The 54,134-nt window shown below is 70.5% G+C and carries 45 protein-coding genes and 1 pseudogene; 21 read left to right on the top strand and 25 right to left on the bottom strand.

Annotation, left to right across the window (positions count from 1 at the left end):
• The 4 genes from AKI01S_RS22760 to AKI01S_RS22745 all read right to left on the bottom strand — a co-directional run.
• The coding region (locus tag AKI01S_RS22760; RefSeq protein ID WP_369688734.1) for a 3-oxoacyl-ACP synthase III family protein at positions 1–506 on the bottom strand (506 nt) is incomplete at its 3' end.
• A gap of 265 nt (positions 507–771) precedes the next feature.
• Positions 772–2,184, bottom strand: a complete 1,413-nt coding sequence (locus AKI01S_RS22755) for an amidohydrolase family protein (protein WP_067821475.1) — start codon at positions 2,182–2,184, stop codon at positions 772–774.
• Positions 2,181–2,954, bottom strand: a complete 774-nt coding sequence (locus tag AKI01S_RS22750) for an isochorismatase family protein (RefSeq protein WP_067821472.1) — start codon at positions 2,952–2,954, stop codon at positions 2,181–2,183. Before AKI01S_RS22750 ends, AKI01S_RS22755 begins: the two co-directional genes overlap by 4 nt.
• A complete protein-coding gene (locus tag AKI01S_RS22745; protein WP_067821469.1) occupies positions 2,951–4,597 on the bottom strand; it encodes a dihydroorotase in 1,647 nt (548 codons plus the stop codon). Before AKI01S_RS22745 ends, AKI01S_RS22750 begins: the two co-directional genes overlap by 4 nt.
• Before the next feature lie 305 nt (positions 4,598–4,902).
• Between AKI01S_RS22745 and AKI01S_RS22740 the strand changes: the two genes are divergently transcribed.
• From AKI01S_RS22740 to AKI01S_RS22710, 7 genes and pseudogenes are all read left to right on the top strand, one after another.
• Complete coding sequence (locus AKI01S_RS22740; protein ID WP_067821466.1) at positions 4,903–5,823, top strand: ATP-grasp domain-containing protein; 921 nt, start codon at positions 4,903–4,905, stop codon at positions 5,821–5,823.
• Positions 5,820–6,263 carry a 6-pyruvoyl trahydropterin synthase family protein gene (locus tag AKI01S_RS22735; RefSeq protein ID WP_067821463.1) on the top strand — a complete coding sequence of 148 codons (444 nt, stop codon included), beginning with the start codon at positions 5,820–5,822 and terminating at the stop codon, positions 6,261–6,263. Before AKI01S_RS22740 ends, AKI01S_RS22735 begins: the two co-directional genes overlap by 4 nt.
• Positions 6,260–7,009: a 7-carboxy-7-deazaguanine synthase QueE gene (locus AKI01S_RS22730; RefSeq protein WP_067821460.1), complete on the top strand. Its 750-nt coding sequence runs from the start codon at positions 6,260–6,262 to the stop codon at positions 7,007–7,009. The genes AKI01S_RS22735 and AKI01S_RS22730 overlap by 4 nt, the downstream gene beginning before the upstream one ends.
• Positions 7,010–7,012: 3 nt before the next feature.
• Positions 7,013–7,585: a GTP cyclohydrolase I gene (gene folE, locus AKI01S_RS22725; RefSeq protein ID WP_067821457.1), complete on the top strand. Its 573-nt coding sequence runs from the start codon at positions 7,013–7,015 to the stop codon at positions 7,583–7,585.
• 83 nt (positions 7,586–7,668) lie between these two features.
• Positions 7,669–8,091, top strand: a pseudogene (locus tag AKI01S_RS22720) (SAM-dependent methyltransferase); the annotation flags it as partial.
• A 473-nt stretch (positions 8,092–8,564) separates the two neighbouring features.
• Complete coding sequence (gene asnB / locus AKI01S_RS22715; protein ID WP_067821451.1) at positions 8,565–10,412, top strand: asparagine synthase (glutamine-hydrolyzing); 1,848 nt, start codon at positions 8,565–8,567, stop codon at positions 10,410–10,412.
• Positions 10,413–10,476: 64 nt separating this feature from the next.
• A complete protein-coding gene (locus AKI01S_RS22710) occupies positions 10,477–13,581 on the top strand; it encodes a non-ribosomal peptide synthetase (RefSeq protein WP_084000080.1) in 3,105 nt (1,034 codons plus the stop codon).
• A gap of 1,624 nt (positions 13,582–15,205) precedes the next feature.
• On the opposite strand, the gene AKI01S_RS54320 is transcribed toward AKI01S_RS22710, so the two are convergent.
• The 3 genes from AKI01S_RS54320 to AKI01S_RS22695 all read right to left on the bottom strand — a co-directional run bounded on the left by AKI01S_RS54320 (position 15,206) and on the right by AKI01S_RS22695 (position 17,377).
• Positions 15,206–15,331, bottom strand: a complete 126-nt coding sequence (locus tag AKI01S_RS54320; RefSeq protein ID WP_281186135.1) for a hypothetical protein — start codon at positions 15,329–15,331, stop codon at positions 15,206–15,208.
• 352 nt (positions 15,332–15,683) lie between these two features.
• Entirely contained in the window at positions 15,684–16,196 is a 513-nt protein-coding gene (locus AKI01S_RS22700) for an LmbU family transcriptional regulator (protein WP_245681732.1), read from the bottom strand.
• 797 nt (positions 16,197–16,993) lie between these two features.
• Positions 16,994–17,377, bottom strand: coding sequence for a hypothetical protein (locus AKI01S_RS22695; protein ID WP_067821441.1), 384 nt, complete (start codon positions 17,375–17,377; stop codon positions 16,994–16,996).
• Between the two features lie 264 nt (positions 17,378–17,641).
• Here AKI01S_RS22695 and AKI01S_RS22690 point away from each other — a divergent pair, with 264 nt between their 5' ends.
• Positions 17,642–20,605 (top strand): helix-turn-helix domain-containing protein, encoded by a 2,964-nt coding sequence (locus AKI01S_RS22690; protein ID WP_067821437.1) that lies wholly within the window; start codon positions 17,642–17,644, stop codon positions 20,603–20,605.
• 231 nt (positions 20,606–20,836) lie between these two features.
• Here the strand turns inward: AKI01S_RS22690 and AKI01S_RS22685 are convergent, their stop codons facing one another.
• Positions 20,837–21,214, bottom strand: coding sequence for an NUDIX domain-containing protein (locus AKI01S_RS22685; RefSeq protein WP_067821434.1), 378 nt, complete (start codon positions 21,212–21,214; stop codon positions 20,837–20,839).
• A 592-nt stretch (positions 21,215–21,806) separates the two neighbouring features.
• Between AKI01S_RS22685 and AKI01S_RS22680 the strand changes: the two genes are divergently transcribed.
• The 3 genes from AKI01S_RS22680 (at position 21,807) to AKI01S_RS50780 (ending at position 27,761) form a co-directional block, all read left to right on the top strand.
• Positions 21,807–25,232: a DNRLRE domain-containing protein gene (locus AKI01S_RS22680; RefSeq protein WP_067821432.1), complete on the top strand. Its 3,426-nt coding sequence runs from the start codon at positions 21,807–21,809 to the stop codon at positions 25,230–25,232.
• Positions 25,233–26,168: 936 nt separating this feature from the next.
• On the top strand, positions 26,169–27,473 hold the full coding sequence (locus tag AKI01S_RS22670; protein ID WP_501162090.1) for an NsdA family TPR-like regulatory protein: 1,305 nt from the start codon (positions 26,169–26,171) through the stop codon (positions 27,471–27,473).
• Between the two features lie 147 nt (positions 27,474–27,620).
• Positions 27,621–27,761, top strand: a complete 141-nt coding sequence (locus tag AKI01S_RS50780; RefSeq protein ID WP_157420034.1) for a hypothetical protein — start codon at positions 27,621–27,623, stop codon at positions 27,759–27,761.
• Positions 27,762–27,867: 106 nt separating this feature from the next.
• Here AKI01S_RS50780 and AKI01S_RS22665 read toward each other — a convergent pair whose 3' ends face one another.
• From AKI01S_RS22665 to AKI01S_RS22600, 13 genes are all read right to left on the bottom strand, one after another.
• Positions 27,868–28,584 carry a hypothetical protein gene (locus tag AKI01S_RS22665; protein WP_067821425.1) on the bottom strand — a complete coding sequence of 239 codons (717 nt, stop codon included), beginning with the start codon at positions 28,582–28,584 and terminating at the stop codon, positions 27,868–27,870.
• Entirely contained in the window at positions 28,581–28,889 is a 309-nt protein-coding gene (locus AKI01S_RS22660; protein WP_157420032.1) for a MerR family transcriptional regulator, read from the bottom strand. Before AKI01S_RS22660 ends, AKI01S_RS22665 begins: the two co-directional genes overlap by 4 nt.
• A 55-nt stretch (positions 28,890–28,944) precedes the next feature.
• Positions 28,945–29,847 (bottom strand): SAM-dependent methyltransferase, encoded by a 903-nt coding sequence (locus AKI01S_RS22655; protein WP_084000074.1) that lies wholly within the window; start codon positions 29,845–29,847, stop codon positions 28,945–28,947.
• Entirely contained in the window at positions 29,844–31,139 is a 1,296-nt protein-coding gene (locus tag AKI01S_RS22650; RefSeq protein WP_084000073.1) for a cytochrome P450, read from the bottom strand. Before AKI01S_RS22650 ends, AKI01S_RS22655 begins: the two co-directional genes overlap by 4 nt.
• Before the next feature lie 52 nt (positions 31,140–31,191).
• Positions 31,192–32,082 carry a hypothetical protein gene (locus tag AKI01S_RS22645; RefSeq protein ID WP_157420030.1) on the bottom strand — a complete coding sequence of 297 codons (891 nt, stop codon included), beginning with the start codon at positions 32,080–32,082 and terminating at the stop codon, positions 31,192–31,194.
• A 16-nt stretch (positions 32,083–32,098) separates the two neighbouring features.
• Positions 32,099–33,409 (bottom strand): cytochrome P450, encoded by a 1,311-nt coding sequence (locus tag AKI01S_RS54315; RefSeq protein ID WP_067821407.1) that lies wholly within the window; start codon positions 33,407–33,409, stop codon positions 32,099–32,101.
• 197 nt (positions 33,410–33,606) lie between these two features.
• Positions 33,607–34,947 carry a cytochrome P450 family protein gene (locus AKI01S_RS22630; protein ID WP_067821404.1) on the bottom strand — a complete coding sequence of 447 codons (1,341 nt, stop codon included), beginning with the start codon at positions 34,945–34,947 and terminating at the stop codon, positions 33,607–33,609.
• Complete coding sequence (locus tag AKI01S_RS22625) at positions 34,944–35,603, bottom strand: GTP-binding protein (protein ID WP_245681731.1); 660 nt, start codon at positions 35,601–35,603, stop codon at positions 34,944–34,946. Before AKI01S_RS22625 ends, AKI01S_RS22630 begins: the two co-directional genes overlap by 4 nt.
• A gap of 103 nt (positions 35,604–35,706) precedes the next feature.
• Positions 35,707–36,243, bottom strand: coding sequence for a DUF742 domain-containing protein (locus tag AKI01S_RS22620; RefSeq protein ID WP_067821398.1), 537 nt, complete (start codon positions 36,241–36,243; stop codon positions 35,707–35,709).
• 1 nt (position 36,244) lies between these two features.
• The gene (locus tag AKI01S_RS22615) at positions 36,245–36,637 is read right to left on the bottom strand and encodes a roadblock/LC7 domain-containing protein (protein ID WP_067821395.1); all 393 of its coding nucleotides are present in this window, start codon (positions 36,635–36,637) and stop codon (positions 36,245–36,247) included.
• A 2-nt stretch (positions 36,638–36,639) separates the two neighbouring features.
• Positions 36,640–38,400, bottom strand: coding sequence for an ATP-binding protein (locus tag AKI01S_RS22610; RefSeq protein ID WP_067821391.1), 1,761 nt, complete (start codon positions 38,398–38,400; stop codon positions 36,640–36,642).
• 349 nt (positions 38,401–38,749) lie between these two features.
• The gene (locus AKI01S_RS22605; protein ID WP_067821388.1) at positions 38,750–39,574 is read right to left on the bottom strand and encodes an SAM-dependent methyltransferase; all 825 of its coding nucleotides are present in this window, start codon (positions 39,572–39,574) and stop codon (positions 38,750–38,752) included.
• Positions 39,575–39,659: 85 nt separating this feature from the next.
• On the bottom strand, positions 39,660–39,998 hold the full coding sequence (locus AKI01S_RS22600; RefSeq protein ID WP_067821385.1) for a hypothetical protein: 339 nt from the start codon (positions 39,996–39,998) through the stop codon (positions 39,660–39,662).
• A 1,072-nt stretch (positions 39,999–41,070) separates the two neighbouring features.
• Here AKI01S_RS22600 and AKI01S_RS22590 point away from each other — a divergent pair.
• Both AKI01S_RS22590 and AKI01S_RS22585 read left to right on the top strand, forming a co-directional pair.
• Positions 41,071–42,384: a helix-turn-helix domain-containing protein gene (locus AKI01S_RS22590; protein ID WP_067821377.1), complete on the top strand. Its 1,314-nt coding sequence runs from the start codon at positions 41,071–41,073 to the stop codon at positions 42,382–42,384.
• A 26-nt stretch (positions 42,385–42,410) separates the two neighbouring features.
• Positions 42,411–42,992, top strand: coding sequence for a GNAT family N-acetyltransferase (locus AKI01S_RS22585; protein WP_218009771.1), 582 nt, complete (start codon positions 42,411–42,413; stop codon positions 42,990–42,992).
• A 683-nt stretch (positions 42,993–43,675) separates the two neighbouring features.
• On the opposite strand, the gene AKI01S_RS22580 is transcribed toward AKI01S_RS22585, so the two are convergent.
• Entirely contained in the window at positions 43,676–44,314 is a 639-nt protein-coding gene (locus AKI01S_RS22580; protein WP_067821374.1) for an SMI1/KNR4 family protein, read from the bottom strand.
• A gap of 18 nt (positions 44,315–44,332) precedes the next feature.
• Here AKI01S_RS22580 and AKI01S_RS22575 point away from each other — a divergent pair, with 18 nt between their 5' ends.
• Positions 44,333–45,202, top strand: a complete 870-nt coding sequence (locus AKI01S_RS22575) for a hypothetical protein (RefSeq protein WP_157420026.1) — start codon at positions 44,333–44,335, stop codon at positions 45,200–45,202.
• A gap of 30 nt (positions 45,203–45,232) precedes the next feature.
• On the top strand, positions 45,233–45,424 hold the full coding sequence (locus AKI01S_RS22570) for a hypothetical protein (RefSeq protein WP_067821368.1): 192 nt from the start codon (positions 45,233–45,235) through the stop codon (positions 45,422–45,424).
• 324 nt (positions 45,425–45,748) lie between these two features.
• Here the strand turns inward: AKI01S_RS22570 and AKI01S_RS22565 are convergent, their stop codons facing one another.
• Both AKI01S_RS22565 and AKI01S_RS22560 read right to left on the bottom strand, forming a co-directional pair.
• Positions 45,749–45,913 (bottom strand): hypothetical protein, encoded by a 165-nt coding sequence (locus tag AKI01S_RS22565; RefSeq protein ID WP_157420024.1) that lies wholly within the window; start codon positions 45,911–45,913, stop codon positions 45,749–45,751.
• 145 nt (positions 45,914–46,058) lie between these two features.
• Positions 46,059–47,303 (bottom strand): MFS transporter, encoded by a 1,245-nt coding sequence (locus tag AKI01S_RS22560; protein WP_067821361.1) that lies wholly within the window; start codon positions 47,301–47,303, stop codon positions 46,059–46,061.
• 121 nt (positions 47,304–47,424) lie between these two features.
• On the opposite strand from AKI01S_RS22560, the gene AKI01S_RS22555 reads away from it, so the two are divergent.
• Complete coding sequence (locus tag AKI01S_RS22555; protein ID WP_067821358.1) at positions 47,425–48,006, top strand: TetR/AcrR family transcriptional regulator; 582 nt, start codon at positions 47,425–47,427, stop codon at positions 48,004–48,006.
• Positions 48,007–48,234: 228 nt separating this feature from the next.
• Here AKI01S_RS22555 and AKI01S_RS22550 read toward each other — a convergent pair whose 3' ends face one another.
• Entirely contained in the window at positions 48,235–48,564 is a 330-nt protein-coding gene (locus AKI01S_RS22550) for a hypothetical protein (RefSeq protein WP_067821355.1), read from the bottom strand.
• Positions 48,565–48,701: 137 nt separating this feature from the next.
• Between AKI01S_RS22550 and AKI01S_RS22545 the strand changes: the two genes are divergently transcribed.
• The 5 genes from AKI01S_RS22545 to AKI01S_RS22525 all read left to right on the top strand — a co-directional run bounded on the left by AKI01S_RS22545 (position 48,702) and on the right by AKI01S_RS22525 (position 53,865).
• On the top strand, positions 48,702–49,409 hold the full coding sequence (locus tag AKI01S_RS22545; RefSeq protein WP_157420022.1) for a hypothetical protein: 708 nt from the start codon (positions 48,702–48,704) through the stop codon (positions 49,407–49,409).
• Between the two features lie 67 nt (positions 49,410–49,476).
• Positions 49,477–49,764 carry a hypothetical protein gene (locus AKI01S_RS22540; protein WP_157420020.1) on the top strand — a complete coding sequence of 96 codons (288 nt, stop codon included), beginning with the start codon at positions 49,477–49,479 and terminating at the stop codon, positions 49,762–49,764.
• Positions 49,764–51,161 (top strand): hypothetical protein, encoded by a 1,398-nt coding sequence (locus AKI01S_RS49380; RefSeq protein ID WP_084000084.1) that lies wholly within the window; start codon positions 49,764–49,766, stop codon positions 51,159–51,161. Before AKI01S_RS22540 ends, AKI01S_RS49380 begins: the two co-directional genes overlap by 1 nt.
• Positions 51,162–51,244: 83 nt before the next feature.
• Positions 51,245–52,540: an AAA family ATPase gene (locus tag AKI01S_RS22530; RefSeq protein WP_067821343.1), complete on the top strand. Its 1,296-nt coding sequence runs from the start codon at positions 51,245–51,247 to the stop codon at positions 52,538–52,540.
• A 113-nt stretch (positions 52,541–52,653) separates the two neighbouring features.
• Positions 52,654–53,865, top strand: a complete 1,212-nt coding sequence (locus AKI01S_RS22525) for a vWA domain-containing protein (protein ID WP_245681733.1) — start codon at positions 52,654–52,656, stop codon at positions 53,863–53,865.
• Positions 53,866–54,134: the final 269 nt, after the last annotated feature.

Below are 54,134 nucleotides of genomic sequence, written 5' to 3'. Positions count from 1 at the left end.
CCCGCGCCGTCGCCGAACAGGGGATAGGTCCTGCGGTCGCCCGGGTTCAGGATGCGGGAGTAGGTGTCGGTGCCAACGACCAGGACGTACTGGCGGCGCTCGTCGGCGCGCAGGAACCCGCGGGCCGTCTCGATCGCGACGAGCCATCCGGCGCAGGCCGCGTTGATGTCGAAGGCGAACGCGCTGCGCGCTCCGACCGCCTCCTGCACGCAGGCCGCGACGCCGGGGATCGGGGTCTCGGGCGTGGAGGTCGCCAGGACGACCGCGTCGACGTCCTCGGGCGCGACGCCCGCCTGGCCGAGGGCCCGCGCCGCAGCCCGGGCCGCCAGCTGGGTGCCGGTCTCCCCGGTCCCGGCGAAGCGGCGCTCCAGCACGCCGACGCGCTCGACGATCCACCGGTGTTCCACGCCGAGCGTCGCGGCGACCTCCCGGCTGTCCACCCGCCGCTCGGGCAGGCACGATCCGGTTCCGACCACTCCGATATCGGTCGATGTCAGTCTGGTCATGGGCTTTCCCCTGTCTGCTTGGCCTGGACCGAGCTCCGGGCGGTGCCGGCGGCCTCGGGCGGGAACGTGTCGGTACGCCGCCCGGGCGGGGGCCGAACCGGCGGGTCAGCGGGAACAGCGGGTGGAAGAACGCCTCGCCGCCCAGCGACCAGCCCACGGGGCCGGCACTGTGGACGGGTGCGCCCCGGCGTGATCAGCACCCCGAACTCGGCGACCAGACGCGGGCTCGTCCAGGCCGGCGGCCGGTCGTGGGTCATGGCCGTGGTCATGCAGTGCCCCCGATCGGCTGGGGCGTCGCCGGGACGGCCGGGGCCGCCGCGGGGTGGCGGAGTTGGCTAAGACCGGACCGCCGCACCAGGTCGGCCGACAGCTCCCGCGACCGTTCGACCACCTCCGGCACCGGGACGCCGGTCACCTCGCCGTCGGCGACCGACCGGCGTCCTGCCACCCACACGTCCCTGACCTCGCGCGGGCCCGCGCAGTAGACGACCGATTGGAACGGGTCGTGCACGTTCGCCAGCGCGGGGGAGTCCCCGTCGAAGACCACCAGGTCGGCGGACTTGCCCGGTTCCAGCGAGCCCAGTTGGTCGCCCAGTCCAAGCGCACGGGCCCCTCCCAGGGTCGCCATGCGCAGGGCGTCGCGCGCCGAGAGGGCGGCGGTGCTCAGGTGGTGGACCCGCTGGAGCAGGACTGCGCTCTTGATCGCCTCCAGCATGTCCTGCCGGTCGTTGCTGGCCGCGCCGTCCACGCCCAGCCCGACCTCGACGCCGGCGCGCCGCAGGTCCTTCACCGGGCACACGCCTGAGGCGAGGATCATGTTGGCGACCGGGTTGTGCGCGACCGCGACCCCGTGCCCGGCGAGCAGCGCGATGTCGCGCTCGTCGCTCCACACGCAGTGCGCGGCCAGGGTCGGTGCCTCGAACAGGCCGTGCCGCGCGCAGTACTCCACCGGGCTCACGCCGTGCTCGGCGCGTGTCGCGCGCACCTCGTCCCGGGTCTCGTGCAGGTGGACGTGCACGCCGTGGCCGCCGTCGACGGCCAGTTGGACGGTGCGCGCGAACAGCTCGGGCGACTGCGCCGCCACAACGGTGATTCCCACCCGGAAGCGGCTGAGCCGGCTGGCCTCGGCCGCCCGCCGCAGCGCCGCGTGTTCGCGCAGGACGCCGGCGACGGTCACGCCCGGCCGCCGGTCGCCCGCGCCGAACGCCACCACGCCGCGCAGGCCCAGTTCATCCAGCGCCCGCACGACCCCCGGGGTCACCGGCGGCCCGTCGGCCGCCGGGTCGCACACGAACATGTCGCCGGTGAGCGTCACCCCGGTGCGCAGCAGCTGCACGCCCGCCAGCAGCGTCCCGACGTAGGCCGCCTCCGGACCGAGGTGCGGCGCGACCGGGGCGATGAGCTCGCGGATCCAGTCCCCGAGCGCGTACTCCTCGCCGATCCCGGCGATGAGCGCCTCGGAGAAGTGACCGTGCGTGTTGACGAAGCCGGGCGTCACGATGTCGTGCGGCCCGCCCGACACCCGGTCGGCCGGGTACCGCGCGGCCAGCTCGGCATAGGGGCCGACGTCGGCGATGCGCTCGCCGACGATCCGCACGGCCCCGTCGGCCAGGACCTCCGGGGAGGCCGAGGTGAGCACGTGGCGGCCGCGGACCAGGGTGCCGGAGGCGGCGGTCACGGCGCCGCCCTCTCGGCGGCCGCTCCGGCGGCCAGGGCCGCCGGGGGGAACTCCGCGTCGAACAGCCCGGTCTCCAGGCCCTCCAGGTGGGCCAGGACGTCGGCGGTGTCGGTGACGTCGGCGTACTTCATGTGCAGGTCGAGCAGGGTCGCCTTGTGGGCCAGGCGGGATCGGTCGAACACGGCCTCGTGCGGGAGGGTGACCCGCAGGTCGTGGGAGATGCCGTCGACGGCGGTGGCCCGGACGCAGCCGCTGGTCGTCGTCCCGGTCAGGATGAGCGAGTCGGCGCGCAGCATCGTCAGGTGGCTGATCAGCGGGGTGCCGAAGAACGCCGACGGTTTGCGCTTCTCCAGCAGGATGTCGCCCTCGCGCGGAGCCACCTGGGCCACGATCTCGTTGCCCAGGTGGCCCCGCACATCCACGGTGTCGTCGCTGCGGTGGCTCTTGAGCGTCCACACGCCCAGGTCGAAGCCGTCGGCCCGGCGCGGGTTGGTGGTGTAGACGACCGGCAGCCGCTTGCGCCGCGCCACCTTCAGGATCCGCGTGATCGCCGGGATCCCGGTGGTCCAGGCGACCTCGCCGCACGAGTAGCGCCAGCGGCGGATCGAGTCCAGGATCGGCTCGGGTCGGTCGCCGCAGAAGTTGTAGTTGACGTCGATCACCATGATCACCGGTCGTCGGCCGAACCCGGCGCGCCGCCCCCAGCCCGCGGCCTCGAACACCGCCCGGTCGACGTCGTCGAGCACGTCGTCCCAGATCGCGCCGCTCATCGGGCCCCCTCGCCGCCGGGCTGCCGGACGGTGGTGTGCACGGTGGTGTGCGCGGTGGTCTCGGCGCAGAACCCGGGACGCTCGAAGACCGGCGGCGACCAGCGGCCCGAGCGGGCGACGCGCGGCGGCTCGGCGGCGTCGTGGCCGGTGCGCGTGCCGTGCAGCCGCCGGGGCAGGTACCCGCCGCGCGGGTCGCCGACCGGGCGCATGCCGGGCGAGTCGTCGGCCCACTCGGCGGTGACCTCGCCGCGCAGGATGGTCTTGATCGGCCAGCCGGTGAAGGTGTGCCCCTCCATGATCGACCAGCCGGAGCGGGTGTTGAGGTGCTCCTTGCCGACCGTCACCTCGCGGCCCGCGTCGACGATCACCATGTCCGCGTCGAAGCCCGGCAGCAGTGAGCCCTTGCGGCCCCACAGCCCGCTGGTCTTGGCGGGGTTCTCACAGCTCACCTGCACGAGCCGTTCCATGCTGATGCGGCCCTTGTTGACCCCTTCCGATAGCAGGACGGGAAGGAACAGCTCGACCCGGCTGAAGCCGGTGCGGCAGTCCCAGATGTTGGCGTTGTACATCTCCTCGTAGGAGGAGGGCTCCCAGCCGACGACGTGGTCGGAGCCGACGACGTCGACGATCCCGTCGGCGAGCGCGGCCCACAGCGCCTCGACGTTCTCGCGGCGGCGCAGCGGGACGTTGATGCGCCAGCCGCGGCCGTCCTCGGGCTGCGCCCACAGCCACGCCGGCCCCGTCTGCGCGTACAGGTCCACACCCTCGGCGCGCGCCTTGAGGACCTCCTGGAAGCTCAGCGCGGTCGTGCAGTGTTGGAGGTACAGCGGCACCCGGCCGGGCGTCTGCTTGGCGAGGTAGGCGTAGGCGGCGATGTGCTGGGCCTCCAAGAAGTCCGGCGAGCGGTCGGTCCAAGCGCCGAAGTCGGTGCGCCCGGCGGCCCGCAGCCGGTCCTCGAAGATCCGGCCGATCTCCCAGTTCTCCGGGTGGATGTGCACCATGCCCGGGTAGCCGAGGTGGGCGGTCTGCTCCATGGCCAGGTAGACGGTGCCGTCGTCGATGCCGGTGCCGAGACCGGCCCGGCGCGAGGGCCAGTTGCTGTCGTCGTCGTCCGCCATGCCCTTGAGGCTGCGCGTCTGCAGGTACAGCTTGAACGAGGTGACGCCGTGCTCCTCGGCGTACTCGGGGATCTGGCGGGCCTGCTGGTCGGTCTCCAGCATGTAGGTCAGGTAGGCGTCGACCTGCGAGTAGGTCTCGATGACCTTGTGCGCGGCCGGGAACGACTCGTGGAACGACACCACATCGGCCCGGCGCACCACCTCGTGGAACGGCTCGGTGCCCATCCGGGTCACCGGGGCCTGGATGCCCCAGGTGGTGACCCCGGCGCAGGCTGCGGCCCGCGACTCGGTGCGGATGTCGTCCTTGAACGGGACGTAGCAGCCGGGGTGGGCCTCGGAGTCGACGATCCCGGGCAGCACGTAGTGGCCCCGCGCGTCGATCCGCCGGCGCGCCGGGGGCATCAGCTCCTCGGGTGCCAGCGCCGCCACCTTGCCGTCCTTGACACCGATCGCCAGCCGGTGCCGCCCGTCTCCAAGGACCACCGTCCCGTTGGCGACGATCAGGTCGAGGGTTTCGCTCGTCACCGCGCATCATCCCTTTCGACTTTCGCCGTACGTGGCGAACCAAAAACCATCCGAACATGCGGACCGAGTCTCACACCGCGAATTGGAGAGGGCAACAGAAAGGTATTCCAGGGGCCGTCAATCGTCCCGCCGGCGAGACACTGCAAGGCCATCACCTGCTAGAACGTTGACATTGAGAAGGTTGACGGCACGTGCCACCGGTCCACCATCGGCATTACCGGGCTTTTATTGCCGCGCCCAAGGCATCGGAATACATTGCGTTGGACCCTGTAATTCCAGGGAAACTTCCCGGCACTGGAGGGTGTATGAGGCTAGGAATTCTCGGCTGGGAGCCAGGTGAGGCCGAGTCCGTCGGGATCGCCGAGCTCGGCCGTACCCGGGGCCACGAGGTCACCGTCTTTGACATCGCCGACGTCGGCTGCGCGGCGACCCGGTACGGCACGGTCCCGACCGTCGCCGAACGGGACGCCGCCGACTTCGACGTGATCTTGTCCCGGGCGCACGTGGGCCACGACGGCTGGCGGGACACCGTGGAGCGGCTGCACCTGCTGTCCGGGATCCCTCGCGTGCTGATGCTGGATCCGGTCGAGGTGCATGTCAGGACCGCCAGCAAGTTCGCGATGCTGCACCAGCTCACGCTGAACGGGATCAACGTCCCGCCGACGCGCTCGGTCCGCAGCCTGCCGGAGGTGGAGGAGGCAAGCCGCGCGTGGGGGCCGATCGTCCTCAAGCCGTCGGTCGGGTTCCGGGGCATCGACGTGGAACGGTTCCTCGGCGGGATCACCGGCGGGGAACGGGACCGGGCCGCGGCCATGCTCGACCGGTACGGCGTGCTGATCTGCCAGCCCTACTACCCGCACGAGGGCGACCACCGCGTCCTGGTCATCGGGGACGAGCCGTCGATCTGCACGCGGTTCCATACCGGGGAAGAAGCGTGGAAGCCGTTCCCCGGCGACGGGCTTCCGGCCGGCGCGGCCTGGGAGGTGGACATCGAGATCGTCACCCCCTCGCCCGAGATGGCCGACATCGGGATCCGCGCGACCAAGGCGATGGGGCTGAGCTACGCCGGGGTGGACATCGTGGAGACCGATGAGGGCCCCGTCGTCATGGAGGTCAACGTCGTCCCCGGCTGGGGCGCGCTCCCGCCCGACGTGCAGAAGATCCCCAACCGCGCCGTGCTGGACCTTGTCGAGCGCCGGTACGCCGAGTCCCAGGAGGCGACATGAACCAGGTCACCGTACGCCACAACTTCGAGACCGCCCATCGGCTTCCCCACCTGGGCGGAAAGTGCCAGAACCTGCACGGCCACTCCTGGTGGGTGGAGGTCACCGTCGCCGGGGACCTGAACGACCAGGGGATCGTCGTCGACTTCGGCGCGCTCAAGCGCCACCTGCGCGAGTGGATCGACACCCATCTCGACCACGGGGCGATGCTCGGCGACCTGGACCCGCTCGTCCCGGCGCTGGAGAAGGACGGCGGCAAGCTGTTCCGGTTCGGGGTGGCCGAGCCCTCCAAGGGGCTGGACTGGCCGACGGTCGAGAACGTCGCCGAGCTGCTCGCGCGGGTGACCGACGACTGCATCGATGCGGCCGGGTGGCGGGGGGTCGCGGTGACGCGGGTCCGGGTCACCGAGACGCACGTCAACGCCGCCGAGGTGGTCCGATGACCACGCCGAGCCCACCCTCGACCGCGTCGCCGACCCCCTCGGCGGCCACCTGGCTGCCGCTGGCCGAGACGTTCGGCCCCACCCTCCAGGGCGAGGGGCCGGCCGCCGGGCGCACCGCCTGGTTCGTCCGGCTGGGCGGCTGCAACCTGTCGTGCTCCTGGTGCGACTCGGCCTACACCTGGGACTCCTCCCGCTACACCCTGCGCGAGGAGATCCGGCACACCCCGGCCGGCGAGATCGCCGCGAGCGTCCCCGACGGCGCGCTGGTGATCCTGACCGGGGGAGAGCCACTGCTCCAGCAGGAGACCGAGGGGTGGCGCGAACTGCTCACCCTGCTGCGGGCGCGCGGCTGCTTCCTGCACGTGGAGACCAACGGGACGATCGCGCCCACCGCGACGACCCGCGAGCTCGTCGAGACCTTCGTGGTCTCGCCCAAGCTGCCCAACGCCGGCCGGCACCGCGGGCACCAGAACCCGGCGCTGCACCGGGGCTGGGCCGCGGCCGCGCGGGCGGGGCAGGCGCACCTGAAGATCGTGTGCGCGACCGCCGCCGACGTCGAGGCCGCCCGGGCGCTCGCCGCGGCCCACCACTGGCCCGCGGGCCAGGTGTGGGTCATGCCCCTGGGCGTCACCACGGCCGAACTCGACGAGCGCTGGCGCGTCGTCGCCGAGGCCGCCGCACGGCACGGCATCAACGCCACCCACCGGCTCCACGTGCTCGCGTGGGGCGACGAGAGAGGGCACTGACCGATGATCAACCTGGACAAGGCCGAGAACGCCGTCGCGGACCTGCTGCTCGCGCTCGGCGTGGACGAGGGCGAGCACACCCGCGAGACTCCGCGACGCGTCGCCAAGGCGTGGGCCGAGACCCTTGCCGGATACAACGACGACCCCGCCCGGCACCTGGATCGGCGGTTCAGCACCACCCACGACCCCGGCCTGATCATCGTGGCGGGGATCCGGCTGAACTCGACCTGCGCCCACCACCTGCTGCCGGTCACCGGCACCGCCACCGTCGCCTACCGGCCGCGCCCCGGCGACCAGATCGTCGGACTGTCGAAGCTGGCCCGGGTCGTGCACGGGTACGCTCGGCGGCTCCAGGTGCAGGAACGCATCGGGCACCAGGTTGCCAACGCCGTGCAGGAGGCGCTGAACCCCGTCGGCGCGGCCTGCGTGATCACCGCCGAGCACGGCTGCATGACGGTCCGCGGCGTCGGCGAGCCGGCGACGGTGACCACGACCCACGCCAGTACCGGCGAGTGGGGACCGGGCCACCCCGACCTGCAGGCGGTCCTGACCGACCACGCCGCGAGCCTGCGCTGAGCGACCCGGAGGGGGACCAATGACGGTACCCGCCCTGGGCGTGAGCGCCACCGCCCTGGTAATCGCGGCCGCGCGCCGCCGAGAGCGCCCGGCCCGACCGGCTGTTCCACGATCCGCTGGCGGCCCGCTTCGTGGCCACCGCCGCCGAGCACGGCCAGCAGCCCGCCATCGTGACCATCCGGCATCCGATGGAGCACTACTTCGCGATCCGGACCCGGCTGTTCGACGACCAACTGCTGCGGGCCTGCGCGGCCGGCCGCGACCAGGTGGTCCTGCTCGGCGCCGGACTCGACACCCGCGCCTTCCGGCTGGACTGGCCGGACGGGGTGCGGCTGTTCGAGGTCGACCTGCACGGCGTGCTCGACTTCAAGGAGTCCGTGGTCGCCGCGGCCGGGGCGCGGACCCGGTGCCGGCGGAGCGTGCTGCGGTCGGGCCTGGCCGACCTGGACCGGACGCGCCTGGACGACGGTCCGCCGCGCGGCTGGATCTTCAGCGCTGTTCGCTGACGCCGCCGGGGGTGTCCCGCCGGCGGGACACCCCCGACCGCAAAACGGTTGCGCCCCGAGCACGGGCCGTTCCTACATTGAACGCTTACCGGCAGCGATCAGCGACCAGCGACCACGGAAGCGACCATGTTCTGGACCGTTCGACAGCGAGCTAGCCGCGCTGGGCTGGTCAGCTAGCACGGTCGCCCCCTTCCGTCGCACCCGGCCCGGCGAGAACCGTGAACCATACCGTCCCCCGAACGCCATCCAGGTCGCAGCCCTGACCGGGACCGGGCCCGCGCCCGCGCGGCCCCTGGCCTCCGCCTGACTGGAGGGCCGCCGCCGGGCCGCGCCGTTCCGCGCGCGTCCCGGCGGCGGCGCCGTGAACGCCGTTTCCTTGAATGCCCCATAACGATCGGCGACGCTGTTTCAGTACGCATTTAAGGGCGGCGCGCCATTGCGGTGCGGAACGCCGAGAGAAATGGGAAATTGGCATGTGTGGAATCGCTGGATGGGTCTCCTACGGCCGCGATCTGACCACCGCCCGCGAGACGGTCGACGCGATGACCGGGACCATGGCGGCCCGGGGCCCCGACGACGAGGGCGTCTGGGTGGGACGGCACGCCGCGCTGGGAAACCGCAGGTTGTCCGTGATAGACCTGGCCGACGGGCGGCAGCCGATGACGGCCCAGACCAACACTGGAACGGTGGTCCTGGTCCACACCGGAGAGGTCTACAATTTTCGCGAGTTGCGCGCGGAACTGCGTTCCCGCGGCCACCACTTCCGGACCGACTCCGATACCGAGGTGGTGCTGCGCGGTTACCTGGAATGGGGCGAGAGCGTCGCCGAGCGCCTCAACGGAATGTTCGCCTTCGCCGTCTGGGACGAACGCGACGCGAAACTCGTCCTGGTCCGCGATCGGCTGGGGATCAAGCCGCTGTTCTACCACCCCACCGACGACGGCGTGCTGTTCGGGTCCGAGCAGAAAGCGATCCTGGCCAACCCCCTCGCCGAACCGGTGGTGGGCCTCGGCGGGCTGCGCGAGCTGTTCGCGTTCGTGAAGACGCCGGGCCACGCGATCTGGGAGGGCATGCGCGAGGTGCTGCCCGGGTCGGTGACCACGGTCACGCGCGAGGGAGTCCGCACCCGCGTCTACTGGACGCTGCGCGCCCTGGAGCACACCGACGATCTCGACACCACCGTGGCGCGGGTCCGCGAGCTGCTGGACGACACCGTGGACCGGCAGCTCATCGCGGACGTGCCGCGCTGCACGCTGCTGTCGGGCGGGCTCGACTCCTCGGTGCTGACCGCGCTGGCGGCGCGGCGCCTGGAACGCGACGGCGTGCGGCTGCGCAGCTACTCGGTCGACTTTCGCGGCTACACCGAGAACTTCGTCAGCGACGGCATCCGCATGTCCCCGGACGCGCCGTACGTGCGCGACCTGGTCGCCCACGCCGGGACCGACCACCGCGACCTCGTCCTGAACGCCGACGCGCTGGCCGACCCCGAGGTCCGCGGCGCAGTAGTGGCCGCCTACGACATCCCGCCCGGCGTCGGCGACATGAACGCCTCGCTGTATCTGTTGTCCAGGGAGGTGCGCCGGAACTCGACGGTGGCCCTGTCGGGGGAGTGTGCCGACGAGGTCTTCGGCGGCTACAAGTGGTACCACGAGTCCGAGGCGGTGGAGGCCGACCTGTTCCCGTGGCTGGTGCAGGGGCCGGGCGACCAGACCGTGGACCCGTTCGAGAAGGTCTTCACCCCGGAGGCGGAGAAGGCGCTCGACCTGGCCGCGTTCGCGCGCGAGGAGTACCGCGCCGCCGCCGCGCGGATCGAGCTGCTGCCTGGCGAGAGTGACCACGACCGCATGATGCGCAAGGTGTCGTACCTGCACCTCACCCGCTTCATGCAGCTGTTGCTGGACCGCAAGGACCGGATGAGCATGGCGGCCGGCCTGGAGGTGCGGGTGCCGTACTGCGACCACCGGCTGGTCGAGTACGTGTACAACGTGCCCTGGCGGATGAAGGTCTTCGACGGGCGGGAGAAGAGCCTGCTGCGCGCCGCCGCGCGGGACGTGCTGCCCCGGTCGGTCGTCGAACGGGTCAAGTCCCCCTACCCCTCCACCCAGGACCCCGGCTACGCCGACGCGCTGCGCCGCCAGGCCCGCGCGCTGCTCGCCGACCACGCGCATCCGGTGTTCGAGCTGCTCGACCGGCAGCAGCTGGCCGCCGAGGCCGCGCGGACCGGCGCCGCGACCACCCAGGGCAGCCGGAGCCTGCTGGAGCGGGCCCTGGACTTGGCGGCCTGGTTCGACCGCTACTCCCCGACGGTGCGGCTCTCCTAGACCGCCGCCCGCCACTCGCACGGGACTCGTACAGGACTCGCACAGGAAAGGACGGTGCATCGGCGTGCGACCTGATCCGGTATGGAACGACACTCGCCTGCCCTACCCGGCGGGTCAGAGCGTGCACGGCGTCGTGAGCCGGGTCGCGGCGGAGCGGCCCGATGCCGTCGCGCTGATCGACGGAGCCGAGCGGACCACCTACCGGGAGCTCGAACGTGCCTCCGACGCGTACGGGTACCTGCTCCGCGGCGCGGGCGTGCGCCCCGGGGACGTGGTCCCGGTGCTGCTGCCTCGCAGCACCGAGCTGGTCGTCGTCATCCTGGGGCTGCTCAAGGCCGGGGCGGCGTATGCGGTGCTGGATGAGCGCTGGTCGGACGCCCGCCTCGGCGAGGTCGTCGCGGAGCTGGGCGCCGGGCTGCTGGTGGGCGGCGACCGGCCCGCCGGGGTGCCGGTGCAGCGGTGGACGCCGCCGGGTGTCCACGCCGCAGGCAGGCCGGACGGGTTCGTGCCCGCCGAGGTGGCGGGCGGGGACCCGTGCTGCGTGTTCGTCACCTCCGGCACCACCGGGCGGCCCAAGGCCGTGCTGTCCCCGCACCGGGCGACCGTTCGGCTGTTCCGGCCGGGGGCGTCGTTCGCGCTGTTCGATGAGCGGACCGTCAAGCCGCTCGCGGCGCCCCCTCCCTGGGACGGCTTCACCCTCGAACTGTGGTCGGTCCTGCTGAACGGCGGCACGTCGGTGGTCGTGCGCGAGCCCTACCTGACGCCGGAGGTGCTGCGTTGGGGCGTGCGCGAGCACGGGGTCAACACGGTGTTCCTGAGCAGCGGGCTGTTCAACCTGTTCGTCGATGAGGATTTGGGGGCGTTCGAGGGCGTCCGCCAGGTCATGAGCGGCGGCGAGCGGCTGTCGGTCCCCCACGTCCGGGAGTTCCTGGGCCGGTATCCCGACGTGCCTCTGGTCAACGGCTACGGCCCGGTGGAGAGCACGGTTGTGGTGACCGCGCACCGGATCGTCCCGGCCGACTGCGAACGGCCGGACGGCGTCCCGATCGGGCGCCCGGTACCCGACACGGCCGTCCACGTCCTCGACGAGACCCGGCCGTGCGCGGTGGGGGAGCGCGGCGAGCTGTGCGTCTCCGGCGACGGGCTGGCGCTCGGCTACCTGGGGTCCCCCGGACTGACGGCGGAGAGGTTCCCCGTGGTGGAGATCGACGGCGAACCGACGCGGATCTACCGCACCGGCGACCTCGCGCGGTGGGATGAGGACGGTGTGCTGCACTACCTGGGGCGGATCGACCGCCAGGTGAAGATCCGCGGGCACCGCGTCGAGCCCGCCGAGGTGGAACGCCAGATCGAGCAGATCCTCGGCGTGCGGCGCTGCGTCGCGCTCCCCCGGCGCGGCCCGCACGACGCGGTCGGGGGGCTGGTGGCGTTCTGCGTCCCGGCGACCCCCGGCGACCGCCTGCCAGGCGCGCTCGGGACGCTGCGTGAGGTCCTGGTCCACTACCACCTGCCCGACGCCGTGGTCAGCGTCGACGCGATCCCGCTGACCGCCCGGGGCAAGGTCGACGAGACGGCTCTGCTGGCCCTGCTCGACACCGCCACCCTCGACACCGTCACCCCCGGCCTCGCGCCTGCGGGCCCCGGGCGGTCCGCTGGCCCGGACGACCCGCTCACCGCCCTGGTGGCCCGCGTCTACGCCGAGGTCCTGGGCCGCCCGGCGGTTCCGGCGGGCGTGGCCTTCGACGAACTCGGCGGGTCCTCACTGGACGCCGGGCGGGTCTGCGCCCGGCTGACCACGGAACTGCGCCGGCCCGTGCCGGTCGCGCGCCTGCTCGACCTGCGCACCGCGCAGGCGCTGGCCTGCTGGCTGCGCGAGCAGCCCGCCGCGCCGCTGCCGGAAGGAGAGGCGGATGGGGCGGTGCCGCTCACCCCCGTGCAGGCGAACTTCCTCGCCCGGCATCTGCGGGACCCGGACGACCGGACGGCGCACTGCGTGGGCGTCTGGCTGGCGGACGGCCCTGTGGACGCCGAGGCGCTGGCCGGGGCGGCCGCCGAGACCCACCGCCAGCACGAGGCGCTGCGCGCCGAGTACCGCGGCGGTGACGTCCCGGTGGCCCGCGCGGGCGGCGTCCCCGCCCCGCGACCGGTGATCCTTCCCGAGGCGGCGACGGAGGCGGCGGCCGTCGAGGCCGTCCGGGCCGCGCTGGAGGGGCCGCTGGACGTCACGCGGGGACGGGTCTGGCGGCTGGCGCTGGCCCCGGTGTGCGGCGGGGGCGCCGCGATCGGCTACGTCGTCCACCACATCGCCTTTGACGGCTGGTCTGAGGCCGTGCTCGCGCGGGACCTCTCCCGCGCCTATGCGTCCATCGTCCGAGGCGGCGGCGGACGGGAGCGCCCCCCGGCCGCGGCCCTGGCGCGGGCCCGCGCGCTTTGGGACGCGCAGCGCGCCGACGCGGCGGAGATGGCCGCGCTGCTGGCGGGCCGGGTCGCGGAGCTGCGCGGCACTCCCGAGCTGCCACTCCCCGCCGGGCCCGCCGCCGGGCGGGACCTGCCCCCGGACCGCGTGGAGCACACGTTGCCCGCCGAGGCGGCCGCGGCGGTCCCGAAGGCGGCCGCGGCCGAGGGCTGCTCGGAGTTCACCGTGCTGCTGGCCGGCTACGCGCGGGCCCTGTCCGCCACCACCGGGCAGAACGATCTCGCCGTGGTCGTCCCGGTGGCGCAGCGGCTGGACCGAGAGATGGAACGGGCGGTCGGGTGCCATGTGAACATGGTCTGCGTCCGGTTCCGGAACGCTGCGCGGGTCACGGTCGCCAAAGCGGTGCCGCTCGTCCGCGCGGCCCTGGCGGCCCAGTACGTCGAGTTCGGCGAGCTGATCGGCGAGCTGCGGGCCGCGATGCCCGGCCGCCCGCCGCACGCCCCGGTCTTTCAGACGAACTTCGCCTACCAGAACGTCGCGCCCGCCGCCCTGGACCTGCCGGGGGTGCGCACCCGCCTGTTCCGGCCGCCCTACCAAGGCCTGTCCACGCCCCTTCAGACCGAGGTGTGGCCCGACGCCGACGGCGGGCTACGGCTTGTGGTGAACTTCCTGCCGGGCACCGTGGACGGCGGGTACGCCGCGCGCCTGGCGGACGCCCTCGCTGGCGAACTGGCGAGCGCCGCCACCTGGTAAGCCTGACACCTGGTGAGCCCCGCGCGTGGTCCGGTCCCGCATCCAGGGACTCGCGACTGTGGGCGCGAACGCGCTGGTTGAGTACAGCGGCCCGCACACCTCGCTCGGGCCGGACTGCGTGCTGCGCGGCTCGCTGGTCGGCCGATCCGCGGTGGTTTGGCCCGGCCCTTTCCGGCTCGGCGGAGCACCGCCTGATCCTCAGCCACCGCTGCGTCGTCACCTGGGGTCAGACCGCCGGCTGGGCCGCCACGGGGACGGCGGCCCGTCCCTGCCCCCGCTTCCTAGGAACGCGCAGCAATGATCTTCCGCGCTCGGTTGCTCCCATGCGTCGACCGGCTGCTGCCGGAGCGGCTCGCCCGATCCGCTGGGACCACGGACGCCGGCTGCCGGATGCGCACCGCCGACTTCGCCGCCTGGCTCGCCCGACGCGCCCGCGCCCACGCCTTCCATCTCTGTTCCATCCCCTTCGCCGAGCTCGGCGGATGATCCCTCGACTCGGCGACCGGCACTCTTGGACACCGCAGCGGCCGGTTCTCCACGGTGGAGGAGTCGCACATCGACGACGAGGACGAGCGCGTCCTCCACTTCCTGACGCAGGCGAGGGTGAAACCGGGCGAACCGGGCCTGGTCCAGCTCTCGTCGACGGTCCAGCCAGCTCTCGTCGACGTTCCAGACTGTCCGAGCAACTGTATCGGGATGGGGCACGGCGCTCGCCGAGGTGCTCCAGTTCGAGCACGGAGCATGGTCCCACCGCAAGCCGAACTGGAACATCGTCGTCGAGACAGCCGACGACACCCGCCGGCCGACGATCTCCGCTGGCTCACCCTGGGCCAGCTCGGCGTCCTGCTACGCCGCGACCTTGGGGTGAGCATGGACACCCAATCCGTCCTGGTCTGCGAGCCGGGCGCCGCGCCGTGCCCCGACGTCGTCCTGCGGTCCTGGCTCACCTGGGAACGCGTCGGCCGCGCTGCGCGGCGAGCTGGTCGCGTTGAATGACGTCGCGGGCCAGCAGCTCGGCGAGACCGCGATTGAGCACGTGTCGGGCCGGGGGCTTCCCGGTGGGGTGCGGGCGGGCAGCTGGGAGGTGCCCGCCTGAACGTAGCGGCTCGTCGAGCCGCTTGGGACCGGGCCGTGGCCTTGGTGTTCCGGCGGACCGCAGAGTGGAGTACCTGCTCGTTGGCTCCGAGCCGAGGGCGGCCTGCCCGAGGCCGTCGAGCTGGCCTCGACTGTCCAATACACGCCCGAGGACAAACTCCGCCGGCGCCGTCGGAGCGGCCGCCGTTCCTGGATGCGGTGCTGGCCGCCTCGCCGGGCAGCGTCCAGTACTCAGCGCTGCACTCGAAGGAGGGCGGTCGGGTCCGCGACGCCGGGACCCCCCGTGGATTGTGCTCAGGCGCAGCGACACGCCGCACAGCATGCCTTCACCGCTCGCCTCCAGGATCCGCTTGGCGGTCGGCTTCCGCCGCGCCAGGGGCCACGGGCTCGCCGGACTCGCCGCCGTCGAGCCGCCCCGAACGCGACGGGCCCCGCTGCATCGCCGTGCCCGCAAACAGGACAGCCAGCGGGTGCCCCTCCGGTCCGCACCTGGCGTAGTCCGGAAGCAGCCCGCGTCGGGGGATCTCGGTCAGCAGCGGCGCCGTCCGGTCCCGGTCGGACAGGTGGGGAGGGACACATCGCCGAGGGGCAGCGCCAGCTGGGAGCAGAGCGGCGAGACGGCCAGCTCGTTCTCGGGCACGTAGCCGACTGACATCAGGTAGTTCAAGGCGGTTTTGTTCCCGGTACCACGAACGTGTGGCCGAACGTCGGCGACCCGACCCGCAATTCGATGACGAAATCGCGCACCCTGCCTGCAGGCGGTACACGTACTTGGCCATGCCCGGCGGGGTGCGAGTGAAGTGGACCCTGCGGACCGTTTTATTTCCGAGCAAGCCGTGACTGACCTGGGTCACGGGGAGCCGGACCCGCCGGTTCACTCCGTGATTACCCTGCTCTCGCAGGGGAGGGAAGCAACTTCGTGCGTCGTGGTGGACGCCGGGGCCGAGCTCCAGGAGGATTCCGCCGACAGGGCACACGTCTTCATCCTCATTCCAAGGGAGGCGGGGTCAGGCGGGGATCGCGCCGTCGGCGGAGCACGCCTCGTCCAGGACGGACTGCATCCACTCGTCGAGCTGGCGACCCGCGCGGGTTGCTTGCTGCTGCCAGAGCCGCCGCCGGTCCGAGTCGATCCTTATGACGACGACGGTCTCCTCGCGGCCTTCTGCGTCGGGCAGTGCCCCTCTGCTGGCCTTCAGGTACTGCCGGAGGGTGGCCTTGGACCAGCCGAAGCGCTCGGCCCGTTCCAGCCAGGCGTCCTGCTCCTGCTCCGGCAGCGCCGCGACCTCCAGGTGGTGCTGCACGCTGAGGCCACCGTGGCGTCGTTCTGGCGGGAACTTGCGGGCGACCCAGGCGTAGTTGCGCAGTGTCTGGTGGTCGAGCCCGGTCTTCTCGATCGCCCGCTTGTAGCGGTCGGGATAGCGGTTCTGCCCGTAGACGAGCCAGTCGCCCAGCCACCACGTCGAGGCGTCGGAGAGAGCGTGGATCTGCTCGCCGATGCTCCGCCACTCGTCAATGGGCATGCCCGGCGGAAGCGAGAGGCTTGTCCGGGTCGTGGCGGCCTTGCGGTCGAGGGGACGTACCCGTCTCGGTCGTACTGATGTAACCATGAGGCACCTCACTGCTGGGAGCTCTGGTGATCATGCGATGTCCGCGGCATCGATCACGAGCCAAGGCTCACGGAGATCTACACCGGAACTCCGGTACATTTGCGGCATTTCGCTCGAATTTGATTCGGGTGGCGGCCGCAGTGGGCGTCCCTGTGGCTGAACGTTGCACGGTGTCCACAGGCACCTTTCCTCTGAACGGCCGCTAGTCACAGAGTGCATTGAGCCGGACGCGAAGAGGAACCTTCGGCAGGATGAACCACCTTCGTCCTGCCAGGCGGTCCCGGATCATCCCTATGCAGGAGTCGGAATGGCGGGCGTGAAGTAGGCATGGGGGCCGTGCGGCACGGCTAGCGCAGGTCAGGGCCGCCTCGTGAGACCAGTCCCTAAAACGCTCTATGGAACGAAAGTTGTATCGGGCGGTTCCGCGCGACCGGAGACGAAGCGGCTTTCACGATCGGCCGTTGCGCTAGCCGGGCCGGGCACGACTGGGTGCTGCCGTCGGCGCCCGAGGCGAGGGCGGGCTGTGGATCGGCCACCGCATTATTAGGAGGCCAGTGGGCCGTCGGCGACTCAACGACCCCGCCCATGCTCGGAATGATTCACCTTCGCTCCCCATGCCTCCTGTCACACGTTCACGCGAACGCGAATTGGCGGCCGGATGCGGCTTGGCAGGAGGATCTGTTCTGCCAAGCCACCCCAGCCGCGCCGCGTTAGGCTCCGCCCATGGCCTCCTCCCCCTCCGGTGGCCCCGCCCCCTCTGCGGTGGACGCCGTTGCCGCCGTCTCGGCCGTCTCCGCCACAGCGCCGTCCGCCCCGGGCGACGTAACGGCCGGCGCGAACGCCACGTTCGACACCGTCGGCGTCGGCGCGCCGGGCAAGGCGTCCGGCACCGGGCCAGGAGTGGACGCGGGGGCGGGCGGCAGCGGCCCAGGGGCGCCGCGCGCCTCGGCCCACAGCGCGCGCAGCTCGGCCACCAGCGGCCGCAGCGCCCGCACCAGCTCGGTGGCGGCCGGCGGGATGCGCGCGGCGGCGTACAGCAACATCGGCACCACCGCCAGCACGCCCAGCAGCACCGTTACATCCTGGGGGGTCATCGCTCCTCCAACACCTCGTTCGCTCCGGCCCAGGCGGCCGGACCCCCGCACCCGACCACGCCTGCGGCCCGCCCGTCCCGGCCTCCACCAGCGATCACGGCGGCGACCTGCGCAAACGTGCGATGCGACGCGCAGCGACTCGCAGCGAGACGCATTTCGGCGGCCGCGCGGCCCGGCCCGCCGAGCGACCGCCGGGACGATCGGCGGAGTGACCGCCCCGGCAGCTGGCGGGGCGGCCGAGGGGGCGGCTGAGGGGGTGCTCTGGTGACCGCGGGCGGCCCCACCGGCGCGGCCGACCCGGCGCGCGGCCCGCTGGCGGCGCGGTTCACCGCGCTGCTGGAGCTGTGCGGGGTGGGTCAGGACCGCCTCGCCGCCAAGGCGGGCGTCAAACCCACCACCCTCAGCGGCTGGAAACGCGGCAGACGACCGCGCACCGAAGCGGAACTGCTGGCGGTGGTGCAGGTCGCGCTGGCCGACATCCAGGCGCGCTGCCGCACCGGCGCCCTCACCCTGACCGACGAGCAGCGGGAGCTGCTGCGCCTGGGCCGCTGGCGCGAGTGGTACCGGCAGGCTCGCGCCGCTGGCGGCGACGAAGAGCTCTCGGTGGCGCCGCCGTGCCGCTGGTGGCCCACGGTCGCCACCGCCGATCCGGTGCAGCTGGGCGTGCACCAGGCCCTGCCGTCCGACGTCGTCAGCCCCCTCGCAGCTCCCGCTGCACTACCCGCGTATCTGGCCCGGCCACACGATGGACAGTTGCGCGACCTATTGGGCCGGGCCGCGCGCGGGGAGCCGGGGCCGCGGCTGGTGGTGCTGACCGGTGAGTCCACTGTCGGCAAGACCCGCGCGCTGTGGGAGGCCATCCACACAGTGCTGCCGACCTGGCGGTTGTGGGCCCCGGCCGACGACACCGAACTCATCGAGACGCTGGGCAGCCCGGCGCTGCAGGCAGCGCCGTCATCTGCCCCCGCGGGCGGGATCGTGCTGTGGCTCAACGAGCTGCAACGACACCTGGACGGGGCGCGCAGCGCCGAAGCCGCCCGGCTGCTGCACCGTGCGCTGGCCGACCCCGGCGACCGGCCCCCGCTGGTGGCGGTCGGCGCGCTGTGGGAACGCCCCTACTGGGCCCAACTGACCGCACAAGGGCAGGTTCCCGACAGCCACGCCGCCGCTCGCGAGTTGCTGACCGGTCCCTGCGCCTGCCGACTGGCGGTGCCCACCACCCTGGACGACGACCAGCAACGGCACCTGACCGCCAGCAGCGATCCGCGGCTGCGGCAAGCGGCGGCCGCCGGGGCCACCGACGGCCAAGTCATCCAGCACCTGACCGGCGGCCCCGAATTGCTGGCTGCCTACCGCAGCGGCACCTTCTTCACTCCGGTGGAGACCGCACTGATCGACGCTGCCGTCGACGCCCGTCGGCTGGGCCACCGACAGCCGATTCCGGCGGCGTTTCTGCGCGCCGCGGCCGACGGGGCGCTGGCGCCGCACCAACGCTCCGACGATTCTGGTGCGCTGGAGGCCGCGCTGGCGGCGTTGGTTAGCGGTGTGCGTCCGGACGGCACCCGCACCGACATCCGTCACACCCTCACCGCGCTGACCCCGTGGCGACAGGCCAGCGGGGGACCCACCTGTTACGAGCCCCACGATTATCTGAGCCAGCACCTGGGACGAGCGCGCGCCACCGTTGTCCCCGGTTCGGAATTTTGGGCGGCCGCCGCGCATACCGAGCCCGAGGCATGCACCGCGCTGGCCACCGCCGCCCACAACCGAGGGCTGTATCGGCACGCCGCCTGGCTGCACAAGCACGCCGCCCGCCACGGCCATGCTGACGCCGCTCGTTCCCTGCTGCACCACCAGCCCGACAACGCCGACTTCACCGAGCGCGCCGCACGCTGGGCCGCCGCCCATACCGACCTGACTGACCCGCAGGCGGTGGGCTTCTTGCTGGGCGATCTGCACGGGCTGTGGCGCTCCCCTCAGCCCGGCACCGAAGAGCCAATGGCCATGCTGCTGGCTCGCGCCCCCGCTGCCGATAGCGAGCTGACCGATCCACGAGCGGTAGCGACTTTGCTGAGGCTCCTGCACCAGGTAGGAGCCATGGACCAGGTGGCGGCTCTGCTGGCCCGCAACCCCGTGGCCCACACCGATCCCAGCGACCCGCAGGCGGTAGGCGACCTGCTGCTGGTCCTACACGAAGTGAACGCCGCTGACCAGGTGACCGCACTGATCCAGCGTGCCCGCGCCTCCGCCACGCCTGCCAACCCGTACGCACTGGCCGCTCTGTTGGACGTCTTGTGCCAGGCGAAGGATCGAGGTCACCGGTGGGCCCAGGCCCAGATGGGGGCGTTGTTGGCCGAGGACCCCGCCGCCCGTGTAGCCCTGACCGACCCGCATGAGGTGCTCTACCTGCTCCTGGTGCTGCATCGAGCGGGTGCCGCCGACCAGGTGACCACGCTGGCCCAGCGCCTCATTGTCCGTGCCACATCCACCGCCCCGCTGGTCGTAGACCAGCTGCTGCGGACTTTGCACCAGGTGGAAGCGATCAAACAGGTACCCACGCTGGCCCGACACGCCGTCCTGAACACCGACCCTGCCGACGCGCTCGCTGTAGCCAACACTGCGCAGACGCTCAACAAAGTGGGCGCCATCGAGGAGGCCAGGGTGTTGCTGGCGCATGCCTCCGTCACCCAGGTCGATCTCACTGATCCGTGGGCGGTGGCTAGGTTGCTGGGGGTCTTGCACGAGCTAGGAGCTCACGACCAAGTGCAGGCGTTGCTGGACCGCGACCCTGCCGCCCAGATCGATCTCACCCCATCGTGGGCGGTGGCCAGGTTGCTGGGGGTCTTGCACGAGCTAGGGATTCACGACCAGGTACAGGCGTTGCTGGACCGCGACCCCGCCGCCCAGACCCATTTTGTGGCCGCGTCCGAGGCGCGTCGTCTTGTGCGGGTCTTGTCCTGGCTGAATGCTCAGGACCAGGTGGCCACGGTGATCGAACGCGTCGCCCGCTGCATCGATCTCACCGACCGGCGAGAGGTGGCCAAGCTGTTGGACACCTTGCGCACAGCGGGAGCAGACGAACAAGCCGCCCGCTTGTTGGAGCAGTTGCCCGCCCTGGGCCTATTCACTCGCTACCTGGGAGAGACCGGCCAACACGCGCGCTTTCGCTATGGCCGCGAGCCCAATGGAGCCCCGGCCGCGCCCTGGGGGTGGGACGATCTCGATTAGCGTCCGTGGTGTCTCAAGCTCTACTTCAGGGACCCTGGCATGACCGCCCCCGACCAATCCCAGCAGCCGAAGTTGGCCGAGCAGGTAGATGCGCTGCTGGAGAGGGTGTGGCAGCGGTGCGGCTGAGGCGGCGCAAGCGGCCTGGCGGGTGTTCGAGGCCGAGCTGATACGCCAGCAACCCGCCCTCACCGACCTCTGGCGTCCCGAGATGCCCCTGCGGCCGCCGCGCATTCACCCGCCGACATAGACCGTGCTGCCCTGGCGCAGTGCCCGCCGCGCGGCCGGAAGTCGCGGCGCGTCCTCGTCTGACAGCAGCTTCTCGGCCTTGTCCCATGGGACGAACTGCACGTCGATGATCTCGTCGGGGCTGACCACCTGGGGGGCGCTGTGCACGATGGATGCGTGGAAGGTCCAGTTGATCATCGGCGCGGGTCGGTCGTCGCGGGCGGGCATCCAGTACACCACCAGCAGCCGGTCTGGCACATCGATGGGCAGCCCGGCCTCCTCGCCGAGCTCGCGGCCGGCGGCGCGCTGCGGTGGCTCGTTGTGCTCGACCAGCCCGCCGGGCAACTGCCAGTAGGGGCGGTAGCAGGGTTTGACCAGCAGCACCGCACCTTCGTCAGGGGGCCCTGGTGGACCAGGCAGGCCGCCGACATGAACACGTGCGGGGCGCGGGCCCACCACACCGCAGGTTCGACCCACTCGGCCACCGCCTCCCCCTCACCCATCGAGTCGGAGTGGGGGAGACGGTAGCCGCCGCCGGGTCCGCGCGTCCTCTCTTCGGTAGAGGATCTGCTGAGCTGGCCATTTAACGTCTGACCTGAATCTATGCCGCCTAAAACAAGCCAGGTCTCGCCCCAACGGGAGTCGAACTTTCTGTTGGCCTGAGCCGCCCTCGTTCGGCTCGGCGCCTGGAAGTTTCGGGATCGACCTGTCCTGAGGCGGTCATCGCAGCTGTTGGCCCGTTCGCTGGAGCGCACAGGTCTGCGCGGGTAGACAGCCGCGTTCAGCAGCGCAGCCCGGGTCTGGGAAGACCCGGGCTGCATTTCCTCACCCTGGCTTTCGCCTGACCGTAACCGGTCAACCTTGACTAGACGGGTTGATCAAGTGAGGACCAAGGTCAAGATTTGGGGCTGGTTGATCACCTCCAGGCGAAAGGCAGGACTTCTTGCCACCCCCCGAACGCACCAGCCGAGCGGCGGTGACCATCCTGACCGCGATCACCTGCCTGCTGGGCACGGCCGTCCCCGTCTCCGCAGCCCCCGACCTGTCACCGGCCAGCACACCTGTTGGCAAGCCGGCCAGACAGCAGCACGCGGCCTCCGAACTGGCCTGGGCCGCCAAGTACGCCCCCGGCTCGATCGCCTGGGCGATCACCAAGGCCAAGCAGACCCGTAAAAAGGTCACCGTCCCCGACCAGACCACCGAGACCGCCCTCACCATCGCCAACCCTGATGGCACCCTGACCACCGAGTTGACCTCCGGGCCCGAACGGACCTGGAAGAACGGCCGCTGGCAGCCGGTGGACGTCACCCTGACCCAAGGCAAAGACGGCTCGGTCGCCGCCCGCAACCACCCCAACGGACTGCGGCTGTCGGGCAAGACCGGCCAGCTCCCGGGCTCACTGCGGGCCGCCCAATCCGCCCCCGCCACCGACCTGGCGACGTTGGGACAGGGCAGCAAGCAGATCACGCTCCAATGGCGCGGCGGGCTGCCCCAGCCTCGATTGAGCGGTACCCGCGCTACCTATCCCAACGCGGTGCCGGGTGCCGATGTGATCGTGGAGGCGACCCGCACCGGGTTCGAGCAGTTCGTTCGGCTCAACACCCGGCCTGGCGGCACCTACTCCTACACCCTGCCGGTACGCGCTCCCGGGCTGAAGGCCGCCCAGCGCGCCGACGGTTCGGTCGCCTTCACCGACGCCACAGGGACTGTGCGGGCCGAGATGCCCACCCCGCGGATGTGGGACGCCAAGATCGACCCGGCCTCGGGCATGCCCGCCACCATCACCACGGTCGACCTGAAGGTGGCCGACAAGGGCAACGGCGACATCGACCTGACCGTCATCCCCGACCCCAAATGGCTGGCCGACCCGGCCCGCCGGTACCCGGTCACGGTGGACCCTTCCACCTCCAACCTGTCGAACCTGGGCGACATCTCGGTCCAGCGCGGCTATGCGCGCGCCTGGTCCGATGTGGACCTGGCGTTCGGCAACCACGGCTCCAAGGACGCCAACGACCAGGATCGGATCGCCCGCTCCTACATCAAGTGGAACACCAAGCCGATCGCCGACAAGCTGATCACCAAGGCCACCCTGTCGCTGTACAACATCTACTCGGGCAACACCGACTGCAAGCCCTACCAGTGGAGCGTCTGGGACACCGCCATCGCCGACGGCACCATGACGTGGGACAACCACGAGACCAAGGCGCCCTGGAACCAGCAGTACGCCACCTCCACCCAGACCGCCGGCAACCAGACCACCTGCACCCAACCCGACGCCTGGATCAACGCCGACGTCACCAACCTGGTGCAGACCTGGGCCTCGCGCAAGACCGACATCAACTCCCTGGGCCTGCGCGCCAGCGAGACCAACGCACTGGCGTGGAAGCGGGTGAACTCGGCCAACGCCGCCACCAACCAGCCCAAGCTGACCGTCACCCACAACTGGCGGCCCGACGAGGGCGGCAACGACCTCAAGGCCGGACCGCCCTGGCGAGCCGAGGGCGGGATCTGGCAGGTCTACACCCCTGAGGCGGTGCTGCGCGACACCTTCACCGACCGCGACGGCGACAAAGTACGCGGCTCGTTCCAGGTGTACGACACCGCCACCAACAAGCCCGTCGCCGCGCCCCAGCCCGACGGGGTGTTCCTGTCGGCGTTCGTTGACCCCGGCAAACCGGCCGAGGTGAAGATTCCCGCCGGGACCCTACAGGACGGCAAGACCTACAAATTCCGCACCAGCGCCTACGATGGCGCCCACTACTCCACCACCTGGTCAGCGTGGCAGCAGTTCGTCGTCACGGTGCCCGAACCACTGCCCACCGGGCTGCCGGCCGGGCTGAAGCAACTGCTCACTGACTACCAAAACGGCACCCTCGGCCACGACACGTTCGCCGAGTACGGGTATGAGAAGCTCGGCGCCGACATCAAGGACGTGGAGCTTCCCACCAAGTACCGCGACACTGCCACCCTCTCCGAACAGCAGTTGTCTATGCTCACCGGAATGCTGACGGCCGCGCTGGCCAAACTGCCAAAGGAGAAGGTCCAGGCACTGGACCAAGCGGCCAGCACACCTCCGGCGGGGCAGACGAGAGCGCCAAAGCGTACGGCACAGGATCCCTGGGCCGGCTGCGGAACACTAGCAGCATGGTATATGGGCAAGATCTACCGATGCGGTTTCAGCGGCCAGCATTTCGAGGTCTTCTGGAACATCGAAGGCGACCGCGCCATCGATGATCTCGCCGATGCCGACAAAAATCTCTACCCGGACAAGATCGAGAGAATCATGGATTCTCTCGAACACGCCAGGAACTACTACATCACGCAGATGGGGTACGCACTTCCCGACAAGACCAAGGTGTACGTCGGGCATCCCTTCGTAAGCACAGAGGGGGGGTTCGCCGAACCGTTTACGAGCATCATCGGGTTCGGCACCCAAAAACTTTTCCTTGGAGAAAAGGCCGGACCTTTCTATCTGCTGCGGCATGAGCTTTTCCACGCAGCGCAGTTCCAGTATATTTCGGGGCGATCTTGGATGCTGAACAACGTCAACACTCAATGGTGGATGGAGGCCACCGCCGAATGGGCATCACAGTTCACCCTGCGAGCAGATCCGAAGTCCAGTACCACCGTGGACCGATACTCCTATGCCCGTCACATCGACGAGTTCCTGGGCCGCCCCAACGACTACCTGGACCAGTGGGACGGGTTCGGAGAACCCCGGCAATACGGCGCATTCCTGTTCCCCGAGTACCTGTCCGAACGGTTCGGCACCGTAGTGATCCGCCACATATGGGAAGGCCTCGATCGCACCTTGAGCGGTCAACCCCGCTCCGCAATCGAGGACAGACTCGGCGGCCTTGGCACCAGCTGGGAGAAGGAACTGAAGACCTTCGCCACCGCCAACCAGATTCTGTGCAAGCCATCGGCCGACCAGGATCCCAACGACGGATGGCGCTACCAAAATCCCGATATCCCACAGTGGTGCGCCAGCTATCTGGCCAACGCTGCAAGAACAAAGGACAACGTCTCCGGCCTCCACCGTCCCTATCGCAGCACCATCACCCTCGACAACAGCGGATACGCCAGCGGCCAGGTCGGGGTGAACGGAGGCGGTACCTACTACATCGACCTGGTGGCGCCACAAGGTATGCCGTCCCGTGACTTCCAGGTCGACCTCAACGTTCAACAGTGGCCTGGAGACATCGTGGCCACCCTGGTCACCTGGAAGAAGATCGGCAAGCGGTGCGGCCCCGACCAGCCATGGGTCAAGCCCAACCGGGTCGGTTTGTTCGATGTGAAACTCGGTGGCGAGTGCACCATGGCCACCCTGGTGATCACCAACATCAACCCACGGTCCGTTGGCATCGTCGACTGGCTGACCGTGTTCAAGGCCAACCGCTAGCACTAACATCTGACCCAAGGACAAACATGGACGGCTCCCAGCAGGCATGAACCCGCTGGGGGCCGTCCCATCATCGGGAACGGTCTCGTGCGTCAAAAATGGCAAAATCTCGGATGCATACTTGTGGCCCTGCTGTTTCTCATGTTTCTTGTATTTCCGACCTATGTCTTCTCTCTCAGATGGCTGGGGCGCCACGGCGAAAGCGACGGAAGTGACGTTAACGTCGCAGTCATCAATGAAAGCCAACACATCGTGCGCATCAGAACCCATAGGCGCCCACCCGACGGTGGCGATAGATGGTGTTGGACCATGAAAACCACATGCCCGCCCGGCACCCGGACCCCCGACCTAGAGATCCCCTCTGGCGGCGGAAGCGCACTTCGGGGTGACCAGTGCGGATCCACCTCTACTCCTCACGATCGCTATCTCTACGCCGAGACCGAAGACGGCCGTGCCGCCATCTACGGCCCTCCGCTATGCCGAGGCGCCACCTGGCGCATCACCGAGGAGTCCCTGCGCAAAGGCGTCAAGCCCAAACCCAGCCCGCCGCTATGGAACCCAAAACCGACAGGCAAGAACACTAGGACCGGATCCTGACCTACAGTCACGACCGTTTCAGCTTCGTCACACGGTCACCCAACTTCAGGCTGGAGAGCGAGAGTCCACCATCCGGCTCTGTGAGATCCATACGACACAATTCGATCATCGAACCACTCGTCTGAGCTGCACTCGCGCAGCCAGCACCCACCTGGCCTCGGCGCGGGCACAGTCATCGTCGAAGCGGTCGGCGACCGTGACCGCCAGTGGCTTTTTCATCTGCACATGCAGAATGATCCTCAAAACCGCGCATGCCCAGGTCGCGTGCCGGTCCCTGAGTAGGCAGGTATCCACCGCGTCCAACTCCAGAGCCAGCAGCCCGAACAGTGTGGTCCCCACATGCGGCCGCAGATTCGACCGTCTGCCTGCCGCTGTCGCCCACCGTCACTGTCCACAGCACCTCACCTAAGCGTCCTTCCAGAAGTTCTGCTGGTAACTGGGCGGGAACCAGGGTGTTCCCCGCCCAGCCGTGCCGCGGCCGTGGAGGCGTTCGCGCGCCGCCTGGACCGGCCCGGTCTGACCGCCCACGACCTGGGATGGCCTGCCGCTCCCGACGCGCAACGGGTAGACCCCTGGAGTGGGGACCCCGTCGCCCAGCTCGCCGCCCTGGGGAGGCACGACATGCTCCACCTCAACCGCCGCTCCGCCATCACCTCCGGCCTGTCCGGCCTGTACCTGCTGGGCGCCGCCCGGGTGCCCGCCGCCGGGCCACCGCCTTCCTCCCGGCCCGGCCGCGCCCCCCGCGCCGGCCAGGCCGACATCGACCGCCTCCACGAGATGATCCGGCTGTTCGCCCGCGCCGATGACCTGTACGGCGGCGGGCACGCCCGCAAGGCCGTCGGCGGCTACCTGGTCAACAACGTGGTCCCGCTGCTGGAGGGGTCCACCGGCCGCCACCGGCCCGCGCTGTTCGCCGCCGCCTCCCAGGTCGCCTACCTGGCGGGATGGATGACCTCTGACGCCGGACGTGCGGGTCTGGCCCAGTGGTACTACATCAAGGCCGTGCGCCTGGCCCGCGAAGGCGGCGACGACCTCGCTGAGGCCCGCACCTGGCGCAGCCTGGCGGTGCAGGCGTGCGAGCTCGGGCACTCCAGCCGCGGTGTGGTGATGGCCGACCACGCCGCGTCGCTGGCGCACGGCCGGTGCGACGCGCGCACCTGCGCGTGGATCACCGGGATGCGCGCCGAAGCGTATGCGGCCGCTGGGGACGGCTGGACGGCTCGGGACCTGCTGCGCCGCGCCGAACGCGACCTGGAGCGCGCCGACTCGGCGGCGGAAGGCGACTGGGTGGGCAACTACCGGCAGGCGTCGCTGAATCACCAGATCGGGACGTCGCTGGCGGCGCTGGGCGACCTGGAACAGGCCGAGCAGCACCTGGCGGCGTCGGTGGGGTCGCGGCAGAGCGTCGAACGCCGCTCTCGCGCCCTGATCGGCGCCCGCTTGGCCCACGTCCAGGCCCGCGCTGGCCACCCCGACCGCGCCGCCCACACCATCATCGAACGCCACCAGGACCTGCTGCCGGTGGCCTCGGCCCGTGTCACCTCCACGCTCTGCGACCTGCGCGCCCACTGGGCGTGCGCCCGCACCCACGACCGCATCGCCGACGCCGATCAGATCGTCGTCACCGCGCTCGCCCGCGCGTGACCGGGTCGGTGACGGCCAAGACCTTGGCCACGGCCCGGGCGGCCGCATCAGGGTCGTCGACCCCGGCCATGGGCTCGCCCCACGACATGTGAACCAAGGTCGGCTTCTGTCGTCGGGGTTGGTCTGCACGGTGATGTCCTCGCTGAGATGACCGTCTCCGATTGGCTGTTGCACGCGAAGGAAGGTGGGGCGACCGCGGGTTTGGATGAGGCGTACCTGCAGCTGAGGGGCGTGCTTCTGCAGCGCCTTGCGCAGGCTGTCCAGGTGACGGTTCTGCTGGCGGTGTGACCGGGGGGTTGGTGGTGCCATCGGCGCGGTGTTGGGCGGTACTGCCGGGTCGGGGATCGGGTGGGGCTGGTCAAAGGCTGCTGGGCGGCGGGCGTCACGGCGGGCGTCACGGCGGGCCATGGACACCTCCTTGCGAGGTGGGGGAGGGAAGGGGCTGGGTGCGGAGAGTCCAGGCCGCAGGAGGGAGCCCGGCCAGCTCTGCGATGAGGGCGGTGACCTGCAGGGCGGTTTGCTGCGAGATGTGGGTGATGGTGGCTGGGAACATGCCGTGGTCCTGCATGGCTTGTTCGTAGGCTTCGCGGATGGGAAGGAACGCCGCGCGCATCGCTGTGGCGGCCCGGCGCGGCCGCAGGCCGGTGATGATGGGTGCCGCGGCCGACTCGGCGCGTTGGCGGATCAGGACGCAGCGCGGCAGGGGCGTTCCCTGCTCGTTGAGTTCGATCTTGAACAGGCCGCTGATCATCCAGGTGCATTGCGCCGGGAGCAGCGTTGCTCCTGGCGTGATCGGGCCGATGTCGGGAGCGTGCCGGTAGCGCCATCGCAGGTGGGCGCGGACCTCGCGCAAGGTCGGGCGGGAGCCGGTCCTCATCTGGGTGAGCTGCACCAGCTCGGCCTGCAGATACTGCTGCGGCCCACCCGGATGCTGCTGGATGCAGGACAGGACGCCCGCGCGCGCCCAGTGGGCCAGCGCCCGCGGCTCCACCCCGGTGATCGCGTGAGCTTCCTGGGCGCTGACCCAGTTCCAGGGGTGCGCCAGGGAGACGGCGAACTGCGCGACCTGGCCAAGGCGCTTGCGGGGGTAGTGCGGCGGCGCGACGTTCACGGCTGGGACCGCTCGAGCTGGGCGGCCGGTTGCGTCAGCAGGCGTCGCAGCACCACCGCCGAGGTCGGGCGGCCCGCGACCTGAACGACCTTCTCCAGCTCCTCACGCAGGTGGTAGTAACGGCGACCGTGGTCACTGTTCACCGCCTGGACCGAGATCAGTCCTTGGGCGACCCACCGTTTCAACGTGGGAGCCGTCACCGCCAGGACCTCCAGCGCCTGGGGGCGCGGGATCCAGGTGCCGTCGGTGATGCCGTACCGCTGGGCGATCTTGCCCAAGACGGGCGGAGCAGGGGTGTCGGTCATGGGAGCCTCGCTCTGATCACGGGTGCGGGTCGGGAACGGTGGTGCGGTGCTTGCGCTACCGCCGCAGCGGGCGGACAGCCGAACGCAGACAGTCATCAGCGGGCGCAGGTCGCCCGGGGCAGCGCGCGACGGCGGCCCACAGATCCCCGGCGACCGGGTCCTCCCAGGGGTCAGGGCGCCACAGTGAGCAGGGCACGATCCCGGGGTCGACCACCGGCAGCGGGTGCAGCAACGTGGCGAGCTGGGGCACGGTGCGCAGGGTCAGTGCGGTGTGGGTGTGCTGGGCGACCAGCTGGGCCATGCGGCGCACCGGTTTGGGATGCACCAGGTCGTTCAGCTGGGTGATCGCCACATAGGAGCCAGCCGGCGCACCCGCGGTGAGGCCGCGCAGCAGGCGTTGGGCCTCCTGGTCGTCCCACAGTTCCAGGTTGTTGACGATGATCCCGACGGGGCGGCCCGGTTCCAGGATGCGTGCGGCCTCGGTCAGGAGGGGGCCGGGGTCGGTCAGCGGCATGCGCAGGTGGTGGCATGCCCCCTCCAGGGTGCCCCTGAAGTGGGCGCGCGCGTGCGAGATCACCAGGGCGTCGTCGTCGCAGTACACGATGCGGGCCTCGGGCACGATGCCCTGGGCCAGGGAGTGGAGGTCGTGGGGGTGCAGGGGCAGGTCGGTGCCGATGACCAGCAGCTGGCCCAGCCCCACCTCGCCGACCAGGAACTGCACCAGGCGCTGGTGCCAGGCCAGTCGCTGGCGCGCCATGGTGTCGGCCGTGGGGAGCTGCTTGGTGATCTGTTCGGCGAGCGCGGCGGTGGCGAGCATGGCGTCTTTCCCGCCTGCCCAGTAGTGCCACAGCTGGGGGAGGTGGGGAATCTGGATGGCCCCGTCCTTGCGGAGCCCGGCGGCGCGGTGGCTGGGCAGGGCAGTGGCCGGTGGTGGCGCGGTTGGGTGTTTGGACCTCATGTGCTGGCCTTGTCGGGGGCGGGCAAGTAGACGGGGAGCTCGGTCCAGCCCTGGCAGGCGGGGCCGGACAGCGGGCGCAGCCGGTCGGCCGGGATCGCCAGGCGCGGATGGTGGAAGCGAAACAGCAGCCCCAGGGCGGCGATCGCCTGCTGCTTGGCCAGCGCGGCGCCCAGGCAGGAGTGCAGGCCGCGACCGAAGGCCAGGTGCAGCAGGCGCTCGGCGAACGGGTCGAACCGGTCGGCGTCGGGGCCGAACACCTGCGGGTCGCGGTTGGCGGCCCCCCGGCACATCACCAGCGCCTCACCGTCGGGCAGATGGTGGCCGTCGAGGGTGAGGTCGATGCGGGTGAAGTACAGCGGCGCGGCCAGTGGCGGAGCGGCCCAGCGCAGCGTCTCGTTGACCACGCGTTCCCAGACCGGGCGGCTGCTGGTGATGCGGGCGTAGTGGTCGGGATGGGTGAACAAGGCGTGCAGCGTGCCGGTGATGAGGTTGGTGGTGGCCAACACTCCGCTGGCCACCACCAACATCACCAGGTCCACCACCTGCGCATCGGCCAGCCGGGGCTGCGCGGCGGCCAGCCGGGGCTGCGCGGCGGCCAGGTGGGTGATCAGGTCTGCGGACGGGCGGCGGCCCCGGTCCGGGCGCCGACACAGGTCGACCAGGGACTGGAACCACGGGCGTGAGAGCACGCTGGCGCTGCCGTGACCGTGAGGGTCGGTGCTGGCACCCAGCAGCGGCGCACACGCGTGCTGAAAGTCGTGCCGCAGATGGGCCGGGACGCCGATCAGGGCACCGAGGGTGTCCAGCGCCAGCGGCAGCGCCAGATGCCACCGCAGATCCACCGCTTGGTCCCCGTCAGCGTGGATGGGCAGTTCACGTACCAGGTGCGCGGCGGTCTGGCGGATGCGCGGCAGCAGGTGCTGCTGGGCCAGACGGCCGCTGATCACCGGGGTCAGCAGCGCTCGCAGCGCCCGGTGCCGGGCCTCGCCGACATCGTCGGCGAGCGTCCCCCAGGTGGGCGAGGCGGGACATCGGGTCGGGAGGGTGGGGGTGATCCAGGACCGCAGCGGCCAGGTGTCGGAAAGTCGCCCGCTGGCCCACGGCTTCCAGCTCGCCGGGTCCTGGGTGACCAGGTCGCGGGTGTGCAGGTACTCGATCACCCGGTAGTGCGTCACGGCTGTGGCCGGGACGCCTCCGGGCAACCAGACCGGTACCAGGGGGCCTTGGTTCAGCAGGTGACGTTTGGTCGAGCCGTCGGGGTCGGCGTCCAGGCGAAGAGACCAGCGATCCATCGGAGGGAATGCTTTCTGTCGGATGTGGGGCGGGGGTGGGCTGAGCCGGGGGTCAGGCGATGTCGGGAGGAGTTTCACCCTCCGCGGTCGTGGTGGCCAGCGTGACCGGCTTGGATGCCAGGCCTGCGGCGCGGTCGGCGGCGACGGTGGCGTCGCTGGGCGCATGGCGGGTGAGCCGGATCGCCGGGCCGGGTGTGGTCAGCGCCTGCCAGGTGGCCAGGGTCGTGTAGACCAGCGCGATGACGCTGTCGTCATCGCCTTCATCGTCGGGGTCGTCGGCACTGCCGCGCAGGCCCCCGTCGAGGCCGCGGTTGTCGCCAGCGGGACGGCCGATGATTTTGGGCGTCGCCTCGCACGGCGACAGCAGGTTCTGCTCGGCATAGAACAGCGGACCGAAGTGCGCCAGCATGCCGATCTGGTCCTCGATCGCACCGCCGCCTTCGGCGCGGGCGAACTTCAGGCCGGTGTAGGTGTCGCACCACCACGCCAGCCAGTAGGCGTTGTGGCCCAGGTGTCCCCAGTGGCAGGCGATGATGGGGGTGCCATCGGTGAGGTAGCTGATGCCGTGCGGGTCCTGCCAGAACACAAAGCCCGCAGGTGAGGGCGGCAGGATCGACGCGGTTTCGACCTTGCCGGGGCCGTGGACCAGGGTGGTCCAGGGATGCAGTTGCTCGCGCAGCTGGGCGCCGGCGCGCACGACGGTGTCGGTCGCCTGCTGGCTGAACTCGAACAGGTCGGCCTCGGCCAGCCGCCGGGCTTCCTGGCGAGCGTGGAGGCGAAATCGCTTAGCGAGGGGCTCGTATTGGAGCCGGGGCGGCATGGAGATTTCCCAGGAGTCGTCGCGGTGGCCCTGAAGCCATGCCTGGGAGGCTCGGCGGCGCAGGAACTCGTGGGCTGAGCGGCGCAGGCCCGGTGTACGCAAATGCAAGGAAGTGCTGGTCATCGTTATCGGTTCGCCGTTATCGGTTGGTTGTCGCAAGGGGAGTGCCCAGCAGGACCGGCAGGGCGCGCACGGTGTTGGTGAACACGCTGGGCACCGGCGGCAGGTCGGCGTCGGGGACGGCCAGGCGCAGGTGGGGGAAGCGGGTGAACAGGGCGCTGAGGGCGGTGTCGGTGATGGTGCGGGCCAGTGCGGCGCCGGGGCAGAAGTGGCGGCCGCCGCCGAACGCCAGGTGCGGGGGGTTGTGGGAGCGGGTGGGGTCGAAGACGTCGGCGGTGGGGCCGTAGGCCTGGGGGCAGCGGCCGATGGCGGTGTAGGGCGCCAGGATCGCCTCGCCGGCGGGGATGATGACCGGCCGGTGGCTGGCGGGGACCGGCACGGTCAGGTCGCTGGTGGGGTAGCGGGCGGCGAAGTTGCCGATCGAGCTGTCCCAGCGCAACACCTCCTCGATGATGCGGGCCCAGCCGCCGGGGGTACGCGCGTGCTCCCGCGCGGTCGGGTGGGTCAGTACCGCGCGGACGGTGTTGCAGATCAGTCCGATGGTGGTTTCGTGGCCGGCGGTGGCCAGCACCCAGATGCTGTCGGCCAGTTCGCGGGCCGACAGGCGGGCGGGGTCGGCTTCGTGTTGGGCGATCAGAGCACTGGTCAGGTCCTCGCCGGGGTCGGCCAGCCGCATCTTGATGAGTTCGTCCAGGAAGTGACCGATGCCGGTCTGGATGTCGGTGACCTGCGCGGGCGGCAGGTCGGTGCGGAAGATCCCATCGACCAGGTACCGGAGCCGCTGGTGCTGGGCGGCGGGGACGCCCAGCAGTTCAGCGATCACCCGGAGCGGCAGCGGCTCGGCGTAGTGGGCGCGCAGATCGACCTGCCCGTCGCCGTCGGTGTGGGCGGGCAGGTGGTCCAGCAGCTCGTCGGCCAGGGTGTCCAGCAGTGGTTGCAGGGCGCGGACCCGCCGCGCGGTGAACTCGCGGGTGATGGGGGCGCGCAGCCGTTCGTGGTCGGGGCCATCGGCGGTGACCAGGTTGTCGACGCAGATCATCCCGATGATCCGGCTGTCGGGCGACAGCTGGCCGTTTTGGTAGCAGGTCCAGTTGCGGTAGTCCTTGCTGACCGGTGCCTGGCGCACCAGCCAGTCGACCAGTTCGCGGGTGGTCAGGGCCCAGGCGGGCAGCCCGTCGGGCAGCAGCACTCGTACCACGCCGCCGGTGCGCTGGCCGGCCTGGCGCAGCCGGGCGGCCTCGCCGTGGTGGTCGCGGCCATGCGGGTCCAAGGTGATCTGCGGGATGTCGGCCGGGTCCCAGGCCGGGGCGGGGGAGGGCAGGTCGCTCATCAGGACACTCCTGTTCGAAGCGGTGCGCCGGGCGCGCGGGGTGTGCACGGGGGTGTGCACCGTGTCCAACGGGTGCGCCGCGGCGGGGCGGTCAGCGCTGGCCGAAGGCGGCCGGGGCCAGGTACCTGACCGGTGGGGGCGAGGGGCGGGATGGCGTCATCGGTGGCCTCCTTGGTTGAGCCCACGGTGCGGGCGGGTCAGCGACGGCAGGGTGCGGAGCGTTGCGGCGGTGCGATCGCACGGTCCCCACCAGCACGGTCGCCACCAGCGGGATCACGGCTGGCGGGGCCGCAGGCAGTGCGGTGGGTGGTGGTGAGCCGGTGCGGGTGCGGGGTGAAGGTCACCGGCAGCGTGTGCGGGATGGCGGTCCAGATGCTGGGCAGGTAGGTGATCTGGTCGGCGTCGATGGTCAGGCGCAGGTCGGGCAGGTGGTGGTGGGCGGCGGCCACTGCGGTGTGGGCGATGGTGTAGGCGATGTCGCGGGCGGGGCAGGCGTGCGGCCCGGCCGACCAGGCCAGGTGGGCGTGCGGTTGGCGCAGCCACCAGTCGGGGGCGTGCACACTCGGGTCGTGGGCGGCGCCCGCCAGGCCCAGGATCAGCGCATCACCGCGGGCGATGGAGTAGCCGGCCAGTTCGGTGTCGCGCAGGGCGTAGCGGGCAGGCATGTTGATCATCGGGGGGCGGCGGGCCAGGACCTCGTGCAGCGCTTCGGCGACCGAGCGGCGGCCGCCGGACAGGCTCTGGTAGAACCGCGTGTCGGTCAGCATCAGCTGCAACGCCGCGGCGATCCAGGAGATCAGCGTGTGGTTGCCGGCGGTGGTCAGCACCACCAGTGTCTGCAGCACTTCCTCGCGGTTGTGCAGGTTGGGGTGGTTGAGCAGGGCGCCGACCAGGTCGGCGCCCATCACCGGGGACCGGTAGTCCATCAGCCCGGTCAGCAAGGCCTCAAAACGGGCGTTGCCCTCTTGGGCTCGTGGGCCGGAGCTGAACAGCAGATGCATCGACTCCAGCAGCTCTGGCCTCTGGTCGGGTTCCAGGCCGATCAGCTCGCCCAACGTCAGCAACGGCACCGCCGCGGCGTAGTCGGCGACCAGGTCGCCCTGCCCGGTGGGGGCGATGGTGGCGATCTGGCGGGCGCAGATGTCCTGGACGGTGCGGCGCAGCCACCGGTGGTCGACGTTGGCGATGACGTCGTGCAGCGGTTGGCGCAGGCGCCGGTGCTCGTCCCCGTCGACCCCGATGACGTTGGCGCGGGGGAACATCATCGGCCCCAGATCGCTGTCGGAGGGTACGGTGCCGTCCTCATACAGCCGCCAGTGGGCGGCGTTGCGGGTGAAGCGGCTCTCGTCGCGAGTGATGACGCCCAGTTGGCGGTAGCCCATCACCAGCCAGGCGGGCACGTCCGGTTCCAGCAGGACCGGGGCCAGGGGGCCGTGCTCGCGCCACAGGCGCACAAGGACGGTGGCGGGGTCGGCGGTGACCGCCGCCAGCGGCGTCGGGTCGGGGTAGGACATCAGCGTCTTGGCCGGCGCTGTCATCGCGAGCCCTCCAGGGGTTGGTCCAAGCGGTCGGGGCGGTTGGGAGGGTGAGAGTGGTCGGGAGGGCGGGGATGGTCGGGGTGGCGGGCCAGGGCGTGGTCGACCAGGGCACACAGCGCGGCGATCGAGGAGGCCGGGTCGCGGGCGTCGCAGCTCAGCAGCGGGATCGGCGCGTCCAGAGCCAGGGCGCGGCGGATCTGGTCGAGGGGATAGACCGGGGCGTCGTCGAACTGGTTGACCGCAACCACCAGCGGCAGGTCGCGGCACACCGGGTCGGACTCGATCTGGTCCAGGACCTCAAAGGTGGTGTCCAGGCGGCGGACGTCGACCAGCAGCAGCAGTCCGATCGCGCCTTCGGCCAGGCCTTGCCACAGTCGCCAAAACCGCGGCTGGCCTGGAGCGCCGAACACATACAGCGCCACTCCGCCGTTGCCGGTGGCAAGGGTCAGGCGGCCGAAGTCCATCGCGACGGTGGTGGTGGTCTTGCCCGGGGCGGGGGTGTCGTCGATGCCGATTCCGGCGCTGGTCATCACCTCTTCGGTGCGCAAGGGGCGAATCTGGCTGACGGCGCCGACCAGGGTGGTCTTGCCGACCGCGAACGCGCCCAGCGCCAAGATCTTGGCGGTGCGGGTGACGCCATGCGGCACATAGGCCACCTCGGTCGGCAGCCGAAGGCGGCCGGCTGAGCCCGGTGAACCTGCCAAGTCCGGCGGGCTGGCTGAGTCCGGTGAACTGGGGGGTTGGTCTGGATCAGGGGGATCACAGGCGATAGAGACCATCGAGCACGTCCGCAAGAAGTTCGAAGGAGGGGCGGGTAACAGAGGAGCCCAGGAAGGCCGAACCGGTAGGTGCACTCCCAGCCGGGCCCGCAACCGAGCCAGCAGCCGAGCCTGCCGCCGGGTTCGCAGCGGGTGTGGTGCCGGGGTGCTGGTGGGAGCGAGCCCCGGCCGGGTAAGGGGCCGGGTCCGGGTCGGGCGTGGTGGTGTGGGCCGTCAGCTGCCTGCTGGTGATCAGGTCGGCCGCCCACACCAGCACGGTGCTGACCGGCACCTTCAGGTGGGCTGCGGCCTCGGCCACCACCAGGTTTCCGCCTTCCAGCATCTGGGCCAGCGCCTTCATCTGCGGGGGAGCGTCCACTGGCAGCCGCACGACCGCGGTGGTCGCCTGCAGCAGGGTGTCCACCCGCAACCCCATGGCCGGTGTCGGGGCGCGGCCGCCGGTGAGCACGAACGGGCGCAGCGGCGTGTCCTGGGTGTGCTGCGCATCGTGGGCAGAGTGCTCACCGGTCCAGGTCATCTCACGCCGCCCCCGGAGAGGGGCGCGGCGCGGTCGCCAAGGCCCGCTCACCCAACTGCTGCACCGTCTGCTGGATCTCCTGACCGACCTGGGCCAGATGGACGGTGTCGTCGGTGATCACCAGCAATGCCGTTCGGTCGGCCACGCCGGTGGCCAGCAGCCAGCCCCCGTCCCACTGGATGCTGAGGCTGCGCACCGTCTGGGTGCCGCTGCCGAACTCGGTGGCCAGCCCGCGCGCCAGCGACAGCAGCCCAGCCCCCGAGGCCGCCGCATGATCGACCTGCTCTGAGGACAGGAGGTCGGAGGCCACCTTCTCCACACCGTCGGTACTGAACAACACCGCATGACGCACACCCGGGGTGCGCAGCAGCCGTTCGGGGATCCAATCGGTCATCGTCACTGCTCTTTCTCTTGCGTGGGCTGCGGGAACGCAGCCTCGTGGGGGAGCGGGTCGTGGGAGAGCGGGGCCGACGGGGACGCTGGACCACTCAAGGAACCCAAGGCGTGCAGGATCTGCCCGGCCTGCTCGGGGGTCTGCGCAGGCGGCCCCACCGGCACCGCACCGGCGTCGACGTCGGCGTCGGCGTCGGGCACAGCGTGCGCCTCACCCGCGGGGCCCAGGTCGGGGCGGAGGTGGCGACGATGGCGGGGGACCCGCTGGGGCAGCCGTGGGGCGGGCGGCTGCTGGTCAAACGGGCCAGAATTTGAGGAGTGCGGTGTGTCGGTCAGCGGTGCGGGCTGCTCCGCCGAGGGCACGGGCGACGAGGCAAGCGACGGCGCGGCCGAGGATGCAGGCGACGGTGCAGGCGGTGGGGCGGTTGGCGGGGCGGTCGGTGGGGCGTTGAACTGGACGCCGTTGACCTGGGGAGGCGGTGGCAAGGTCAGCCGGGCGCCGCTCTGGTCGGTGACCGGGGTTGTCGCGGTCACCATCTCCGGCACCACCTCGTTGGGAAGCACCAAGGCCGAACCCGCGATCGGGCCACGGGCCGACGAAGACGGCGAGGGCGGTGACAGGGCCATCACGCGCGGGGCGACCGGTTCGGTGAGCTCACCAGGGATCAGCATGATCACCCGCAAGCCCCCGTAGGGGGAGTCTTCCAGGGTGATCCGTACGCCCAGCGCGCTGGCGTAGCGGCCGACCACCGACAACCCCAGCTGGGGCACCTCACCCAGGTCGGCCAGCTCCCGGCGCACCGCGCCCGAGGCCAGGGCCTGCAGGTGAACGCGCCGGGTTTCCTGCACGCCCACGCCCTCGTCGTCCACCTCGATCACCGCGCCGGTCGCGCCCGCCGACACCTTGACCCGCACCTGCGTGCGGACCGGGGAGCACTGGGCGGCGTTGGCCAGCACCTCGGCGACCATGTGGATCAAAGGCTCGGCCGCCGGCCCCACGATCGCCAGATCGGGGTCGCCGGTGGTGCTGACCCGCCGGTAGTCCTCGATCCGGGCCTGGGCGGACTGGACGAGTTCGGCGAGCCGGATCGGAGCCGACCAGTGCTGCCCCTCCCAGCTGCCGCTGACCACCGCCACGCTCTGGCACGACCGGGCGCCTTGGCTGGCCGCGTGATCGATCTCCATCATCGCCTCGACCACATCAGGCAGGCCGCGTCGGGCCTCGGCGGTCTGGGCCGCCAGATGCTGCACCCGATGCATCGCCGCTTGCAGGCGGCGCGCCACCACCACCATCACCAGCTGCTGGGACTCCATCTGGTCGGCGGCTGCCTGCGCCTGCGCCTGGGCGTGCCGGCGCACGGCCGCCACGCAGTCCAGCCCCTGACGGATCAGCGCTTGGGTCTGGCCCAGCAGTTCGGAGTCAACCCCGGTGGGCATGGGGATCGGCCCGCCTCGGGCGGCGGCGGGAATCTGCTCGGCCAGCACCCGCCGCAGCAACTGCAACGCCGCATCGGCTCGCTCTTGCGCCGCCGTCTGCTCGGCCTCCAGCTCCTCCAGGCGGCCAGCCCACGCCTGCTGCTGCCGGTCGGCTTCCTGGCTGAGCCCTTCGATGGTGCAGGTGTCGTCGTGGTGTCGGCGCCGGGCCTGCATCAGCTCGGTGTGGTCGCGCTGGTGCCGTTTGTGCAGAGGCCATAGCGTCCTCGACAGCACAGCCAGCCCCGACACCGTCAGCGGCACTGTCCACCACACCCCGGTCGTGAACATCTGCAGCAGTGCCCCGGCGCTCGCCGCGGCCGTGGCCGCCGCCGTGGTCAGCCACAGGCCACCGTCAGCACTCTGAGCTTGGTGGCTGGCGCGATACCCAGAACCAGATCCATGGCCAGACCCATAGCCAGAGGCAGGGCCGAAGGCCTGCGGCCACCCCGCAGGGTCCGACCGGGATCTCGCTGGCCCAGCCATCGCACGCGGCGGCGCAGAACGCGGTGTAGAAGACGGTGTAGGAGGCTGCACCGGCGACCGGGACTCAGAGCGTGGCGAGGGTGAATGCGGTGGATGCGTCATGGGAGCACAGTCACTTTCGACAAGGACACACAGAACCGGACTGCCAGAGCGCTCATAGCTGCTGCACGCCCCCAAGCACCTGCAGCCCCAGCCCACGCTGCGGCTGATCGGGCCGCCACTGCTCCACCGGGACCAGACCAGGCTCCAGCAACACCGGGCCCGCACTGAACAAGGCCCAGATCTGCTCGGGCGAGCGGACCACCAGCGGCGCGGACCGGCCACCGACCTTCGCTTTGGAGTAGATCCCCTGGGCGCGCTCGATCTGGTGGGGATCGGCCCCCACATCGGTGACATGACTCAGCGCCAGCGCCGAACCCGACGGCAGCACACGCCGGTAGGCATCAAGCAACAGGTAGGGATTGTCCACCTGGTCTTCCATGAAATGCAGCACGGCGACCGCCGTCAGGCCAATCGGCCGGGACCAGTCGAACAGCTGCCGCACCTGGGGGTCCTGCAGCACCGCCGCCGGGTCGGTGATGTCGGCTTCGACGACACAGGTCTGGTCGGGCTTGTCGCTCAGCCGCGCCCGCGCGTGCGTCGCCACGACCGGGTCCAGATCCACATAGACCACGCGCGCGTTGGGGTGGATCGCCCGTGCGCTCTGGTGGACGCTGCCCTGGGTCGGCAAGCCCGAGCCCAGGTCCAGGAACTGGTCAATACCGAGCGTCTTGGCCATGACCCGGACGCTGCGCAGCAGAAAGCCGCGGTTGGCGCGGGCGATGGCGGGAGCTTCTGGAAGCACCTCGATGATCTGCTTGGCGGCTTCCCGGTCGACGGCGTAGTTGTCCTTGCCGCCCAGAAGGTAGTCATAGACCCGGGCCGGGCTCACGACGGTGGGGTCGACACCAGCGGGGACGGGAGCAGAGGTGCGAGGCACCGGAGGAGATCCTCTCCGTTGAGGGACGAACGTGCTGGTACTGGGGTGGGAGCGAGAAGCGGCCTCGTCCTGGGGCGGATCCTGGCTAGCCGGGACCGCGCGTGCTCATGGACTCGACCAGCTGGGCGAGGTGGTCGGCGACATCAGGCAGCTGCGAGCTCGGCAGGGGATGACCACCGGCGTCCACGACCATGAGTTGCTGGTCCGGGCCGCTCTGGCAGGCGAACACGATCGGCGTGGCCGGCCGGTCGCTGCCCGCGAAGATCAGCAACTGGGGGTCCGGCAGCAGCGACCCTTTCGCCGCACGTGCCTCAAGACCGTGGTGATCACGCAGACGCACAGCGATGGCGGACAGGTGACGCCAGCGCTGGTCACGCGAGCACTCGGGCCGTGTTCCGCCGGAGACATCGGTGTCCATGTCCATGGCTGTTCCTCTGTGGCTGGTGGCGATCAGGTCCCGGGATGCGGATGCTGTCGAATCACCGGTGCAGACTGATCGGTCGTGGGGTGCGGCCGGGCGTGACGGGTGCGGGTTCGCTGGTGTAGCCGGCGGGGTCCCGGTCGGGCGGCACGCCCGGCCGCACGTGGCGGTCGGTGGCCAGTGGCACCGCGCTACCGCTGGCCACCGACGTGCTCGCGGGGTGGGGCGTCGGGCCGACCGCCGTCACCTCGTGCGATGGGCCCGGCGCTCCCCTCATCCCCAGCGGTCGCGGGCCTTGAGGCGCGCGGTTCAGCAACCGGTGCAGGTGTGGCGCTGCCGGTCGCCGGGTGGGTGCCGGGCACCGTGTGGGACATGTGTGCGGGCCGCCCAGCGCCCGGCATGGGCGGCCCGCACACCCCTCTCCTGACGGTCGGCAGGAGAGGAGACGGCCCAACCCCGAAACCGGGCCGTGCGGTTCCAGCGCGCCGGCCGGGGCGTGGCCGGTCACTGGGGGTGTCGTCCGACTGAGCTCGGTTCGCGGCATGGCGGCCTGGCGACCTCGGCGGACAACCCTGCACCACAGCCCCCGCCAGGGACCCATACCGGAGTTCACGACGGCGCTCACCACCGTCCCGCTGCGAGGGGTAGTGGCGTTGTGTGCCATGGGAACTCCAAGCCGGACGGTTCAGGCTGATTCGGGGTGGAGTTCTGGTGAGCGAACCGGCGAGCTTGTGCGCTCACCTTCCTCCGTCGTGCAGTGCCAGCACTGTGCTGCCGGGTTCGCGATCGTGTTGGGCCTGTTTGGCATAGCCCGCCGCGCCGTAGATATGACACATTGGCATAACTGCGGGTGGAGAGCTGGTTACGGTGGCTCTAGGGTTGCCCTACGTAATTCGTCAGCCGGCTCGAAGTACACGCACCGCAGGTCACTGGAGGACTTAATCGAATGGGCGGAACTCGCAGTCCTCGCGTTTGCCCAGCCTGCCGATACACCGCGCTGAGCAGCTACAACACCGAACCGTTGTGCAGTTCCTGCACGGCGGCGGCCCGCGAGACCGGCCAACGGGCCAGTTGGATGTGGGACTCCCCGCTGCTGCGTTCGGCACTGGCTCGCCAGGACATGGCGGCCGTGCTGGCGATTTTGCGCGGAGCAATCGGGCTGTCCCAAGTGGATATGGGACAGCTGCTCGGCTGGTCCCAGTCAGCCGTGGGCCGTATCGAGTACGGTCGACGTCACACGCTCAACGACATCGGCGAGATCCTGCGGTTGTGCGATGTGCTGGGAATGCCCCGCAAGGCGCTGCTCCCTCTGATCTTGGGGCGGACGGATGTGACACTGGATGATGACGACGCTGACTTCTGGGGCCCTTCCGAGATGATCGAAGGGGAGATGACACGCCGCGAGTTCGGCGTTCTTGCTGGAGGGCTGGCCGCCGGAGCAGTTCTCCCGGCTCCCGAACGGGTCGATCGCGGCCAAGTCCGGTATCTGCAAGCCAGCCTGGAGCGACTGCGGGACGGAGACCGCATCGCCGGTGGAACGGCTCTGCTGCACGACGCGCGCCGGCTGCTGACCCGCGCCCAGCTGATGCTGGATGAGTCGGACTACACCGACGCGGTAGGCCGGGACCTGCTGGTAGTGACTGCTGATCTGGGCATCGTCACGGCCTGGCTCGCCTATGACGCAGGCGACCAGGAACTCGCCCGTCGCCTCTACACCGAGGCCGAGCTGCTGGCCACCCACTGCGGCGATCCCGAGGTCCAGGTTCATGTCGCGGTGAACATGGCTCAGCAGTCCACCTACCTGGCGCGCGCCACCGGCCGCCGAGGAGCAGCGCGCGAGGCACTGCGGTTCGCCCAGCAAGCCGCCGAGGCGGCCCGGCATCATCCCTCACCCACGCTGCACGGTTTGATCGCGCTGCGCCAGGCGCTCGCCTACGCCGAACTCGGCGACCAGATCGCCTTCCGCCGGCAGATCGCGACTGCACGGTGTGAGGTCGATCGCGGCCGTCATGAATCCGACCGGCGATGGACACTGTTTGTGTCGCACTCAGAGATCGACGGTTATGAGGCGATGGGGTATGCGCGGTTGGAACAGCCCGTCCGTGCGATCCCGCTGTACCAGCGGGTCCTGGAAGATGGCGAGCGGTCGCCGCGCGACCATGCCTACTACCGGGCCCGCTTGGCCGCCGCCACTGCCGACGCCGGTGATGGCCACGAAGCGATTCGGCAGGGGCTGGAGGTCCTTCCCGACTTGGGCGGCCGCATGACCTCCAAGCGGGTGCTGCGCGAGCTGGCGCCGGTCCGGGACCTGGCGGCCAAGACCGCGGCCGAGGCGTTCGTGGAGCAGTACGACCGCGCGGCCCGCGACCTCGGGCGGCTCAGCGCCTGACCTTCAGCGACCCACAGGAAGGGAGTGTGATCGGCATGGTGACGTTCACTCGCTACGACGGCGAGCAGGCCCGCAAACTCCATGACACCGTCCGTCAGGTCCACACGGCTGCCTACGCCGAGCGGATCCAAGCTGGGGATCCGTTCTCGGCTCCCGAGGCGTTCATGGACCGGTTCGACGCCTACATCCAGCGTGACGGGTTCGATCTGGTGATCGCCTACGCCGATGACGGGCAACCGATCGCACAGGCGTGGGGATGGCCGCTCCCGACCGACACCGGCTGGTGGACGGGGTTGCAGCCTGACCCCGAACTCAACCCGGCCCTGGACATCGCTGAGTTCACCCACGAGGACGGAACCCGCACTTTCGCGTTGTCGGAACTGATGGTCGACCAAACCGAGGCCGGACACGGACTCGGCCACCGCCTCCACGACGAACTGCTGGGCGCTCGGACCGAGCAGCGCGCCACACTGCTGGTGCGCCCCGACAACCCGGCTGGCGAGGCGTACCAGCGATGGGGCTGGCGGCCCGTCGCACGGCTCCGACCGACCATGCCGAACGCTCCACAGTTCCACGTGTTGATCTTGAAACTGCCGTTGAGCCGTTAGCGTGATGCGTGCTACGTGTGCGTAATGGCTGATCCTCTTCAGTCGCATTTCCCCAGGCACGCAAATTGAGTGCGATGGCGAGCGCTGTCGAAACTCCTCACGCACAAGGGGGCCGTGCTGAAGATGCGGCTTGCGACGAGCGCTGATCGGCCGCAGGTCGCCCACTTGGTGGAGGCCCGGTGCGTCTGGATGGAGGCGTGTGGGCCGACTATAGACTTCGCCGGTGGAGTTCGAGATGTGGTGGGGATGTGATTTTCAAGCCGTTCCCAAGGATCCGAAGCTGCCGTTCAGCTACTCCGACGTACAGTTTGTTGGAGGTGGCTCATGTGTGGCGCACGCTGTCGCCAAAGGTTCCACCCTGCCGGTATGTGGAGGCAGGTCCCTCCAGCACACCTATCACGAGCCCTGGGACGTGCCGCTTCCCCAAGGGTTCGAGCGATGCCCGGGCTGCCTTGTGAGCCAGCCGATCCGCTCGGATCGGCGACCTCGATGACCACACCCTCGCCCTTCGAAGAGATTCCTCAAGATCCATCAGAAACCCCTTAGCCGCCAGACACAACGCCGCAGCCTGCGACAGCGAAGGATCCTGGGCCATGCGCGATTTCGTGCTGACGTCCCACCAGGCCTCTAGAGGTGAGCTGTACCGGCCAGCTGTTCTACGAGCAACTGGCCGTGGAACCTTTCTAGAAGCGTCGGCAGGTCAGCTTGCGAGGGATGTGGGGTTTGAGCTTCCGGTTCTCGTCAAGATCTCGCTCACTCACCAGGCCCGGCAAAGGAGGGAAGCACTGGGGGTAGGTGATCGGGGTGGTCAGCCAGCCATACATGAACTGGGTCATCGGGACGTGGTCGATGACCCCGTCAGGCATCTGCCGTCCCCACACCGCGGTCGGCCACTGCGAGGGTTCTCCTTGGGTGAGCCAGCCGAAGGTATTGCCGTCCACGTCAAATCCCCATGACAGGAACCCGCCTGGTTCCGGCCAGGCCGCCAACGGGTGAAACTGGGGGTAGTCGTCGCGCAAGGCCCGATACCGATCCCCCTGGGCGCGCATGGCCTGGGCGTAGGTCGGCTCGATGAACTCCCGGGGGTCGCTGATCCCCAGAAAGTCGTTCCCGAAAGAACTAGCGCCGTAGATCTGGATGAAGGCCACAAAGTCCGGGGGCAGGGCGGTGCCCAACTCCTCAAAAACTTGCTCCCACTCCAGCAGTTGCCGCGATGGTGGCGGGAGGGTCTCCAACGCGTCAAAGGCCGGCTCCCAGAGGGGTTCTGGCTCGGGCGGCTCGACTTGCGCGCGGAACTTCTCCAGGTAGGGGAACTCGCCCATGTAAAAATCTCCCGATCTGTGGGCACGCTGATGATCCTTATCAGCGCAAGGTGGTCACGTCACACCGTCATCACTACAAGAAGCACCCGACAGTTTGAGTCGATGTTGGATGCGCCGCGAACGCAGTTCCCTTCCCATGCCCACCTCGCCCCAGGAGACCTGTGGCTGGCTGTCGGCGGCTGCGGCCATACTGCCTGGGTGCAGGATGAGGATCGCCTGGTGGAGAGACTGAAGGATCGCGTCTTCGGTCGCTGCGACACCCGCGTCTGGCTGTCGAACCACTCATGGTCGCAGGTCGAGAGCAGTTGGGACATGCCGCACCACCAGCGGCGCCCTCCGGCCACCCCAGCCCAGGTCGACGCGGTCGAGGCAGCGCTCGGGCGCCCCTTGCCCCGGCTGCTGCGCCGCATCTACACCGAGATCGCCAGCGGCGGTATCGGGCCGGGCCCCTCCGGCTTCACCCCGCTCACCACCGACCCGGCCAGGCCTGGTCGCCAGTCGATCCTTGAGTCCGCGGTGGCCGACCCCCACACCGGCCGCCCCCAGTGGGTGACGCTGGTCTGCGGCGGCTGCGCTCAGGACTACTACCTCTCGCTGACCGCACCTCACCTGGTCTGCTACGTCGACTGGAACCTCGCTCCTGTCCACCTGCCAGGTCCGTGGCCGCTGGAACAGTGCGTCGTGCATGTCACCGCAACACTGAACCGATGGCTGGAGCAGTGGGCGCAAGGCCGCCACCTGCTACTCAACGAGTACGGGCTGTGGCGCGGCCAGGAGGGCTTCCCATTTGCCGCCGCCCCGCTGTCCTTCACCGACCTTCCTTCCGATGGCTCCTACGCACCGTCGCCGGTTCAAGACCCCTGGGGCCCAGAAGCCGCACAGATCTAGCCGGGGTGGCTTGTGTGTAGTGAGCTTTCTGTGCAGCTCACCTGCCTCTTCGAAGGCGGGCTGCGCCAGGCCCTGGCAACGGCCGCCGAGCTGGACGGTCCGTGCCAGGGTCTCGGCGCACTGATGGTGGTGGACGGCTGCAGCGACCGGGCGCTGTGTGACCCCGACCCGCCGCCGGCCCCGGCGAACATGGGGCGTTACCGCAAACCGGCCCGGGCGTGAGCTCCCGGCGGGAGCAAGGATGCCCATGCAACGGAGGTCCTGGGCCTCTGGGCCTGTCCGCCCTGGTTGTGCGGCCGCCGGGGCGGGTGATCCCCAGAACGCGGTTCGCCGTGGCGGCGGCCGGGGCGAACGGCGCACCGCCCAGGCATGACCACCGCGCGCTCGAACGCGACGCTCACCACCAGGACGACGCGCACCCCACCGGGAACCGCCGGGCTGCATCTGCTGGCGCGCCTGCTGGCGGTGTTGACGCATCCCCGACGTCTGGCGACTGATCTACGTCTAGACGATCTGGGACCGCGGCCTGATGTCACACGCTTGCGGTCATCCGGCGTCGGTCTCCTCAGTTGGCCATTGCAGCAGGTACTGAACCCGCTCGCGCGCTTCCTCCCTGACGGGGTCGGGCATGTCCGGGGTGGACAGCCGCGTCAGATGGGGCATCGTTTTATCCTGGCCTACCAGCGCCATCTCCGACACCAGCCGCATCATCCAACGCGGCTCCACCCAAGGCGCGGGGGAGCCGTCCAGGACCACCGCAGCCCGACCATCCCCCGCCAGAGAAGGAAAGCATCCCGGGACCCGCACGTCGAGAGCCCCTCAGGGCAGCCGCGACGGCCGGGCCGGACCCGCACGGTCAGGACGGGCCCAGCCCGGCGGCGCGTTCAGGAGAGGAACGGGCCAGGCGCCCGGCCGCGGCGAACAGCACGAGACCGACCGACATCGCCGACGCCGCGGCGGCAGGCAGCGCGACGGGACCGTGCAAGGACAGCAGCGCCCCGCCCAGACCGCCGCCACCGGCCACACCCAGGTAGACCGCACTGCTGTTGAGCGCCAACGCCTGGGGACCCGCGGGACCGGCCAGCGCCAGCAGGCGGGCCGAGGTCGGGGGAGGCACCGACCAGGCGGCCATGGACCAGCCCAGCAGGAACGGCAGAACGGCCGCCAAGGGAACAGGACGCAGCGCCCAGGACACCAGCAGCGCGAGCATGGCCGCGATGAACAGGACCCCGCCGCCGAGCATGGCCCGGCCCGGCCCCCAGCGGTCGGTGAGACGGCCGCCGAGCTGGCCGCCGGCGATGCCGGCCAGACCCGACAGCACGAAGACCAGCCCAAGACCGCCGCCACCGGTGCCCGACAACCCGCCCAGCACCGGCGCCAGATAGGTCAGGACCACCATGTTGCCCAGCACTCCTGTCCCGGCGGCGACCAGCCCCACCAGCACGGCGGGCGACCCCAGCGGCGCCAGTCGCTCCCGAAGGGTGCTGGCGGCGACCGGCGGCGGCTCGGGCAGCGTGCGCCACAGAGCGGTCACAGCGCACGCGCCCAGCACCCCGCACAGCACGAACGCGTGACGCCAGCCCGCGGCCGCCGCGATCCAGGTACCCAGCGGCACACCGACCACGAACGAACCGGTCAGCCCTGTCATCACCAGCGCCAGGAAACGGCCCTGCCGCTCCGGTGGGGCCAGCGCGGCGGCGGTGGCCAGCGCGGCGGGCACCACCACGGCCGCCGCCAGCGCGGCCACCACCCGCAACGCCATCAACGCGGCGTATCCCGAGACCGCCGCGACGGCCAGGTTGGCGACCGTGAAGGCCAGCAGCGCCCAGGTGAACAGGCGACGGCGCGGCCAGGTGGCCGTCACCACCGCCGCCACCGGCGAGGCGACGGCGAAGGTGACCGAGAAGACGGTGACCAGCTGCCCGGCGGCCGCCTGCGTGACGCCCAGATCGGCGGCCAGGCCGGGCAGGATCCCGGCGACGATGTAGTCGTCGGTGGAGAAGGCGAAGGTCGCCAGGGCCAGCGCGAGCAGCCAGGCGGGAGGGAGGCGGCGGCGCGGCGTGGGCGCGGCGCGCAGGCGGTTGCCGGGGGAGGGGGACATCGGGTCCTTCCGGGAGAGCACAGTTTAGGAAACGGTCGTCACCCTAACTGTGGGTGCCACATTAGGCAACAAGTGTTTCCCTAGCGCTAGACTGCCCGCGTCCCCACCCCGAGGAGAGGCCATGGCCAGGCCCCGCGACCCCCACCGCCGCGACGAACTGCTCGACGCCACCGTCGACTACCTCGCCACCAACGGCCTGTCCACCCTCTCCATGCGCCCCCTCGCCGAACACCTCGGACACAGCACGCGCGTCCTGACCCACCACTTCGCCGACAAAAGCGAACTCCTGACAGCCGTTCTCACCCGCCTGGACGAACAACAGCGACAACGACTCCGCGCCCTCCCCGGCTGGGACGGCGAACGCGGCATGGGCGACATCATCCGCGCCACATGGCGATGGCAGCTGGCCGAGGAGAACCTGCCCTTCACCCGACTCGTCCACGAGATCGAAGGACTCGCCGCCGGAGGCAGGCTCCACGGCCAGGTCACCCGCCTGCTCGCCGACCGGATCGCATTTGTGGCCGCCGCCTTCCGAGCCCGCGGCGTCCCCGAGAACGCGGCCCTGCGCTACGCCACCCTCCAGAACGCGACCTTCGCCGGACTCCAGCTCGACTACCTCAACACCGGCGACCGCGAACGCGCCGAAGCTGGCATCGAATGGCTGGCCGACCAGGCCGACCGCTGGATCGCCGAATCGACCTGAACGTCCCGGCGCCCACCCCGGCGGCCCGGACCGCGCCGGGACGCAGGAGCCGCACAAGCCGGCCCACCTGCATCCATGCACCCACCAGACAGAAACTGAATTCTGCCCCCTCGCCGGTGATCCCGCGAATGCCGGTTACGACACGAAGAGTGCAAGGAACCACAACGTCAAGCTCGCAAAGTCACACGCAGTCCGCGACGACGCTCGAGCACGCTCGTCGATGCATGGTCACAAACGAATCTGCTTCCAGGCCAGACCGTTCCTCCATTCATCAAGCTCCAAAGCCCAGCCTGTCACTACCCGGTGAGCACACTGCAGGTCATCACACTCGGTGCCGAAGTGGCGGTCCGGCCCGCCGTCGCGATACTCCAGCACGAACCCGCGACCGCCCCCAGCAACCTGAAAGTAGGTCTGACCACCACCCTCGGTTCGTTCGACAATGAAGAAGTCCTCATCGCCGTTGGCGATGTCCTCAAAGAGCATGAACAGCAGGTCCTCAGACGGATCGTCGTAGATCTCGCCCGTCTCCGTCGTCGCACGCAAGGAAGCAATGGCCACTCGTCCAGCTTGCCGCGATCTACCGACTTGGATCGCAGCGACTGCGCGCATGCTGGGCCTCTCAGTGACTAGATTCGTCCACGTCCTTCACCTGCTGCCTGACACCTGCAAGGTCCACCTAAGAGAAGGTGACGCACATGGGCAAACCTCCGCCGCCGCCCGGTGCTGCGCTGGTGGCTGCCCTGCCGGAGGTGGAGCAGTTGCTCGACCGGCTGGCGACGGCGCTGGGTCCGGCGCTGGGCGACAGTCACCAGGCATGGGAGCGGCACGGCAGCGGCGACGGCTACACCGAGGCGATGGCGGAGCTGCTCAAGAGTCTGCGCCTGGCAGCGGAGGCGGTGCAGGCCGCGCACGCCGGCGACCACGCCGCGGCACACCACAGCCTGCGCGACCTTCAAGACGCTACGGCGGCTGCGGTCGGACACGTCCGTGATGTCCGCGCGGCCGCCACCGACCGGACGCAGCTGGTTGCCCTGGACACCGGCGAGGCCTTGGACCGCCGGGCGGCGGGCAAGGTCTATGTCACCGCGATGACGGTTCACCTCGCCGCCGAACTGGACACCGGCGATGATGATGACGATGGCGGTGACGAGGACGGAGACGTTCGGCCGAGCGCACGCATCACCAACCGGTTGGACATCACGCTGGTCGACGCCGCCGCAAACCCCGTGGTGGCCTGGGCCGGTCACCACCAGCCGTTGGCCCTGGACGGCCGCACCCATCAGGACCTGGCAGCGGCCGCCCGCCTCATCGCCGAGGCCTACGACCGCTACCTGCACCGCACCTTGCCACAAGCCTCCCTGCGCATCACCCCCGGCCCCGAGCAGACCAGCGAGGACCCGTGAGTCCCCCCGTCTCCAACAGCGAGTCCCCGACCCCGGCCAGCAGCGGGTGCGGGTGATGGTGCCCGACTTGGTCGAGGACAGTCTGCCCGACTGGTCCCCGCTGGAGGAGGTGCCGGAGGACTGGGAACTGCAGTCGGTGCCTGCGGGCATGGAGCCGATGCGGCTGCGTCCGCCGATCACCGGCGGCATCGCCCACCAGGCGCTGGGCCGGTGTCGGCGAGGGGTTGACGGCTCTATGGAGTTGGTCAAGCAGAGGCCAGGCTGGCAGATCCACCTTCAGGTGCTTATGATGTCCGCGATGAAGAACAACTCCTCATACGGATTGGGGGAATCGTTCGCGCAAGGTGAGTGCTGATGGCACCCCACTTCGCGAACATTCCGGCCCATCTGCTGATGTGGCAGCGTGTGCGTGAGTACGCCGTACCACTGTCCATGATCGAGACTGCGACCGCACGGCGTGCGGTCGGTGACTGGGCCGGGGCCTGCGCCTCCGCTCGGATCAACATCGATTTCGATCTACGCGCCGTGCGCAACCGCTACGGCACCGAGTTCGTCACCCGCCTGAGAGCGGATCTGCGCCGGCTGGCACCGGATCTGCTTCGCTGGCACATGCCCCGCATCGCTCCCCACGGGCGGCTCCGGCCCGGCCTGACCATCTCCCTCACCCGTTATGGCAGGCCCGGCACCACGCCGTTGCAGTTGGTGGTGCGAACACCGCCGGCTTGGGCGGATGCTGGCCAACGGATGTCGCTGGCCCTCTGGGACGAGCACGGTGACAACGCACCGAGGCACCATCCGCACCCACATCCCGACCGGCGTTTCCGGCTCGACCTGCACCGGCATCTGTGGGACTCCAGTCGGTGCGGCGAACTGGCGGCTCGCTGCGGTGCGGACGCCGCGCCGCCCCCGGCGCCTCCCGACCGGCCCCATCCGCTCGCCTGGCTCGAAGAGCCGGTCCACCCCGATCCCTCCGACATCAACGATCACTCGTGGGCGTCGGCGCGGTGGGCCGCCGAGGCCGAGCTGTTGCTGAGGGCGGAGGGCGACTCCGGCGGGGTTTTCACCGTGCGGCTCGGCGCACGTGACCGCAGGGCGTTCGCACTCGTTGCCCCCGATGACCACCATGTCCCGACGTTCCGGCCACTTCGAGAGCCGCTGCCGCCCCAGGTGGTCGCGGCGCTGCCGGTGCTACCGGAGGCGGCGGCCCGGACCCTTCCGGATCTGGCATTGCTGCGGGCCGGGCTGGTCGCCGCCGATGGACTGCATCCGCTCGTGGCCAAGGCGTTGTCGGCGCCGGGAGCAGAACCCGCGCCCGGCCCTGAACCTCAGCCCGGCGACCCCCACCGAGTGGTGTGCCGGGGAGAGGTCCACCGGATCGCGCTGCGAGACGGGGTACTGACGGCGGTCGACCATGACCCGGCACAACTGCGCCGGGAAGAGCTGCTGGTGGCACTGGGCGGCCCCGCGCTGCCGTGCCTTCGCGCGATCGACGCGGTGCACCGTGATCCGCAGGCGCTGCCCGCCGTTCGGGAGCGGCTGGGCCACGGCGATGTCTCCGGGGCGCTGGCCGTGGTCGAGGGCCTGCTCGGTCCTGCTGCGGTCCTGCGCGACGGGCCGCTGCGCCAGGCGTTGGAGTCGTCGGCGGCCCGCCAGCTCGACCACGGACTCTTCCGCTCTGGGCTGCGGCCCGTACCCCCTCCCGTAACGCGCAGTCGGACGCGGCTGCGTACCAGCCCAGCACGGGCACGCTGACCGTCCCGCGCTCGACCGCGAATTCCGCACGGCGTGGCCCCACCGGCCATGGCGTCCATTTCGACTACCCCCAGGTGATGCCCATGACCTCCAATGCCCTTCCGTCCACCTCAGTCCTGACGACCGGGATGTCCGCCGACGCATCCGGAACCGACCCGCAACTTGTTCTCGCTGACGACCTGCTGGCCCTGCTGCGAACCACCACGACCGAGACGCGCCCCGACGAGCAGCTCGAAGCGCTCACCATGGCCGTGGCAGCCGACCTGCCCGTGCTGCTGTGGGGCGAACCGGGCATCGGCAAGACCGCAGCCCTGACGCAGCTCGCCGCCTCGCTCGACCTGCCGCTGACAACGGTGATCGCCAGCGTCCATGAGCCGACGGACTTCTCCGGACTGCCCATCGTCGGCGACGACCCGGCGACGCACGGAGTGCCCATGGCGCCGCCGCAGTGGGCAGTGGACCTCGTACGCGCCGGACGGGGACTGCTGTTCCTGGACGAACTCTCCACCGCCACCCCGGCCGTCCAGGCCGCGCTGCTCAGGGTCGTGCTGGAGCGCAGGGTCGGCGCGTTGCAACTGCCGCCGGCGGTACGGATCGTGGCCGCCGCCAATCCGCGCGCATCGGCAGCGGACGGATGGGAACTGAGCCCGCCGCTGGCCAACCGATTCGTGCACCTGTACTGGGTCCACGACCGCGACACCGTGGTGCGCGGGCTGGGCGGGGTCTGGCCCCGGGCGCAGCTGCCCCGGCTGGTGCCGGAGAAGCTACCGGAGGCGGTGGCGTACGCCCGGCGGGCGGTCTGCGGATTCCTGCAGGCACGGCCGACACTGATCCACCGGCTGCCGAGCACCGAGACACGGCGCGGCGGGGCCTGGCCCTCACCCCGGAGTTGGGAAGCCGCGCTGACTCTGCTGGCCTTCGGCACGGCGGCGTCCGTCTCCCGGGAGGTGCTGGCGCTGCTGATACGGGGCGCGGTGGGGGACGGGCCAGGACTCGAACTTCTCGCCCATCTGGACCGGATGGACCTGCCAGACCCCGAGACACTGCTGGCCGATCCCGCATCGGCCGAGCTGCCGACGAGGGGAGATCTCCGTCAGGCGACCCTGGAGGCGGTCGTGGCCGCGGTGGGCGCACGGCCACAGCGGGAGCGCTGGGAGGCGGGCTGGAGGGTACTGGTCCGAGCGCTGGAGACCGGTGCCGCAGACCTGCTGGTCGCCCCGGCGATGGTCCTGGCCTCGCTGCGGCGTGACGACTGGGAGGTGCCGGAGTCGGTGGAACGGCTGGCTGGAGTGATCGGCCTGGCCCAGCGGGCGGATCAGTCGGTACGGCGCGCCACGGGGCCGGCCGACGCCGTGCGCACGGCGGGGGCGGGCCGATGACAAGGACCTCAAAGTCTCCGACGGTCCGACCCGCACCGCCGCACCGAGCGCGGACCGCCGTCCCGGCACGCCCGACCGGCCCCGACGAGCCGCACCGACCGCCCGGCCTTCCGCTGGAGCTGGACAAGCTGCTGGCCGCTCGACTGCACGCGGTCAAGGTCCGTCCCTATCTGGCGAGCGCGCTCTTCGCGCTGCATGTTGTGGAGGACCCGTCAGTACCGACGATGGCGGTGGACGCACACTGGCGCTGCTATGTCTCTCCCGCCTTCGTCGCGCGCACCCCGGTGGAGGAACTGGCAGGCGTCTGGGTGCACGAGGTCTCCCATCTGCTGCGAGACCATCACCGACGGGCAGAGCGGTACGCGAAAGAACAGGGGAAGGACGGACCGGGTGAACGGCTGCGGCGCAACATCGCCGCCGACTTCGAGATCAACGACGACATCTACGGCGACGGCCTTCCCCAGCCCGCCGGGGCGGCCCTGCCCTCGATGCTGAGGCTGCCCGACGGGATGCTCATGGAGGAGTACCTGCGGACAACGTCGCTGTCCGCGCTCACACCGGACCTGGCCTGGCTGGACTGCGGCAGCGGGGCCGACGGACAGGGCCGTCCGTGGGAGTTGGGACCCAACGGGGCACACGGCCTGAGCAGACAACAGCGGGACGCGGTGCGCTTCCGGGTCGCCGAGGCCATCAAGGGCCGGCCGGGCACCGCGCCGAAGGGCTGGCGCCGCTGGGCCGACGAGGCGTTCCATCCGCCCCAGCCGTGGCGGCAGTTGCTGGGGGCAGCGGTCCGCTCGGCCGCGGGAGCCTGTGGGGCAGGGGAAGACCACAGCTATCGGCGTCCGTCCCGGCGCTCAGTCGCCGTCCCCGGCGTGCTCCTGCCGAGCCTGCGCCGTACGCCGCCCCGAGTCTGCGTGGTGATCGACACATCCGGATCGGTCAGCGATGCCGAACTGGGGAGCGCACTGCTGGAGGTGGCGGCGATCTCGCGGGCGGTGAGCGGACGGCGCGACCTGGTATCGGTGATCTCCTGCGACGCGGCGGCCAGGATCGCCGTCCCCCTCTGCCAAGCCGAGAACCTCGAACTGATCGGTGGCGGAGGAACGGATCTGCGCTCGGGTTTCACCCGGGCGCTCCGCTCCCGGCCCCGCCCGGACGTGATCGTCGCCCTGACGGACGGCCAGACGCCCTGGCCCGCCGAGCAGCCCCCTTGCCGCACCGTAGTGGGACTCTTTCCTCGTCCAGTGGGCACAGTGAACGAGAACAACCCCGACTATGTCCCGGACGGCCCACCGTATTGGGCCCGCGTTGTCACGATCGGCTGAGAAGCACGAGGGATACGGCTCGTCCCAAGGGTTGGGTCCGGCCAGTTCAGCGAGATGTCGGGTTGCGGTGGCACGGCAACGTGCCGCCGCAACCCGACACTGACGCAGTTGAGGGTGTAGGCCGAGAATGTAGAGCTGTTGGACGGTTGGATGTGAGTCGTCAGGGGGCGCGAACGTCGTGCTTCTCGCGGTTTGCGAGGACCTCGGCCATGTGTGCCTGCGCCCAGTTTCTGAGCCCGCGGGTCATGTGGTGGAGCGAGAGGCCGAGA

The organism is Actinomadura kijaniata NBRC 14229 (genome assembly GCF_001552175.1).
GTDB classification, from domain to species: domain Bacteria; phylum Actinomycetota; class Actinomycetes; order Streptosporangiales; family Streptosporangiaceae; genus Spirillospora; species Spirillospora kijaniata.
This window is presented reverse-complemented; position numbering and strand designations above follow the sequence as displayed.

What these genes read in the sequence shown, in the direction of transcription:
- AKI01S_RS22750 (WP_067821472.1), bottom strand. Translation starts at nt 2,954, where the DNA reads ATGAGCGGCGCGATCTGGGACGACGTGCTCGACGACGTCGACCGGGCG.
- AKI01S_RS22740 (WP_067821466.1), top strand. Translation starts at nt 4,903, where the DNA reads ATGAGGCTAGGAATTCTCGGCTGGGAGCCAGGTGAGGCCGAGTCCGTC.
- AKI01S_RS22735 (WP_067821463.1), top strand. Translation starts at nt 5,820, where the DNA reads ATGAACCAGGTCACCGTACGCCACAACTTCGAGACCGCCCATCGGCTT.
- AKI01S_RS22730 (WP_067821460.1), top strand. Translation starts at nt 6,260, where the DNA reads ATGACCACGCCGAGCCCACCCTCGACCGCGTCGCCGACCCCCTCGGCG.
- folE (WP_067821457.1), top strand. Translation starts at nt 7,013, where the DNA reads ATGATCAACCTGGACAAGGCCGAGAACGCCGTCGCGGACCTGCTGCTC.
- asnB (WP_067821451.1), top strand. Translation starts at nt 8,565, where the DNA reads ATGTGTGGAATCGCTGGATGGGTCTCCTACGGCCGCGATCTGACCACC.
- AKI01S_RS54320 (WP_281186135.1), bottom strand. Translation starts at nt 15,331, where the DNA reads ATGTCAGTCGGCTACGTGCCCGAGAACGAGCTGGCCGTCTCGCCGCTC.
- AKI01S_RS22700 (WP_245681732.1), bottom strand. Translation starts at nt 16,196, where the DNA reads ATGCCCATTGACGAGTGGCGGAGCATCGGCGAGCAGATCCACGCTCTC.
- AKI01S_RS22695 (WP_067821441.1), bottom strand. Translation starts at nt 17,377, where the DNA reads ATGACCCCCCAGGATGTAACGGTGCTGCTGGGCGTGCTGGCGGTGGTG.
- AKI01S_RS22670 (WP_501162090.1), top strand. Translation starts at nt 26,169, where the DNA reads ATGCGGCCGCAGATTCGACCGTCTGCCTGCCGCTGTCGCCCACCGTCA.
- AKI01S_RS50780 (WP_157420034.1), top strand. Translation starts at nt 27,621, where the DNA reads ATGACCGTCTCCGATTGGCTGTTGCACGCGAAGGAAGGTGGGGCGACC.
- AKI01S_RS22660 (WP_157420032.1), bottom strand. Translation starts at nt 28,889, where the DNA reads ATGACCGACACCCCTGCTCCGCCCGTCTTGGGCAAGATCGCCCAGCGG.
- AKI01S_RS22655 (WP_084000074.1), bottom strand. Translation starts at nt 29,847, where the DNA reads ATGAGGTCCAAACACCCAACCGCGCCACCACCGGCCACTGCCCTGCCC.
- AKI01S_RS22650 (WP_084000073.1), bottom strand. Translation starts at nt 31,139, where the DNA reads ATGGATCGCTGGTCTCTTCGCCTGGACGCCGACCCCGACGGCTCGACC.
- AKI01S_RS22645 (WP_157420030.1), bottom strand. Translation starts at nt 32,082, where the DNA reads ATGACCAGCACTTCCTTGCATTTGCGTACACCGGGCCTGCGCCGCTCA.
- AKI01S_RS54315 (WP_067821407.1), bottom strand. Translation starts at nt 33,409, where the DNA reads ATGAGCGACCTGCCCTCCCCCGCCCCGGCCTGGGACCCGGCCGACATC.
- AKI01S_RS22630 (WP_067821404.1), bottom strand. Translation starts at nt 34,947, where the DNA reads ATGACAGCGCCGGCCAAGACGCTGATGTCCTACCCCGACCCGACGCCG.
- AKI01S_RS22620 (WP_067821398.1), bottom strand. Translation starts at nt 36,243, where the DNA reads ATGACCTGGACCGGTGAGCACTCTGCCCACGATGCGCAGCACACCCAG.
- AKI01S_RS22615 (WP_067821395.1), bottom strand. Translation starts at nt 36,637, where the DNA reads ATGACCGATTGGATCCCCGAACGGCTGCTGCGCACCCCGGGTGTGCGT.
- AKI01S_RS22610 (WP_067821391.1), bottom strand. Translation starts at nt 38,400, where the DNA reads ATGTTCACGACCGGGGTGTGGTGGACAGTGCCGCTGACGGTGTCGGGG.
- AKI01S_RS22600 (WP_067821385.1), bottom strand. Translation starts at nt 39,998, where the DNA reads ATGGACATGGACACCGATGTCTCCGGCGGAACACGGCCCGAGTGCTCG.
- AKI01S_RS22590 (WP_067821377.1), top strand. Translation starts at nt 41,071, where the DNA reads ATGTGGGACTCCCCGCTGCTGCGTTCGGCACTGGCTCGCCAGGACATG.
- AKI01S_RS22580 (WP_067821374.1), bottom strand. Translation starts at nt 44,314, where the DNA reads ATGGGCGAGTTCCCCTACCTGGAGAAGTTCCGCGCGCAAGTCGAGCCG.
- AKI01S_RS22565 (WP_157420024.1), bottom strand. Translation starts at nt 45,913, where the DNA reads ATGATGCGGCTGGTGTCGGAGATGGCGCTGGTAGGCCAGGATAAAACG.
- AKI01S_RS22560 (WP_067821361.1), bottom strand. Translation starts at nt 47,303, where the DNA reads ATGTCCCCCTCCCCCGGCAACCGCCTGCGCGCCGCGCCCACGCCGCGC.
- AKI01S_RS22555 (WP_067821358.1), top strand. Translation starts at nt 47,425, where the DNA reads ATGGCCAGGCCCCGCGACCCCCACCGCCGCGACGAACTGCTCGACGCC.
- AKI01S_RS22545 (WP_157420022.1), top strand. Translation starts at nt 48,702, where the DNA reads ATGGGCAAACCTCCGCCGCCGCCCGGTGCTGCGCTGGTGGCTGCCCTG.
- AKI01S_RS49380 (WP_084000084.1), top strand. Translation starts at nt 49,764, where the DNA reads ATGGCACCCCACTTCGCGAACATTCCGGCCCATCTGCTGATGTGGCAG.
- AKI01S_RS22530 (WP_067821343.1), top strand. Translation starts at nt 51,245, where the DNA reads ATGACCTCCAATGCCCTTCCGTCCACCTCAGTCCTGACGACCGGGATG.